This is a genomic window from Pseudofrankia coriaricola (assembly GCF_001854805.1).
Lineage (GTDB): Bacteria > Actinomycetota > Actinomycetes > Frankiales > Frankiaceae > Pseudofrankia.
Window position 1 is genome coordinate 115,344 of sequence record NZ_MBLO01000114.1, and the last position, 57,046, is coordinate 172,389.

At 74.2% G+C, this 57,046-nt stretch carries 50 protein-coding genes (1 of these 50 running past the window's edge); 31 read left to right on the forward strand and 19 right to left on the reverse strand.

All coding sequences use genetic code 11. The annotated features are described in order from the left end of the window. From helR to BCD48_RS17260, 4 genes are all read left to right on the forward strand, one after another. Window positions 1–1,156: the 3' portion of an RNA polymerase recycling motor ATPase HelR gene (gene helR, locus BCD48_RS17245; protein ID WP_071049409.1), read on the forward strand. Its footprint begins 1,013 nt before the window's first position; 1,156 of the gene's 2,169 nt are visible here — the last part of the coding sequence; the start codon falls outside the window, past its left edge; the stop codon is at window positions 1,154–1,156. A gap of 128 nt (window positions 1,157–1,284) precedes the next feature. Further along, complete coding sequence (locus BCD48_RS17250) at window positions 1,285–1,797, forward strand: NADPH-dependent FMN reductase (protein ID WP_071049410.1); 513 nt, start codon at window positions 1,285–1,287, stop codon at window positions 1,795–1,797. A 322-nt stretch (window positions 1,798–2,119) separates the two neighbouring features. Next, window positions 2,120–3,253: an SPFH domain-containing protein gene (locus BCD48_RS17255; RefSeq protein WP_241841801.1), complete on the forward strand. Its 1,134-nt coding sequence runs from the start codon at window positions 2,120–2,122 to the stop codon at window positions 3,251–3,253. Between the two features lie 25 nt (window positions 3,254–3,278). Then, window positions 3,279–4,409, forward strand: a complete 1,131-nt coding sequence (locus BCD48_RS17260; RefSeq protein WP_071049412.1) for a TFIIB-type zinc ribbon-containing protein — start codon at window positions 3,279–3,281, stop codon at window positions 4,407–4,409. An 84-nt stretch (window positions 4,410–4,493) separates the two neighbouring features. Here the strand turns inward: BCD48_RS17260 and BCD48_RS17265 are convergent, their stop codons facing one another. Then, window positions 4,494–4,823: a hypothetical protein gene (locus BCD48_RS17265; protein WP_071049413.1), complete on the reverse strand. Its 330-nt coding sequence runs from the start codon at window positions 4,821–4,823 to the stop codon at window positions 4,494–4,496. Next, a complete protein-coding gene (locus tag BCD48_RS17270; protein ID WP_241841802.1) occupies window positions 4,820–6,067 on the reverse strand; it encodes an aminoglycoside phosphotransferase family protein in 1,248 nt (415 codons plus the stop codon). Before BCD48_RS17270 ends, BCD48_RS17265 begins: the two co-directional genes overlap by 4 nt. A gap of 199 nt (window positions 6,068–6,266) precedes the next feature. On the opposite strand from BCD48_RS17270, the gene BCD48_RS17275 reads away from it, so the two are divergent. Next, complete coding sequence (locus BCD48_RS17275; protein WP_071049415.1) at window positions 6,267–7,064, forward strand: ArsR/SmtB family transcription factor; 798 nt, start codon at window positions 6,267–6,269, stop codon at window positions 7,062–7,064. Window positions 7,065–7,156: 92 nt separating this feature from the next. Here BCD48_RS17275 and BCD48_RS17280 read toward each other — a convergent pair whose 3' ends face one another. The 3 genes from BCD48_RS17280 to BCD48_RS17290 form a co-directional block, all read right to left on the reverse strand. Further along, complete coding sequence (locus BCD48_RS17280) at window positions 7,157–7,609, reverse strand: nuclear transport factor 2 family protein (protein ID WP_071049416.1); 453 nt, start codon at window positions 7,607–7,609, stop codon at window positions 7,157–7,159. Window positions 7,610–7,846: 237 nt separating this feature from the next. Next, window positions 7,847–8,803 (reverse strand): esterase/lipase family protein, encoded by a 957-nt coding sequence (locus BCD48_RS17285; protein WP_071049417.1) that lies wholly within the window; start codon window positions 8,801–8,803, stop codon window positions 7,847–7,849. A 412-nt stretch (window positions 8,804–9,215) separates the two neighbouring features. Further along, window positions 9,216–10,577, reverse strand: a complete 1,362-nt coding sequence (locus BCD48_RS17290; RefSeq protein ID WP_071049418.1) for an MATE family efflux transporter — start codon at window positions 10,575–10,577, stop codon at window positions 9,216–9,218. Window positions 10,578–10,816: 239 nt separating this feature from the next. Here BCD48_RS17290 and BCD48_RS17295 point away from each other — a divergent pair, with 239 nt between their 5' ends. Further along, window positions 10,817–11,056 (forward strand): hypothetical protein, encoded by a 240-nt coding sequence (locus BCD48_RS17295; protein WP_071049419.1) that lies wholly within the window; start codon window positions 10,817–10,819, stop codon window positions 11,054–11,056. Between the two features lie 71 nt (window positions 11,057–11,127). On the opposite strand, the gene BCD48_RS49210 is transcribed toward BCD48_RS17295, so the two are convergent. Continuing rightward, window positions 11,128–12,666 (reverse strand): sensor domain-containing protein, encoded by a 1,539-nt coding sequence (locus BCD48_RS49210; RefSeq protein ID WP_198543281.1) that lies wholly within the window; start codon window positions 12,664–12,666, stop codon window positions 11,128–11,130. Between the two features lie 213 nt (window positions 12,667–12,879). Between BCD48_RS49210 and BCD48_RS17305 the strand changes: the two genes are divergently transcribed. Continuing rightward, window positions 12,880–13,731: an SDR family oxidoreductase gene (locus BCD48_RS17305; RefSeq protein ID WP_397428649.1), complete on the forward strand. Its 852-nt coding sequence runs from the start codon at window positions 12,880–12,882 to the stop codon at window positions 13,729–13,731. A gap of 278 nt (window positions 13,732–14,009) precedes the next feature. Here BCD48_RS17305 and BCD48_RS17310 read toward each other — a convergent pair whose 3' ends face one another. The 4 genes from BCD48_RS17310 to BCD48_RS17325 all read right to left on the reverse strand — a co-directional run bounded on the left by BCD48_RS17310 (window position 14,010) and on the right by BCD48_RS17325 (window position 18,266). After that, window positions 14,010–14,780 (reverse strand): 3-keto-5-aminohexanoate cleavage protein, encoded by a 771-nt coding sequence (locus BCD48_RS17310; RefSeq protein ID WP_071049421.1) that lies wholly within the window; start codon window positions 14,778–14,780, stop codon window positions 14,010–14,012. Between the two features lie 131 nt (window positions 14,781–14,911). Further along, window positions 14,912–15,709, reverse strand: coding sequence for a hypothetical protein (locus BCD48_RS17315; protein WP_071049465.1), 798 nt, complete (start codon window positions 15,707–15,709; stop codon window positions 14,912–14,914). Further along, window positions 15,706–17,328, reverse strand: a complete 1,623-nt coding sequence (locus BCD48_RS17320) for a DUF1349 domain-containing protein (protein ID WP_071049422.1) — start codon at window positions 17,326–17,328, stop codon at window positions 15,706–15,708. The genes BCD48_RS17315 and BCD48_RS17320 overlap by 4 nt, the downstream gene beginning before the upstream one ends. Continuing rightward, a complete protein-coding gene (locus BCD48_RS17325; RefSeq protein WP_071049423.1) occupies window positions 17,325–18,266 on the reverse strand; it encodes an ABC transporter ATP-binding protein in 942 nt (313 codons plus the stop codon). The genes BCD48_RS17320 and BCD48_RS17325 overlap by 4 nt, the downstream gene beginning before the upstream one ends. 142 nt (window positions 18,267–18,408) lie before the next feature. Between BCD48_RS17325 and BCD48_RS17330 the strand changes: the two genes are divergently transcribed. Beyond that, window positions 18,409–19,710, forward strand: coding sequence for a sensor histidine kinase (locus tag BCD48_RS17330; protein ID WP_198543282.1), 1,302 nt, complete (start codon window positions 18,409–18,411; stop codon window positions 19,708–19,710). Next, window positions 19,707–20,402 carry a response regulator gene (locus BCD48_RS17335; RefSeq protein ID WP_071049424.1) on the forward strand — a complete coding sequence of 232 codons (696 nt, stop codon included), beginning with the start codon at window positions 19,707–19,709 and terminating at the stop codon, window positions 20,400–20,402. The genes BCD48_RS17330 and BCD48_RS17335 overlap by 4 nt, the downstream gene beginning before the upstream one ends. A 165-nt stretch (window positions 20,403–20,567) precedes the next feature. On the opposite strand, the gene BCD48_RS17340 is transcribed toward BCD48_RS17335, so the two are convergent. Both BCD48_RS17340 and BCD48_RS17345 read right to left on the reverse strand, forming a co-directional pair. After that, entirely contained in the window at window positions 20,568–22,646 is a 2,079-nt protein-coding gene (locus tag BCD48_RS17340; protein ID WP_083418774.1) for a molybdopterin-containing oxidoreductase family protein, read from the reverse strand. 277 nt (window positions 22,647–22,923) lie between these two features. Further along, window positions 22,924–23,133 (reverse strand): hypothetical protein, encoded by a 210-nt coding sequence (locus BCD48_RS17345; protein ID WP_131804021.1) that lies wholly within the window; start codon window positions 23,131–23,133, stop codon window positions 22,924–22,926. Between the two features lie 154 nt (window positions 23,134–23,287). On the opposite strand from BCD48_RS17345, the gene BCD48_RS17350 reads away from it, so the two are divergent. Beyond that, window positions 23,288–24,775 carry an amidohydrolase family protein gene (locus BCD48_RS17350; protein WP_083418775.1) on the forward strand — a complete coding sequence of 496 codons (1,488 nt, stop codon included), beginning with the start codon at window positions 23,288–23,290 and terminating at the stop codon, window positions 24,773–24,775. Between the two features lie 44 nt (window positions 24,776–24,819). On the opposite strand, the gene BCD48_RS17355 is transcribed toward BCD48_RS17350, so the two are convergent. Next, on the reverse strand, window positions 24,820–25,908 hold the full coding sequence (locus tag BCD48_RS17355; RefSeq protein WP_071049426.1) for a DUF3710 domain-containing protein: 1,089 nt from the start codon (window positions 25,906–25,908) through the stop codon (window positions 24,820–24,822). Window positions 25,909–26,134: 226 nt separating this feature from the next. Between BCD48_RS17355 and BCD48_RS17360 the strand changes: the two genes are divergently transcribed. From BCD48_RS17360 to BCD48_RS17375, 4 genes are all read left to right on the forward strand, one after another. Further along, entirely contained in the window at window positions 26,135–26,416 is a 282-nt protein-coding gene (locus tag BCD48_RS17360; RefSeq protein ID WP_241841804.1) for a type II toxin-antitoxin system TacA family antitoxin, read from the forward strand. After that, window positions 26,413–26,955: a GNAT family N-acetyltransferase gene (locus BCD48_RS17365; RefSeq protein WP_083418777.1), complete on the forward strand. Its 543-nt coding sequence runs from the start codon at window positions 26,413–26,415 to the stop codon at window positions 26,953–26,955. Before BCD48_RS17360 ends, BCD48_RS17365 begins: the two co-directional genes overlap by 4 nt. Next, window positions 26,948–28,378, forward strand: a complete 1,431-nt coding sequence (locus BCD48_RS17370) for an MFS transporter (RefSeq protein WP_241841805.1) — start codon at window positions 26,948–26,950, stop codon at window positions 28,376–28,378. The genes BCD48_RS17365 and BCD48_RS17370 overlap by 8 nt, the downstream gene beginning before the upstream one ends. Before the next feature lie 420 nt (window positions 28,379–28,798). Beyond that, entirely contained in the window at window positions 28,799–29,653 is an 855-nt protein-coding gene (locus BCD48_RS17375) for a DUF5336 domain-containing protein (protein ID WP_131804022.1), read from the forward strand. Window positions 29,654–29,785: 132 nt separating this feature from the next. Here BCD48_RS17375 and BCD48_RS17380 read toward each other — a convergent pair whose 3' ends face one another. Genes BCD48_RS17380 through BCD48_RS53745 form a run of 3 tightly spaced genes read right to left on the reverse strand, consistent with a single transcriptional unit; the run spans window position 29,786 to window position 34,505 of the window. After that, on the reverse strand, window positions 29,786–31,480 hold the full coding sequence (locus BCD48_RS17380; RefSeq protein WP_071049428.1) for a sensor histidine kinase: 1,695 nt from the start codon (window positions 31,478–31,480) through the stop codon (window positions 29,786–29,788). Then, window positions 31,477–32,415, reverse strand: coding sequence for a response regulator transcription factor (locus BCD48_RS17385; protein ID WP_083418778.1), 939 nt, complete (start codon window positions 32,413–32,415; stop codon window positions 31,477–31,479). The genes BCD48_RS17380 and BCD48_RS17385 overlap by 4 nt, the downstream gene beginning before the upstream one ends. After that, the gene (locus tag BCD48_RS53745) at window positions 32,412–34,505 is read right to left on the reverse strand and encodes a bis-aminopropyl spermidine synthase family protein (protein WP_071049429.1); all 2,094 of its coding nucleotides are present in this window, start codon (window positions 34,503–34,505) and stop codon (window positions 32,412–32,414) included. The genes BCD48_RS17385 and BCD48_RS53745 overlap by 4 nt, the downstream gene beginning before the upstream one ends. Window positions 34,506–34,846: 341 nt before the next feature. Between BCD48_RS53745 and hisD the strand changes: the two genes are divergently transcribed. From hisD to hisH, 4 genes are all read left to right on the forward strand, one after another. Further along, complete coding sequence (gene hisD / locus BCD48_RS17395) at window positions 34,847–36,208, forward strand: histidinol dehydrogenase (RefSeq protein ID WP_071049430.1); 1,362 nt, start codon at window positions 34,847–34,849, stop codon at window positions 36,206–36,208. A gap of 97 nt (window positions 36,209–36,305) precedes the next feature. Then, window positions 36,306–37,610, forward strand: a complete 1,305-nt coding sequence (locus tag BCD48_RS17400) for a histidinol-phosphate transaminase (protein WP_083418779.1) — start codon at window positions 36,306–36,308, stop codon at window positions 37,608–37,610. 51 nt (window positions 37,611–37,661) lie between these two features. Next, window positions 37,662–38,255, forward strand: a complete 594-nt coding sequence (gene hisB, locus BCD48_RS17405) for an imidazoleglycerol-phosphate dehydratase HisB (protein ID WP_071049431.1) — start codon at window positions 37,662–37,664, stop codon at window positions 38,253–38,255. Further along, window positions 38,256–38,876: an imidazole glycerol phosphate synthase subunit HisH gene (hisH, locus tag BCD48_RS17410; protein WP_071049432.1), complete on the forward strand. Its 621-nt coding sequence runs from the start codon at window positions 38,256–38,258 to the stop codon at window positions 38,874–38,876. Here hisH and BCD48_RS51335 read toward each other — a convergent pair. Beyond that, complete coding sequence (locus BCD48_RS51335; RefSeq protein WP_157910516.1) at window positions 38,848–39,003, reverse strand: hypothetical protein; 156 nt, start codon at window positions 39,001–39,003, stop codon at window positions 38,848–38,850. The genes hisH and BCD48_RS51335 overlap by 29 nt on opposite strands. Window positions 39,004–39,050: 47 nt before the next feature. On the opposite strand from BCD48_RS51335, the gene priA reads away from it, so the two are divergent. The 4 genes from priA (at window position 39,051) to BCD48_RS17430 (ending at window position 44,688) form a co-directional block, all read left to right on the forward strand. After that, window positions 39,051–39,791: a bifunctional 1-(5-phosphoribosyl)-5-((5-phosphoribosylamino)methylideneamino)imidazole-4-carboxamide isomerase/phosphoribosylanthranilate isomerase PriA gene (gene priA, locus BCD48_RS17415; protein WP_071049433.1), complete on the forward strand. Its 741-nt coding sequence runs from the start codon at window positions 39,051–39,053 to the stop codon at window positions 39,789–39,791. After that, window positions 39,788–40,552 (forward strand): imidazole glycerol phosphate synthase subunit HisF, encoded by a 765-nt coding sequence (hisF, locus tag BCD48_RS17420; protein WP_071049434.1) that lies wholly within the window; start codon window positions 39,788–39,790, stop codon window positions 40,550–40,552. The genes priA and hisF overlap by 4 nt, the downstream gene beginning before the upstream one ends. 141 nt (window positions 40,553–40,693) lie before the next feature. Then, a complete protein-coding gene (locus BCD48_RS17425; RefSeq protein ID WP_083418780.1) occupies window positions 40,694–42,709 on the forward strand; it encodes an ABC transporter ATP-binding protein in 2,016 nt (671 codons plus the stop codon). Further along, the gene (locus BCD48_RS17430; RefSeq protein WP_083418781.1) at window positions 42,706–44,688 is read left to right on the forward strand and encodes an ABC transporter ATP-binding protein; all 1,983 of its coding nucleotides are present in this window, start codon (window positions 42,706–42,708) and stop codon (window positions 44,686–44,688) included. The genes BCD48_RS17425 and BCD48_RS17430 overlap by 4 nt, the downstream gene beginning before the upstream one ends. 19 nt (window positions 44,689–44,707) lie before the next feature. Here BCD48_RS17430 and BCD48_RS17435 read toward each other — a convergent pair whose 3' ends face one another. Together BCD48_RS17435 and BCD48_RS17440 are read right to left on the reverse strand one after the other, a co-directional pair. Beyond that, window positions 44,708–45,349, reverse strand: coding sequence for a helix-turn-helix domain-containing protein (locus BCD48_RS17435; protein WP_071049435.1), 642 nt, complete (start codon window positions 45,347–45,349; stop codon window positions 44,708–44,710). A gap of 126 nt (window positions 45,350–45,475) precedes the next feature. Then, a complete protein-coding gene (locus BCD48_RS17440; RefSeq protein WP_083418782.1) occupies window positions 45,476–47,206 on the reverse strand; it encodes an amidase in 1,731 nt (576 codons plus the stop codon). Window positions 47,207–47,436: 230 nt separating this feature from the next. On the opposite strand from BCD48_RS17440, the gene BCD48_RS17445 reads away from it, so the two are divergent. The 9 genes from BCD48_RS17445 to trpB all read left to right on the forward strand — a co-directional run bounded on the left by BCD48_RS17445 (window position 47,437) and on the right by trpB (window position 56,856). Beyond that, window positions 47,437–48,693 carry an LLM class flavin-dependent oxidoreductase gene (locus BCD48_RS17445; RefSeq protein ID WP_071049436.1) on the forward strand — a complete coding sequence of 419 codons (1,257 nt, stop codon included), beginning with the start codon at window positions 47,437–47,439 and terminating at the stop codon, window positions 48,691–48,693. Between the two features lie 100 nt (window positions 48,694–48,793). Then, window positions 48,794–49,591 carry a cysteine hydrolase family protein gene (locus BCD48_RS17450; protein ID WP_241841806.1) on the forward strand — a complete coding sequence of 266 codons (798 nt, stop codon included), beginning with the start codon at window positions 48,794–48,796 and terminating at the stop codon, window positions 49,589–49,591. Further along, a complete protein-coding gene (locus tag BCD48_RS17455) occupies window positions 49,588–50,064 on the forward strand; it encodes a cupin domain-containing protein (RefSeq protein ID WP_071049437.1) in 477 nt (158 codons plus the stop codon). The genes BCD48_RS17450 and BCD48_RS17455 overlap by 4 nt, the downstream gene beginning before the upstream one ends. Next, window positions 50,064–50,963 carry an MBL fold metallo-hydrolase gene (locus tag BCD48_RS17460; protein ID WP_071049438.1) on the forward strand — a complete coding sequence of 300 codons (900 nt, stop codon included), beginning with the start codon at window positions 50,064–50,066 and terminating at the stop codon, window positions 50,961–50,963. The genes BCD48_RS17455 and BCD48_RS17460 overlap by 1 nt, the downstream gene beginning before the upstream one ends. Before the next feature lie 223 nt (window positions 50,964–51,186). Beyond that, window positions 51,187–51,606: a phosphoribosyl-AMP cyclohydrolase gene (hisI, locus tag BCD48_RS17465; RefSeq protein WP_397428656.1), complete on the forward strand. Its 420-nt coding sequence runs from the start codon at window positions 51,187–51,189 to the stop codon at window positions 51,604–51,606. Next, window positions 51,593–53,170 carry an anthranilate synthase component I gene (locus tag BCD48_RS17470; RefSeq protein ID WP_071049439.1) on the forward strand — a complete coding sequence of 526 codons (1,578 nt, stop codon included), beginning with the start codon at window positions 51,593–51,595 and terminating at the stop codon, window positions 53,168–53,170. The genes hisI and BCD48_RS17470 overlap by 14 nt, the downstream gene beginning before the upstream one ends. A gap of 61 nt (window positions 53,171–53,231) precedes the next feature. Next, the gene (locus tag BCD48_RS17475; RefSeq protein ID WP_083418783.1) at window positions 53,232–53,960 is read left to right on the forward strand and encodes a Trp biosynthesis-associated membrane protein; all 729 of its coding nucleotides are present in this window, start codon (window positions 53,232–53,234) and stop codon (window positions 53,958–53,960) included. Between the two features lie 484 nt (window positions 53,961–54,444). Next, on the forward strand, window positions 54,445–55,251 hold the full coding sequence (gene trpC, locus BCD48_RS17480; protein WP_071049440.1) for an indole-3-glycerol phosphate synthase TrpC: 807 nt from the start codon (window positions 54,445–54,447) through the stop codon (window positions 55,249–55,251). A 306-nt stretch (window positions 55,252–55,557) separates the two neighbouring features. After that, window positions 55,558–56,856: a tryptophan synthase subunit beta gene (gene trpB / locus BCD48_RS17485; protein ID WP_071049441.1), complete on the forward strand. Its 1,299-nt coding sequence runs from the start codon at window positions 55,558–55,560 to the stop codon at window positions 56,854–56,856. The last annotated feature ends 190 nt before the right edge of the window (window positions 56,857–57,046 follow it).

The following is a 57,046-nucleotide window of genomic DNA, read 5'->3' on the forward strand; positions in this document are numbered from 1 at the left end:
CTGGGCCGAGGCGTTCGAGGCACCCGATCCCGGTACGGCGCACAACGACGCGCGCGACCTGATCCTGGCGGAGCTGCTCACGATCCTGACGGACAAGTACGACGGCGACACCCCGGCGCACCTGCTGCGCAGGTCGCTGCTGCGCAACAGGGAGCTGCTCACGACCCTCAACAACGCGTGGCCGCTGCTCGAGGCGGCCGACCTCGTCGGGGACCTGTGGTCGGTACCTGCCTACCTGCGCAAGTGCGCTCCCTGGCTCACCCCCGACGAGGTGCGGGCCCTGCAGCGCCCGGATGCCCAGGCCTGGACGGTGTCCGACCTGCCGCTCCTGGACGCGGCCCGCCAGCGGCTCGGCGACCCGGAGGCGTCCCGACGCAGGCGTCGGCAGCACGCCGCCGCCGCCGCCGAACGCGAGGGCAGGGCCAGGGTCGTCGACAACCTGATCGACGTCACCGGCGACGAATACGGCGTGGGCCTGGTGACGATGCTTCGCGGCGAGGACTTCCAGGACGCCCTGGTCGACGAGACGGCGCTACCCAGCACCGACCCGGACCTGCTCGCCGGCCCGTTCGCGCACATCGTCGTGGACGAGGCCCAGGAACTGACCGACGCGGAGTGGCAGATGCTGCTGCTGCGCTGCCCGTCCCGGAGCTTCACCATCGTGGGGGACCGTGCCCAGGCCCGGCACGGGTTCACGGAGTCGTGGCAGGAGCGGCTCAGGCGGGTCGGGCTCGACCAGGTGAGGCTGGCCTCCCTGAGCATCAACTACCGGACGCCGGAGGAGGTCATGGCGGAAGCCGAGCCGGTCATCCGGGCCGTGCTCCCGGACGCCAACGTGCCGACCTCCATCCGCGCCGGCGGCATCCCTGTCGCCCACGGATCCACGTCTGATCTGGGCTCGATCCTCGACGCCTGGCTCGCCGCGCATGCCGACGGGATCGCCTGCGTCATCGGCACTGGTGACATCGAGGACGCAACCGTCCGGGCGACGTCCCGCGTCCGGTACCTGCCCCCGGAGCTGTCGAAGGGGCTCGAGTTCGACCTGGTCGTCCTCATCGACCCGCAGGAGTTCGGCGAGGGCATCGAAGGAGCGGTCGACCGCTACGTCGCGATGACCAGGGCGACCCAGCAGCTCGTCATCCTCACGAGTTCCTGACATCAGCTGGGAGCTCGCGGGGGCAGCAGAGCGCGCGCCGCCTCGGCGACGGCCGGCGGCACGAGGTACCAGGATGATGCTCGCGGCCGGCGGACGACCAGAGCTGACGACCAGAGAGGACTACCGAGATGACGACGCTGAGTGTCGTGGTGGGCAACCCGAAGGCCGAGTCGCGGACGCTTGCGGTCGCCGAGGCGCTCGCCGACCGGCTCCGCCCGCTGCTCGGTGCCGAGAAGGGGCTGCGGCTGGACCTCGCCGAGCACGCCGGCGACGTCTTCACCTGGCCGCACCCCGGGCTCGACGCCCTGACCGAGCAGGTGGCCGCAAGCCGCTTCCTCGTCGTCGCGAGCCCCACCTACAAGGCCGCCTACACGGGGCTGCTCAAGGCGTTCCTGGACCGGTACCCCACCGCCGGGCTGCGGGGGGTCACCGCGTTCCCCGTGTTCACCATCGGCTCGCCGGCGCACACGCTCGCGGTCGAGTTCACCCTGCGGCCGCTGCTGGTCGAGCTCGGCGCGAGCGTCCCCACCCAGGGGCTGAGCTTCCCGACGGACGAGCTGCCCCGGCTCGACGAGATCCTCGACGGGTGGCTGGAGCGCAACCGGCCCGCGCTGCCCGCGGTCGGCTCACCCAGCCGCTAGAGGGCCAAAGGGTGTGCGAAAATGATCTTCCTTCGCACACCCGGCGGCCGTTGTCCCCAGGATCACTGACGAGCTGACGCGCGCGCCACAATCGCGGCCGGCCGGGCGCTGGCCAGGGACGATGACGCGGGTGGCTGACGCGGGTGGGCTGGGTCGGGCGCGCTGTCCGGAGCAGGACACGTCGCGACCGGCCCGGCTCGGGGCCGCTAGGGTACCGCCACGAACGTGTACGCATCAGGCGTGGCGACTGGTGCGACAGCGCCGTCGGCGGGACAGCGCCGCCGGTCGGCCAGAGCTAAGGGCGGCGGCAGACGTGGGGCTGATGGACCGGGTCCGCGGCGAGTTCATCGACATCATCGAATGGACCGATGACAGCCGGGACACCATCGTGTGGCGCTTCCCGCGCTACGAGAACGAGATCAAGATGGGCGCCAAGCTCACCGTCCGCGAGTCGCAGGCGGCGGTGTTCGTCAACGAGGGGCAGGTCGCCGACGCCTTCGGGCCGGGCATGTACACCCTCGAGACGCAGAACATGCCCATCCTGTCCACCCTCAAGGGCTGGAAGTACGGGTTCCACTCACCGTTCAAGGCCGAGGTGTACTTCGTCAACACCCGGCAGTTCACCGATCTCAAGTGGGGCACGCAGAACCCGGTCATCGTCCGGGACGCGGAGTTCGGCATGGTCCGGCTGCGGGCGTTCGGCGCCTACTCGATCCGGGTGGTCGACCCGCCGGCGCTGCTGCGCGAGCTCGCCGGCACCGACCCGCAGTTCCGCACCGAGGAGGTCTCCGAGTTCCTGCGCCAGCTCATCGTCGGCCGGCTCGGCAACGCGCTGGCGACCTCCGGGGTGCCGGTTCTGGACATCGCCACCCGCCAGGACGTGATCGGCGCGACGCTCGGCGAGGCGCTGACCAAGGAACTCGCCGCGGTCGGCATCGCGATCCCGAAGTTCGTCATCGAGAACATCTCGCTGCCACCCGAGGTCGAGGAGGCCATCGACAAGCGCAGCCAGATGGGCATTCTCGGGAACCTCAACCAGTACACCCAGTTCCAGACCGCGCAGGCGATCGAGGCGGCCGCGAACAACCAGGGCGGAGCGGGCGAGGGCCTGGGTATCGGCCTCGGCATGGCGCTCGGTCAGCGCGCCGCGGGTGGCATGCCGCAGCCCGGCTACCAGCCCCAGCAGGGATACCCGCCGCCCGGCTACCAGCAGCCGCCGGGCGCGCCGACGCCACCGCCCCTGCCGCAGGCCGCGCAGTGGTTCATCGGTGTCGGCGGCCAGCAGCAGGGCCCGTTCGACGCGGCCGGCCTGGCTCAGCGGGTCGCGGCGGGCGAGCTGCGCCACGACACGCTGGTGTGGAAGGCCGGCATGGCCGCCTGGACGGCCGCCGGCCAGGTGCCCGAGGTCGCGCCGCTGTTCGCCAACGTCCCGCCGCCGCTGCCGCCGCAGGCCTGACGGCGCCGGCCCGGGAGCCAACACGATGACTGAACCGACGTACCAGCAGGCTCCGGTCGCCGCGACGACCTACCCGTGCGGTGGCTGCGGGGCGCGCCTGGAGTTCGCGCCCGGTTCGACCGGCATGCAGTGCCCGTACTGCGGGTTCCGCCAGGAGATCGCCGCGGGCGGCCGGGAGATCCATGAGATCGCGTACGGGGAGCTGGCGACGCTTCCCCGCAAACCCGTCGGCAGCATCGGGGCGTATGTCTTCGTCTGCCAGCGCTGCGCCGCGAGAACCGAGACGAACGAGACCGCCAGCGTCTGCCAGTTCTGCGGGGCGCCACTGGTGATCGACGCGGCGGCGTCCGGGCAGATCGTGCCCGAGGGCGTGCTGCCGTTCGCCCTCGACCGGGCCAAGGTCCGGGATGCGATGCGTTCCTGGGTGAAGTCGCGGTGGTTCGCCCCCTCCGGCCTGAAGAAGGTCAGCGAGACCGAGTCGATGAAGAGCACGTACGTCCCGCACTGGACGTTCGACTCCCAGACGGTCTCCGACTACAGCGGCCAGCGTGGCGAGCACTACTGGGTGACCGAGACATACACGGACAGCGAGGGCAAGACCCAGACGCGCCGTGTACAGCGGACCCGTTGGCACCCGGCGGGTGGCACGGTCAACCGGGCGTTCGACGACGTGCTGGTGCCGGCCAGCGCCGTGCTGCCGCCCAAGAAGGTCGACGACCTCGCGCCGTGGCCGGTCCAGCAGGCACAGCCCTACCAGCCGGAGTTCCTCGCCGGGCATTTCGCGCTGCGCTACGACGTCGAGCCGGAGAACGGCTTCACCGAGGCGCGGGGCAGGATGGCGCCCGTCATCGAACAGGACTGCCGCCACGACATCGGCGGTGACGAGCAGCGGGTCACCTCGGTCAACACCCGACACAACGACGTCACCTTCAAGCTGATGCTGCTGCCGGTGTGGATCGCGACTTTCATCTACGCGGGCAAGAACTGGCAGATCCTCGTCAACGGCCTGACCGGCGAGGTCCACGGCGAGCGCCCGTGGAGCAGGCTGAAGATCGCCCTCGCCGTGATCGCCGTGCTGGTCGTCGTCGCGGTCGTCGTCTACTTCGTGGCCGGCCACGGTCACGGTTCCGGCAGCGCCGGGACGACGTCCGGTTAGCGGCACTCGAACGGCTCGACGCCGCCCGCTCGCGCGCGGCGTCGAGCCACGCTCGGTGCGTAGGTGACCGGGGCGCGTGGATGATCAGGCGGCCGCGACGAACGTCCAGACCTGGGAATCCGGTGTGGGAGACAGCCCGGCTCGGTAGTCGGCGTGCACGGTGACGGCGGTGAAGCCGGCCTCCCGAAGCAGGGCGGCGAACCCATCCAGGTCGTACCGCTGGAGGCTGAGGTTCTGTAGCTCGGTCTCGACCAGCCGGCCGTCGCGCGAGCGCTCATAGCGCAGCCAGCTGGTCACGACACCCTCGTCCGGATGCGCCGCGGGAACGGCGCTGAGCGTCAGCAGGTCGTCGCCGAGCCACCAGTGGTTCAGCGGCCCCGGGCGAGTCGCCCGCCCGTTTCGGCCGCCGGTCATGCTTCGGCCGTGGTGGCCACGGCGGTTGCGTGGCGGAGCGCCGCGCGAACGGTCACGGCCGGGTCACCGGCGTGGTACACGCGCTCGCTGGGCTCGATGTTGTCCAGGAACTCCTGGTACCGGACCGCGTAGGAGAGGTGGCCGAGGGGCTCGGCGACGGCCAGCGCGCGGGCCGGGTCGCTGCCGGGCAGCGCCGTCCGCCAGGCCGTCACCCACGTGTCGGTGGCGTGCGCCCGTAGCTGGCGGTCGGCCAGGAAGTCGCGGACGCGCAGGCCGTCCAGGACCGGGTTGCCCAGGTGGCTGTCGGCGAAGTCGAGGATGGTCGTGCGCCGCCCGTCCGATCTCCAGTTTCGCGGGTGCAGGTCGCCGTGCACGACGGTGTCCGGCAGCCCGCAGGCGGCCAGCTGGGCGACCAGGTCTGGCAGGTGCCCGGTGAGTTCCCGGGCGGTGGCCAGCTCGTCGGGAGTGAGCTCGTCGGCCGCCTCGCCGTCGAGCAGTTCGGCGGCCTGGCCGATCAGCGCCGGCATCGTCCGGTCCGGCAGGCCGCGGGGTATCGCCGCCGGGTCGCGGGCCAGCACCGCCTGGGCGTTCACCAGCCGGCTCACCGCCGCGTGGATGGCGACCGGCGACTTCTCCCACGTGTCGGCGCCGGGCGCGTGATCCAGCAACAGGCGGCCGCCGACGGAGTCCGCCGCGATCACATCCGGTACCAGCTCCGCGTCCACCCGCCCAAAGGCGTCGATCACGGCGGCCTCGGGAGCGGCGAACGGGGGAGTGGCCTTCAGCCAGACCGGCCCGCGCGCGGTCGGGAACCGGAACAGCCCCGCCAGGTTCCAGGTTCTGACCTGTTCCGCCGGCCCGCTTGCCGGCCGGCCCGCGGCGCGCAGCGCCGCCCGCGCCCAGTCCAGGATCTCGGCGAGGCCGACCGACGTCGCCCAGTTCGCCCGCAGCGGGACCGGGCGGACCAGCTCGTCTGGGTCGCCCGGCCAGGGCGCGAGCCGCCGGGCCGCGGGCCGGCCGAAGGCCTCGACGTGGTAGCGCACATGCCCGTCCCGGGCGCCGTCACTTCCGTCGACGCCCAGCAGGCGCAGCACCATCACCGGCACGCCGAGCTCCCGGCGCAGCCGGGCGACGACCGGCTCGACGTCGGCCCACCACGGCGTCGCTGCCGGGTAGGGCCCGCAGGTCCCGAGGCAGTCGCCGCCCGCGGTCACCACCGCGCTGAACGTCCGCCCCCGTGTCACCGGCCCAGTGTCACGGCTTCCCGATCATCCGGGCAAAGCATTTTCGGCGCGGTGCCATCCTCCGGCCCATGCCGTGACCGTCCGGCACGGCCGGTGTCGCCGATGCCGCTCGCGCAGCCGTTCGCCCGGCAGGACGTGGCCGGTCGTCGCTTGACGTTATGCAGGCAGATACCTGCATAATTGCGGTGTGGATGCGGACATGGTGTTCAAGGCCCTCGCGGACCCGACGCGGCGTCGCCTGCTCGACGTCCTGCACGAGCGGGCTGGCCTGACTCTCGGCGAGCTCTGCGACGGACTGGAGATGCGCCGCCAGTCGGTCAGTGAGCATCTGGGCCTGCTGGAGGCGGCCGGTCTCGTCACGGTCGTGCGCAGCGGCCGGCGCAGGCTCCACTACCTGAACCCCGTGCCCATCCACGACATCCGGACCCGATGGATCTGGAAGTTCGAGGAGTCCAGCCTGGGCTTTCTCGACCAGGTCAAAGCCCGAGCTCAGGAGATCACGATGATCGAACCGGTTCCCGCCTACGTGTACACGACATACATCCACAGCACGCCCGACGATGTGTGGCGGGCGCTGACGAGCCCGGATCTCACCGGCCGGTTCTGGGGCCACGCCCAGGTCTCCGACTGGGCGGTGGGCAGTCGTGTCGAGCACGTGCGGGTGGACGGCTCGGATGTCGTCGACGCCGTCGGCAGGGTGCTGGAGGTCGCCCCGCCGTTGCGGCTCGTGTTCGGTTTCGACACGCCCACGCGCTTCGACGACCCGACCTTCGAGCCGTCCGTCGTCACCTTCACGATCGAGCCGTACGCGGAGATCGTGCGCCTGACCGTCACCCACACGAACCTGCCCGACGCCGCCGGGCGTGAGTCGATCTCCCTCGGCTGGCCGGCCGTCTTCGCGAACCTCAAGACCCTGCTGGAGACAGGCGACGTCCTCCCACAGGACCCCTGGACGATGCACGCCCCTGACCGCGAGAGGACCATGCAGGGCAACTGAGTCCCTGCCGGCCGGTCATCGTCACCTGGCGAGGCCGGGGAAGCGGTGACCGCCGACCGCGAGGAAGGGGCCGGTGTGGAGGGCCGCCGGCGTCAGGAGCGGAGGGACCTCAGCGGAGCCTCCCAGTCGGGGCTGCCTCCGGTGGTGAGCATGCGGACGAGGTGGAAGGCACGCCTGCTGATGCGCCAGCCGTCGGCGGTGCGGACGAGGACGTCGTCGTAGCTGCCGATGACGTCGATGAAGGCGTTCGGGTCGTCCGGGCGGATCATGAGGACGGCGTGCACATAGGAACGGGCGGTCGCCCGGTCGCCGGCCACGTCGATGACCAGGTTCGACAGCTGGTGACGCGTGTCGCCCATGTCCCGGTGGGCCGCGGTCATGTAGTCCGTGATCGCGTCGGCGCCGGAGAGGCGCAGCCCGTAGTCCGCCTCCACGTCGTCGGTCCAGCAGGTCCGGAACAGCGTCCAGTCCCGCTGGTCGATCCCGGTCGCGTACCGGATCAGCACCTCGCTGATCTGCGCATGATCCTCCCGTAACCCGTCCACCGCCCGCTCTCCTTCGGTTCGTGGCCCGCTCGCCCGGCCAGGTCGTCCACCTCGTCGGCCCACCACACTCCACGTGACACCGCGCCGGTCGCAAGCGATATCGGTGCCCGCGGCGCGAGAACCGCGAGAACCGCGGGAAGCGCCAAAACCGCGAGAACCGCAAGAACCGGCCGTCCCGGCCATGGCCGTCTGGGCACGGCGTGGCCGGGACGGCGGGGGCGCACAGTCAGGGCGTGGTCAGCCGCCGATGGCGGGGAGGACCGGGACGCAGATCAGCGGCCTCGGGTGCTGGGGGTCCAGCGCGTTCTGGACGTGGCGCAGCGCCACCCGGTCATAGGCGACCGAGATGTGGTCGGAGCCGTCGAGGATGCAGCTGTCCTGGAGGGTGATGTTCCGGACGTTCGGGCCGGGCAGGAATGCCGAGGTGTAGGGGGTGACGATCTCGTCGTAGCGAGTCTCGATCACGGTGTAGCGCACGCCGGGCCGGGTGCCGCCGCCGGCGTTGAGGGCGGTGAGGAACGGCGAGCCGGCGATCTGCTGGGCGCACGACTGGCAGATCGACTCGATGGGCCCGGTGAGGCCGAAGACGTCGGCGAGTTTCGTCAGGCCCAGGAGCGTCGTGCCGTGGTTGGACGGCGCGAGCCCGATCAGGGCGTTGACCTTCGCCTCTCCGCCCAGGTTGTTGATGTAGTAGCGGGGCAGCATCCCGCCCTGGGAGTGGCCGACGATGTCGACCTTGGACGCGCCGGTGGCGGCGAGTACCTGGTCGACGAAGGTGGCGAGCTGCGCGGAGCTTTCCTCGATGGGCCTGGTCCCCTGGAGGTAGTCGGTCGGCGAGGCGCCGCCGATGTTCGGGGCGAACACGCAGTAGCCGTCGTTCTTCAGCAGCGGCGACAGTGCCTGCCACTCGTTGGTCTTGTCCGCCAGCGTTCCGTGGACGAGGACGACGGGCCGCGGGTGCGCGGCGCTGGGCCGGCAGGAGAAGTCGTTCGCGCCGGGCGGGTCGGCGTTCGGGTGCGCCAGCGAGATGACGACCGCCGCCGGGAAGTTGTAAATGACCGGGAGGGGTGCCGCGGCCGACGCGGGCGCGGCCGTGGCGACGGCGCCGGTCACCAGGCCGGCCGTCAGCAGGGCTGGCAGCGCGGCGAGCGCGGTGCCGCGGGTTAATCGGTTGCGGAGACGGGTGAGCTGCACGGGACTACCTCCTTGGTGCCGCCGCCGGTCTGCTCCGTGTGCCTGCCGGGCCCGGGCCGGCTGAGATCGGAGAGGGCGGGTGGAGATAGTTACCTACTGGTAGGTACGTAATGCGACAGAAACGTCGCCGTTGCGGCTCGACTCTTGAATGCGGTGGCTGCGAGCGCTAAGCATGGTCGCGAGCTGGGCAGGGAAACCCTCCGGTCGGCCATCCCAGGCCCTCTCGTCGCGCAACAGTCATCAATGGATGGCACTTCAGTGCCGGCACCGAGGTGCCGGCCGGTCATCGCCATTGCCCGTGTCCGGGATGGCGACTGCGCCAGAGTTCGCCGGAATGGCGCGGACGAGGTCTCCTCACCGCCGAAGCCGTCCGTCCGCGGCGGGAAGGCCGGGCGCGGATCGGGCCGGTCCGTCAGCGGGTGGCACCGGCGACGAGCCAGCGACTGCCGCGGACGCGCAGGCTGAGGGTGGCGGCGCGGGCGGCGAGGTAGCCGCCCGCGAACGCGCCCATGAGGCAGCCGACGCCCGTCGCACCGCTCGGCCGCCACAGCAGGACCGCTCCCGCCAGCACGGCGAACACGGCCAGGTTGAGCAGACCGGTCCAGGCGAGGTAGCGGTTGTCGCCCGCGCCGATGAGGACGCCGTCGAGCACGAAGACCAGCCCGCTCAGCGGCGCGGTGGCGGCGAGCACCAGCACCGCGGGAACGACCAGTTCGGCGACGTCGGCCGCGTTGGTGAAGGCCGGGCCGATCACCCAGGCCAGGGCCGCGAACACGGCCCCCAGCGCGAGGCCGCCGCCGATCCCCCAGACGACGCAGCGACGCAGCACGACGCGCGCGGCGCCCACGTCGCCGGCGCCGAGCCGGTCGCCGACGAGCACCTGGGCGGCGACGGCGAGGGCGTCGAGGGCGAAGACCGCGGTGAAGTACAGCGTCATCGCGATCTGGAACGCGGCGAGCTCGTTCGAGCCGAGCGCGGTCGCGACATAGGTGACGAGCAGCAGGGCGGCGCGCAGGCTCGCCGTGCGCAGGAGCAGCCAGAACCCGGTATGCGCGCCGCGCAGCACGCCGACGAGACGGGGAGCGCCGCTCGCCCCGACGCGGCGCGCATGGCGGGCGACCATCACCAGGTAGGCGGCGACCATGCCCCACTGGGCGAGGACCGTGCCCACGGCCGAGCCGGCTATGCCCCAGCCCGCGCCGTAGATGAGGGTGCCGTTGAGCACCGCGTTGGCCGCGAAGCCCGCCCCCGCGACGACGAGCGGGGTGCGGGTGTCCTGCAGGCCGCGCAGCAGCCCGGCCGCGGCGTAGACCAGCAGCATCGCCGGCAGGCCGGCCATCGAGATCCGCAGGTAGACGGACGCCTCATGCGCCACCGAGGCGCCCGCCCCGAAGGCGCGCAGCAGCGCCGGGGTCACCCACCAGCCGACGGCGGCCAGGGCCACTCCCAGCGCCGTGGCCAGCCACAGCCCGTCGATGCCCGCGGACACCGCGCCGCGCAGGTCGCCGGCGCCGCGCAGCCGGGCGACCGTCGGTGTGGTCGCGTAGGCGAGGAAGACCATGAGCCCTACGGCAGTCTGCAGCACCGACGCCGCGAGGCTCAGGCCGCCGAGGGCGGACGCGCCGAGATGGCCGACCATCGCGGTGTCGGCGAGCAGGAACAGGGGTTCGGCTATCAGCGCGCCGAGCGCCGGGGCGGCGAGCGCGATGATCGCGCGGTCGAGGCTCCGGTCCCCCCGCCCCTCAAGGGAGCCAACGGAGCCTTCCGACGTCACCAGCGCACCTCCGAGGGCCGGCGAGCGTCCAGCCGCAGCGGTGACCGCCGCCGCGTCCGTCGGGCACGCCGCCCGCAAACCTAGCTCCGCCCGCCGGGACGCTGCCCGTAATGTCCGTCACCCAAGCGGCAGCCGGCTGCGGAGGACGAGATCGCCACGGGCGACAAAAAGTGATATCACTTTAGTGGATGCGGTACGGGCAGGGATCTGGCCGTACGCCTGATGGAAGGAACCGCGCGATGCCGGTGGGATATCTGGTGGCCGTCGTTCTGATCGGGTGCGCGGTGCTGGTCGCGCTCGCTCCGCCGCGCCGGCCGCCGGGCCTGGCCAAGGTGACCTATCTGTGGGGCATCGCCTGGAACGAGCTGCCGGTGCTCGCGTTCGCCTACCTGCTCGTCGTCACGCTGCTCGCCTTCGGGGCGGGGGATGTCGACTCGGTCGCCGCCTGGGTGCGGTCCCGCGAGAACACACCCGCGTAGGCGGCAGCTCAGGCTGTCATCCCGTCGGCAGCGAGAGACCTCTGCCGGCTCCACGGCTCCACGGCGGCTGACTACCGCCGCGTGGGCGCCACGGTGACGGTGCCGTCGCCGGAGTGGGCGTGGATGGTGCGTGGGGCGGAGGGGGCCGTGGGGACCGTGACGCGGGTGCGGCCGTCGCCGGTGGTCGCGTCGACGCGGTAAGGGCCGTCCTCAGGCAGGGCGATGATGATGCCGCCGTCGCCAGTGGTGGCGGACACGTCTGACGGGGCGGTGTCGAAGGTCAGCGCGATCCTGCCGTCGCCGGTACGCACGGTGGCCGACGGCGAGGTCAGGTCGCCGCCGGTGATGCCGCCATTGCCGGTGCGCAGGTCGAGCGAGCCGCTGGACCGCGAGACGTCGATCCCTCCGTCGCCGGTCCGCGCCGTGACGGGGCCGGTGGTGTCGGTGACGCGGACAGAGCCGCCGCCGGTCCGGAGCGAGACAGGGCCAGCCACGCCGGAGACGTCGACGGACCCGTCCCCGGTGCGCAGCGTCAGCCGGGCGCCACGCGGAACCGTCAGGGCGTAGTTCACCGCGCACTGGTCGAAGATTCCGCCTCGGCAATGGGCGGTGAGCGCCACGCCGCCGTCCGCGGTCGCCTCGCCGGCGACAGCCGGGGTGCGCAGCGCGTAGTGCTCGGTGTAGGCGACACCTACCTGCGTGTCGTCGCCGGTTACGACGTGGATATCGCCGGCGCTCGTGGTCAGCGTGATCGGCCCGCCGTTCCAGGAGTAGCGCGCGGTGTGGTGCGCGCTGGTCTGGGCCATCAGCCCGACGAAGTCAGCCGCGTTGAAGGACGCGACCGCGAGCACGACCGGGAGGCCGACGGCGAGTACCGCCGCCCTACCGGCGGTCAGCCGCATCGGCGCGCCGCCCGGGTGGCCGGCGCCGGCGAGCGCCTCGCCCCGCCCGTCCCGCCTGCCCTGCCCGGACAGGAGGCCCCGGCTCATCGCCGCGGCCGCCGCGCCGAAGCCGTACGCAAGTGCCAGGCCGACGATGCCCACGACGAGCCCGGCGACGCACAGCAGCCAGGCCGTCGGTGTGTCGGTGACGTGCAGCAGGAAGAGGTTCGCCCGCTGGCCAGGAACGCGGTGCAGCCAGGCGGGCATCGACAGCAGTGCGAGCGACACCCCCCACGCGGACATCGTCAGCGCGAACGACAGCGTCGCGACCACCCACCGGACCAGTAGGTAGGCGACAGCCCGCCAGGTGGTGGCGTCCCGCAGCCGCGCCCTGAACCCGCGCGGCGCCGCCGGCGACGGCCCGAGCTCGACCCCGAGGAAGAGCCCCAGTCTGTGCCGCTCGAACCCGGCCAGGCCACGAGCGACGACGCCGAGCAGCAGGAAGAACGGCAGCGCGAGCCAGATCAGCGGCACCAGGCCGACCGACAGCGCCAGCAACGGCACCGTCACGACAAACCCGACGAGGCCCACCACCAGGTCGACCGGCGGCAGCACGACTCGCAGCCCCAGCCGCAGTAGGCCGCTCCCCCATGGCCGATCATCATCCTCCCGCGGCCAGCCGTCCCATTCCGTCGTCTCCGCGGGGCCGGCGAGGCCAGTCGGTGCCACGTGCGCGTCCACAACGATCACGCTAGGCGGGAGGCGACCGCCATCCCATCCAGCCGCCCCCCGAACCCGAACGGGGCCTAGGCCCACCTCCAGTCGAAATCCCGCCGCCCCGACGACCGACCCCACCCGAAAATCGACTCTTACGTAAGGGTAGATTTGCCTGCACCGGGCTCGACGAAAGCCCGAGGAGTGCGGGCGGGAGGTGCGACCAGGATGGCTGGAGATCGGCGCGGTGCTGGCAAGGCAGCCGGGCCGGCGGGTGACCGGGCACGCACCATGACCAGCCGCACGGACGGCGACGTGGAGCGCGGGCAGATGACCGGCGGGCCTCCACCACTCGTGCCCGGCCTCGCGGGGCGCGGGGCGCTGGTGACCGGGGCCTCCAGCGGGATCGGGCGGGCGATCTCGCTGCGGCTGGCCCGGGACGGCGTCCGGGTGCTGGCGACCGGCCGCAACGAGCAGGCGTTGGAGAGCCTGGCCAAGGAGGCGGACGGCGCCGGCCTCACGCTGGACCACTTTCCCGCCGACCTGACGGACGCGGACGAGCAGACCGGCCTGCTCGACGCGGTCCACGGCAGCCTCGGCGCGGTGTCGGTGCTCGTGCACTCGGCGGGTGCCTACCGGCGCGGCCAGGTGGCGCAGGCACGGGTCACCGATCTGGACCTACAGTTCGCGGTGAACGTCCAAGCTCCCTACGCACTCACCCAGCGGCTGATCCCCGACCTGGTGTGCACCAGCGGCGACGTCGTCTTCGTCAACTCGACCCAGGGCCTCGCCGCGAGCGCTGGCGTCGGCCAGTACGCCGCCACCAAGCACGCCCTGCGCGCCATGGCGGACAGCCTGCGGGCAGAGATGTCCAGCAGCGGGGTCCGGGTATGCAGCATCTACCCCGGCCGCACCGCGACCCCGATGCAGGAGAAGATCTTCCAGGCCGAATACAGAGCCTGGCGGCCGGACTGTCTCCTGCGGCCCGACGACCTCGCCGATATCGTCGCCCACACCCTCGCGCTACCCGCCCGCGCCCAGGTCACCGAACTCACCGTCTGGCCGACCCAGCGCTCCTGAACCGCACGCGCCATGAGGCCGCGATTGGTTCGGACGGCGTGGCCAGTAGAGGTGAAACCGGCGCATCGCCACGCCGCGGCCGTGCCCGGCGCCGAGGCCCTCCTCGCGGACATCCACCCGCGGCCACGCACAGCCGAGATCGCGCTCCGCGACCAGCGACCCCATGCTCCGGTGGGATTTTCGGCGCCCTGGCGTCGAAGATCCCACCGGATCATGAGCCGAGCCGTGATCTGGTGGGATCGTCGGCACCGTTCCGAACGACGGTCACGAGGTTCCCTCTATGCGCGTGGGTCTGGCGACGTCCAGAGCGCGAGGGCGGCGCGGACAAGGCCGGCGTTGTCGGTGGCGGGGCGGCCGGCGGGGTCTGTGACGGTGTCCTCCAGCCCGATGCGGGTCGGAAGGCCGAGACGCCCGGCCAGGGCGATCATCGGCCAGGTGGCCTGGCCCTCGCCGTGCAGCAGCCGGGGGCCGGGTACGTCCAGGGCGTCGAGCCGGGCCAGGACAGCCGTCGCCACGTTCTCGGCGTCGGCCATCGGCACGTTGATGATCTCCACCAGTAGCCGGGCGCACCGGCCGGCGAGCCCCGACACGGCCAGCGCGTCGGCGTCGGCGACCGACCAGACGCCCGCCTCGACATCGATGCCGCACGCCAGCAGCGACCCGGCGACCGCTTCGAAACCGGGTTCGCTCACGTTCACGGACGCGAATCCCGGCCGCTCGGAGACTGGCAGCCCCGCCCAGGTCTCGACGGCCGCCAGCCGAGCCCCCGGGTCACCGCCGGCGATCCACAGTCCGGTGCTGACGCCGACCGGTGTCCCCGGGCAGTGCCCGCGCACGGCGCGCACCGCCGCCCCCACGTGCGCCGCGGCAAGCGACTCGGCGCCGGAGCGGTCACGTGGGTGCAGGTGCACCGCGTCGGCTCCGGCCGTGGCCGCTCCCGCCGCCGCGGCCGCCAGCTCGCCCGGAGTCAGCGGCACCGCCGGATGCTCGGAGCGCCGACGGCTCCCGTTGAGACACGCCTTGATCCGCCGGATTCGCACAGGCGCCATTGTCCAGCCCGGCTGCGCGCGGCCGACCGTTCGCGTCTGAACTCGAAGATCGGATCTTGTCCTTCTCGCGCCCTGGCTGGAAGCCGGCCGCGCACTGCCCGGCTCCCAGGCCGCTCGTCGCCGTGCGCGGCTCAGGCATCGCGGTGCCGAAACGTCCACCAGCCGAGCAGGGACGCCGTGCCCGCGTAGCCCGCGAACACACCGAGCCCGGCCCACGGGCCGATCGGGGCCCCGCCCGCGGGCTCCACGGTGGCGCGGACGGCGAGACCGGCGGTCATCGGCGCCGACCTCTGGATCGCCTCCAGAACGCGCGGCGGGAACGGGACGATCGCGGCGACGGCCGCGGGGACGAGCAGCAACGCGAGGACCGCCGCGACCGTCGCGCCGCTGTGCCGCAGCGCGGTGCCGACGCCCAGGCAGAGCAGCGCGAGCAGGCAGAGATACAGCGCGGTGCCTACGACCGCCCGCGACGTCGCCAGGTCCGCCGGCCCCGGCGGGGTGACCTCGAGCGGCGCGGCCATGCCGCCGCCGGCCAGGACGGCCCGGCCGGCGAGACACGCGCCGGCCATGGCCACCAGGCCGACAGCCGACACAGCCGCCGTGACGACCGCCGCCCGCGCCAGGTAGACCGTCGACCGGCGCGGGCAGGCCGCGAGCGTCACGCGCGCGAGCCCGGTCTCGTACTCGGCGGTCACCGCCGTCACGGCGAACACGACGACCGCCGCCTGGGCCAGGTAGACGCCGGACAGGCTGAGCGCGGTCGGGTCGTCGGCGCACCCGGTCGCCTCCGGCGCGCAGCCGCCAGCCTCGACCGCCGCGGCGACCAGGCAGCTCAGCGCGACGGCCGCCACGACCGTCGCGGCCGCCCAGGCACCGGTGGTCCTGACCGTGCGTATCTTGGTCCACTCGGCGCGCAGTGCGTCTCTCACCCGGCACCGTTCGTCACCCGACGACGACCGTCCGTCCCCGGCCCGTCCGCCCGCGGCGCCGCCGCGGCGCGCGCGGCCGCGGCGGCCTCGCGGCGGGGCCCCGAACCGCCGGTGCGACGCAGCGCCCACAGCGCCAGCCCCAGGGCAAGCGCAGCGTACCCGCACAGCACGCCGAAACCGGCCCACGGGGCGATTGCGGTGTCGAAGCGGTGGCGGGTCTGCTGAATCGCGAGCCCGGCGATCGGGGTGACACGCTGAACCCATCGGGTGGCGTCGACGGACAGTGCCGAGGTGACCAACTGCGGGACGGTTACCAGAGCGATCACGAGCGTGATCGCGCCGGCGGCGCGGCGCAGCAGGACGCCGACCGCGACGCTGAACACGGCGAGCACCGCCAGGAACAACGCCGTGCCGACCACCGCCCGCGCCACCGGGCCGTCGGCCAGCGACCGGTCCGGGTAGGACGGGGGGCCGAAGCCGCGGGCGTGCTGGATTGGCTGGGCGAGCAGGAACGCGCCGACGCTGGCGACCAGCCCGACGGCGAGCACCAGGCCGCCGACCACGACCGCCTTCGCCGCGAGCACCCGCCCGCGCCGGGGGCTGACGAGGAACGTCGTGTGCAGGGTGCCGGTCCTGTACTCGGCGGTCGCGGCCAGCACCCCGAGCGCGACGACGGCGATCAGGCCGATCTGCGCGCCGACGAGGGCGTTGCTGACGACGTCGTCGTCCCCGGACTCGATCCCGCCGATGCCGATCCCGCCGAGGTCGCCGTTCCCGGTCACCGTGACGGTGCCACCCGCCCAGCGGGAGCCGCCGGGCGGGCTGGCGGCGCCGGCGTTGGGCTGCTGGTCCTGGTCCTCGGCGGCGGCCTGCTCGGCGCCGACGTCCGTGTCGCTCCAGCCCGCGGGGCCCGTGCGGCTCGCCGCCCCCGCCGGCGTCACGCTGACCTGGTCGAAGGTCGCCTCGCCGGGTGTGGCCGTCAGGACGATGTGGGTACTGCCGGGGGAAGCCTCGGCCTCCTGGCTCGCCGGTGAGGTGACGAAGAGGCCCACCCGGGCGGTCGCGGGCAGGCCGGCGACGGTGACCGTGCCGACCTTGTCCCAGGTGACGCCGTCGGCCGACTCGTACCCGGTGACCGCCGTGCCGGCGCGGGCGAGCCGCAGCCATCGCGGCGCGCCGCCGTGGGAGCCGGCCAGCTCGGTGTCGAACTCGGCCTGAAGACGGACACCGTGCCCAGGGGTGACCATCAGGGCGGCGTAGGGAGCGCCGCTGGCGGTGTCCCGCGTGATGAGGAGGCCGGCCTTGGCCCACTCGTGGCTCGGCTGCTGGCCGCGCACCCGGGCGGTGATCGTCCCGTCGCCGGTCAGCGGCTGGTGCACGAGATGGAGCTGGTCGACGAAGTGCGGCCCGTCATTGGCGTCGGTTCTGCCTCCGGCCGCGGCGAGCAGGGAGAGGCCGACCGTCAGCGCGACGGCGGCGACGGCCGTGACGACGGTGGCCCGCACCGACCGCAGCTTCGTCCATTCGGCGCGCAGCGCCTGGCCGAATCCGTCCCGCGCGGGCAAGGCGGCCTGCCGGAAGGTGACGCGCTCGTCTCCGGCCGGCTGGGTCGTGGTCATGGCCTTGCCGCCGCGCCCGCGTGGTACTCGGTGGTCTGGTAGGGGGCGGCGTCCCGGGTGAGCTCCATGTAGGCCTCCTCCAACGACGCCCGGTGCTGGGTGATCTCGGAGAACCGCAGCTGGTTCTCGGTGAGCAGGCCGATGACGTGCTCGGCGGCGAGGCCGGTGACCGTGACGGCGTCGCGGTCGACCGCCGCCACCGTCGCGCCGGCGTTCGCGAGCACCGTCATCGCCTCGGACCGCTGCCCGGTGCGCAGCAGCACGCGGCCGCCGGACGCGGCGGCCACCAGGTCGGCGACGCTCGTGTCGGCGAGCAGCCGGCCGCGGCCGATGACGACCAGGTGGTCCGCGGTGTCCTGCAGCTCGCCCATCAGGTGGCTGGACACCAGCACGGCGCGCCCCTCGGCCGCCATCGTCCGCAGCAGGCCGCGGATCCAGCGAACGCCCTCGGGGTCCAGGCCGTTGACCGGCTCGTCGAACAGCAGCGACGGCGGGTCGCCGAGCAGCGCGCCGGCGATCCCGAGCCGCTGGCGCATCCCCAGGGAGAACCCGCCCACCCGCCGCCGGGCGACCGCGCCGAGCCCGACGGTCTCGAGCACCTCGTCGACCCGCTGGGCAGGCAGGCCGTTGTAGCGGACCATCCAGAGCAGGTGGTGGCGAGCGGACCTGCCCGGATGGGCGGCGCCGGCGTCGAGCAGGGCGCCCACGTGGCGCAGCGGGGCGCGCAGCGAGCGGTAGGGCCGGCCGCCCACGAGCGCGTGCCCGGCGTCCGGCGCGTCCAGGCCGAGGATGACACGCATGGTGGTCGACTTGCCTGCGCCGTTCGGCCCGACGAAACCGGTGACCAGGCCGGGGCGGACCGTGAACGACAGGTCGTCGACGGCGGTCACCCGCCCGTATCGCTTGCGCAGCCCGCGAACTTCGATCGTCCCGTTCATGGCTGGGACGCTAGGAGATCGGGAACGGCCTGTCGTCACGCCCAACGGCTCCTTCCAACACCCCCGCCGGGGTGAGAGCCACAGCGGGTGTCCCTCCACGGAGGGATACGCGCCGCGGCCGGTCACGGGCACACTGGGTCGGGTGAGCCGGCAACGCCCGCGGGCCGACCGGGAAGCCGTCTACCGGGTGGCCATGGCCACGCGGCGGGTCGTCGGCGCGCCGGACACGCCGCTCGTCGCCGCCGGGTTCCTCGGCCTGGTCGCGCTGCTGGAGGTCGTGGTACGGGCGGGCTCGTACTCAGACCGCACCACCGCGGACCTGTCGACCGCGATGCTGCTGGGCCTGGGCGCGACGGCGCCCCTGGCGATGGCGCGAAGCCGCCCCGCCACGGCGGCCGCCGTCATCACGGCGGCGACCGCGTTGACCCTGGCCAGCGGCGAGGCGCCGACGATCGCCGGGACACTCGGGCTGCTCACGGCGCTTTTCCTGGTCGGGCTGCGCCGGCGGCGCGGGGTGGCACTGCCGATGCTCGTCCCGTTCGCGCTCGACGCGGTCGTCCCGTTCGGCGACGCGCCGGTTGGTGGCCGCTACCTCGGGGTGACGCTGCTCGCGCTCGCCGCGGTGGCGCTGGGCGGCGGCGCCGCGCGTCGCGAGCGCGCCGAGACGCGCAGCCGCGCCGCGGCCGACAGGGCGGCCCGGGACAGCCTGCTCGCGCACGTCGCCCGGAGTGAGCGCGCCCGCATCGCCCGCGAGCTGCACGACGTCGTCGCGCACCACATCTCCCTGATCGCGGTGCAGGCGGAGACCGCCCGGCTCACCACAGCCGGCCTGCCGGCGGACGGAGCGCGGCAGCTGAGCGCGATCGGGGACACGGCGCGTCAGGCGCTCGCCGAGATGCGCCGGCTGCTGGGCGTGCTGCGCGACGACGCCCAGGACGCCGAGCGGGCCGAGCACCAGACGGCGCACCCGGACGGCGCGGCGCGCGGCGGGGGCGAGGGCCCGGGCCACCGGCCCACCAGGGAGCCACAACCGGGGCTGGAGCAGCTCATCGACCTCATCGATGAGGCGCGGGCCGCCACCGGCGTCAGCACCCGGCTGATCGTGGCGGGCCGGGTCGAGCCGCTCGACCCCGGCGTCGAGCTCACCGCGTACCGGATCGTCCAGGAGGCGTTGACCAACTCCCGGCGGCACGCCGCCGGCGCCCCGGTCGATGTCGAACTGCGCTACAACGACGGCGCGCTGCTCGTGCGAGTCCGCGACGCGGGCCCGGGGCGGCCCTCCAGTGCCCCGGTGACAGCCGGGCACGGGCTCGCGGGGATGCGGGAGCGGGTCGCCATGGTCGGCGGACGGCTACGCGCCGGCCAGTCTTCGACCGAGGGCTTCCTCATTGAAGCGGAGCTGCCGACCGCCGCCGACCGCCTACAGCCGGCGCGGTTCGGATGACGGCCATCCGGGGCACGGGGGCGATCCGCATCGTCGTCGCCGATGACCAGGAGGTCGTCCGGGCGGGCTTCGGCGCGCTGCTGGCCACCCAGCCGGACTTCGAGGTCGTCGGCGGCGCCGCCGATGGCGCGCAGGCGGTCTGGCTCTGCCGGGAGCGCCGCCCGGACGTGGTGCTCATGGACATTCGCATGCCGGTCGAGGACGGGCTCGCCGCGACCAGGCGGATCGTCGCCGAGACCCCGGGCGACGGCGGGCCGCGCATCATCATCCTGACGACATTCGACGTCGACGAGTACATCTACGAGGCGCTTGCCGCCGGTGCCAGCGGCTTCCTGCTCAAGGAAGTGACCGCGGAACGTCTTTTCGACGCGGTGCGGGTGGTGGCCGCCGGGGACGCGCTGCTCGCTCCAGCTGTCACCCGCAGGCTCATCGGCGAGTTCGTCCGCCTGCGGCCCCACCCGCCTGTGCCGTCACCCGCGCTCGCCGCTCTCACTCCGCGGGAGACGGAGATCCTGCGGCTCGTCGCCGAAGGTCTGTCCAACGCCGAGATCGCCGCGCGTCTGTCGCTGTCCGGGGAGACCGTCAAGAGCCACGTCAGCCGCGTCCTGGCCAAGCTCGGCCTGCGCGACCGGGCCCAGGCCGTCGTCGCGGCCTATGAGTCCGGCCTGGTCGTCCCGCGCGCGGCCCGCTGACCGGCCCTTCCTCAGGCCGCGGGCGGCCGGCCGGTGCGCAGGCTGATCATCTGGGTTCGGCCGTCGGCGACCACGCCGAATCCGAACAATTCGTCAGATTCCTGACGAACCGTGCGCCGGTCCCGCCGTGCGGGTCTGGGCTGTGCGGGTCTAGGCCGGGCGGGTCTAGGCCGGGCGGAGGGTGACGGGGATGCCGGAGTAGTGGGCCATGCCGGTGATGGGATCGAGGTCGTTCTTGTCGGTGAGGCGGTTGACGTTCGCGGACTGGTGGCCGTGGGGGATGGAGACGGCGCCGCGCCGGACGGCTGGGTCGACGCGGGCGATGCCGGTGATCTCGCCGTGGGTGGCGCGGATGACCACCGGCTCGCCGTCGCGCACGCCGGCGGTGGCGGCGTCGTCGGGGTGGACGAGGATCTCGGCCTGGTCGCCGAGGAAGTCGAACTGGGAGTTCAGGTGCCGCTTCTGCCGCCGCGGCACGAAGACGAGCGGCGCGGGCTCGGTCAGGGTGGCCAGCTGGTCGACGAGCAGCCGGGGCGCGAGGCGCCAGCCGCCGAGCCGGTCGAGGTGGCGCTCGACCCACGGCGCGGGCAGCTGCCGGTCCGTCTCGGCCCACTGCCGGGTCGTCAGGTCCTCGCCGAACGTGCCCCGGGGGACGACCTTCGCCAGCCTGGCTCCGTCCGTGGCCGCCTCGCCTGACGTGGCCGCGAGGTCATGGCCGAGGCGGCGGCCCAGCTCGGCGAGCACCCACCAGGTGGAGCGCCGGTCGCCGACCGGCCCGACGACCGCGGGCGTGTACTGGGTCGCCACCCGCGGCATCAGGTTGTCCCAGAGCGTGATGTCGGCGCGCTCGAGCTGGTCCTTCGTCGGCAGGACGTGCGTCGACAGCGCGGTCGTCTCGTTCGCGATGATCTCGATCGTCGCGAACACGTCGAGCTTGCGCAGCGCCGGCACCAGCGTCTCGGTGTCCGGGAAGGCGGTCACGAGGTGGCCGCCGAGGTTCAGCACGGCCCGGATGTTGCCGGCCTCGATCTCGTCGGCGAGCACCGCGCACGGCCACTCGCCGAGGAAGGAGTGCGTCTCGGGGCGGCTGCGCGGCCCGGGGCCGAACGAGCCGTCCGCCGGCGAGACCGGCAGCTGCACGTTCTCGAGCCGGCTGGCGAACCCCGGGTGGAACCAGGCGCCGCCCGGCTGGTTCATCGACCCTGTGATGATCATCAGGGCCCATCCGAGCCACTGGGTGACGTTCGCGCTCGCCGACATGGTCACGCCGGTGCCCGTCTCGACGGCGACCCGCTCCGCTCGGCGGACCGCGGCGAGCAGGGCGGCCAGTTCGTCCGCCGGGACGTCGCACACCGCGGCCGTGTGCTCCAGCGTGAAGGGCTCGACCGCGGCGGCGAGCGTGTCGGCGTCGACGCAGCGGCTGTCCAGGACGTCCTGGCGTGCCCCGTCGCGCAGCACTTCGCGGACCAGGTAGGCGAGTACGGCGTGGTCCATCCCGGGACGCGGCGCGAGATGGCCGGTGGCCAGTTTCGCGGTCTCGGTGTGCCGGGGGTCGACGACCCAGATCTCGCCGCGGTCGCGCAGCGCCCTCAGCGTCCCGATCGGGTTGGGCATGGCGACGGTGTGTCCGTGGGACACGACCGGGTTGCTGCCGACGAACAGGACGAACGTCGCCGTCTCGTAGTCGGGCCGGCCGGCGAGCGCCGGCGTGCCGCCGACGAGGTCGGAGATGAGCACCTTCGCCGTGCCGTCGATGGTCAGCGGGCTGAACTTCGCCGGCGTCCCGATGGCCCGGTGCAGGGACTGCGCCACCTTGTAGCCGGCGGCGTCCATCCCGACCCCGCTGCCGAAGAAGATCCCGACGGCCGACGGCCCGTGCTCGTCGATGATCGCCCGTACCCGGGAGCCGAGGTCGTCGAGGCATTCCTCCCAGGTGGTCGGGCGGAGGCCGTCGCCGTCGCGCAGGAGCGGGTGTTCGAGCCGGTCGGGGTGGTGGTGCACGCCGGGAAGCGCCCGGCCCTTCGGGCAGGTGTAGCCGGCGGACATCGGGTGGTCCCGGTCGCCGCGCACCCGTAAGACCTGGTCCCCGGAGGTCTCGACGAGGATCCCGCAGACCGAGGTGCACACCCGGCAGAAGCTGCGAACCGTCCTGGTGGCCGCCGCGCCGGTGCCCGCCGCCCGAGCGCCTGCCGCGTCCGTGACCGCCGTGTCCGTGCCCGTCACGTCGGTACCTGCCACGGCCATACGGTCTCCCACCGGCGTCAGGGGCTCACGCCCCGCTCTTGGCCGGGCCGTCGTCGGCGGAGGCGCACAGCGGCCCCGCAATCCGCGCGGCCCGCCGACTCGATGTCGAAACGGCCTTGCCTCGTGCCGGAAACCGTACTCTCGCGAGGCGAGACGCACAATCCACCTTGGGCGCTGACAAGGGCATTCGGCCGCGCCGGCCGGCCCGCCAGCCGCCGTTTGAGTGGCGGTACCGGCGCGGCTCGGGCATGGCGCGAGCGCGCCCAGGTGACCCGGCTCAGGACGCCTTGCGCCGCCTGGCCCGGTGGTGGTCGAGGACCGTGACGGTGGACAGGTCGGGGACGGCGGGCTGATGCGGCCACCGCAGCCAGGTGCCGCAGCCGGCGCACTCCCACAGCGGGCCGTGGCCGGTCGCGAGCAGGACGCTGTGCCGGGCGCACTCCTGGCAGTACCGGACGATCTCCTGCCGGTCCGGGAGCGCCTCCACGCCCACAGCTGACCACACGGCCCGGCGCGGGCGGCCACCCGGACCGATCGGGCGTGTCGGCGTTGATGCCTGCGTGGGCGTGGCATGGGCGTGGGTGTGGTCGCGGGCGTAGCCGGGCCACGTCGGATGCGGTGCCGGATGTGAGAATCGCGCTGTGGCCGACACGGTGCCGCGTCCGGACGGCCTGCCGGAACGCGCGGAGACGCTGGTCAGGGCGGCGTGGGTGCTCACCGTCGGCCCCGAGGGCGACATCGCCGACGGCGCCGTCCACATCCGCGGTGGCGAGATCGTCGCGGTCGGTGGGTACGAAGAGCTGCGGGCCGGGCTCGCCGACGTCCCGGTCGTCGGCGACGGGACGGGGCTGCTGATCCCGGGTCTCGTCAACGCGCACACCCACCTGTCCGAGGCGCTGACGACCGGGATGGGCTCGGAGCTGACGCTGTTCGAATGGGGGGAGCGGATCGTCGGGCCGCTCGGCACGGTCCTGACGGAGGAGGACGCCCGGGAGGGCACCCTGCTGCGCGCCGTGGAGCTGCTGCTGACCGGCGTCACGACCGTCAACGACATGTTCGTGCACAGCAACCGCGACGAGTTCGCGAGCCTCGGCGTCGTCGACGGGCTGGTTCGTGCCGGCCTGCGCGGCGTGGTCTCCTTCGGCGCGGAGGACGCCTACGACCCGGGTGCGCCCTGGGCGGACGTCAAGCGGATCATGGACGAGCAGGACGACCTGGCGGCGGCCGTCGCCCTCGCCGCGGCCCACGGCGCGCCGGTCGGCTTCCGCTACGGCGTCGGCACCCTGCTCGGGCAGAGCGACGAGCTGCTGGAGGCGGGCGTCGACGCCTGCCGCGCCAGGAACTGGGCGGTGCACACCCATCTCGCCGAGGTGCGCGAGGAGCTGGTGGCGGCCAGCGCCCGCTGGGGCCGGCGGACGATCCCGCACGCGCTGCGCCTCGGCATGTTCGAGCGGCCGCTCATCGCCGGCCACGGGGTGTGGGTCACCGAGGCCGACGTCGAGATCCTCGCCGGCAACGGGGCCGCGATCGCCCACAACCCGGTCGCGAACATGATCCTCGGCTCCGGGGTGTGCCCGGTTCCCCGGCTGCGCGCCGCCGGCGTCACCGTCGGGATCGGCACCGACGGCGCCGCCTCCAACGACAGCCAGGACATGCTGCAGGCGGTCAAGATGGCGGCGCTGCTGGCCAAGGTCCACGCCGTCGACCCGGCGGTCCTCGACGCGCCGACCGTGCTGCGGATGGCGACCCTCGACGGCGCCAGGGCGCTGGGCCAGGGCGACCTGGTCGGCAGCCTGGAGCCCGGGAAGCGGGCCGACCTGGTGCTGCTGCAGGACTCGGTCTGCGTCTCGATGCTGCACGACCCGTGCGGCCAGCTCGTCTACGGCGCCTCCCCGCGGGCCGTGCGCGACGTGTGGGTCGACGGGCGCCGCCTCGTCGTCGACCACACCTGCGCCGTGGTCGACGAGCGCGACCAGATCGAGCGCGCCCGCCCGCTCGCGCGCCGCCTCGCCCTCGCCTCCGGCCTCGCCGCCGCTGGTATCTCCCGCCTCGCCGGCCCGCCGGACTGGGCACCGCGCACCCCGGACCGACGCCGTTCGTGGGAGGACCAGGCCGAGCCGGACGAGTGAGCCCGGCTCAGCCCGCCCAAAACCGCGGGCCGCGGGCCGCGTGCTTAGCCCCAGGTCATGAGGTTGCGGCCGAGGCCGCCGCTCGGCGGCGGGACCAGCCCGTAGCTGATCCGGCGCGGGTCGGCGCTGCTCGCACCGGTGGGCTTCGGGCGCAGCGACTCCAGGTCGGTCGGCGACGCGGGGCCCCGCGCGGCGGCTCGCCAGGCCGCGGACTGGTCGGCGTGGCGTCCCAGGAGCGGCGGGCCGTCCGGGTCGGCGGCGGCCATCGGATCGACGAGGTCGTCGGGGCCGACCGGGTCCTCGGTGTCGGTCGGCAGCCGCAGGGGGAGCGGCGCCCGCACCGGCATCGCGCGGCCGCCGCGGATCACGATCGTGCCGCGCAGCACGTCGTCCATGAGCGACTCGTCGCGTGGGGTGGAGGCCGGGCCGGTGACCGCGGCCTGGAGAAACCAGCGCGGCCCGTCGATGCCGACCAGCCGGACAGGGCCGGCCAGGCCGGAGAGGGCCGCCTGGCCGGAGGCGGCGCCGAGGGCGGGGAACGGACCAGGGACGGGGAACGCCACGTCGAGCTCACCAGGAGACTCCGCCGGCGGTGCGTCGGGCAGCACGGCCGGAGCCGTCGGCACGAGCAGCAGCTCGGGGCCGAACCGGCCGTACCCGGCGGCGACCTCGACGGGGCCGCCCACCCACACCGGACCCGTGAGAACAGGCACCGGCGAGGCGGGCATGGCGGGCGCGCGGGGTGGACGCGGGCCGCCTGCCGGGCCGGGCAGCGCGGCCGCCAGCCAGATCTCGGCGCGGATCTCGTCCCAGACCCCGCGGCTCTTCGGCGCCGCCAGCGCCGTGAGCTCCATCATCGACCGGCCGGCGAGCGCGACCACCGCGCTCACCCGCTCGCCGTCGAGGCGCAGCCGGTAGTCGACCCCGTCGAGCAGCGGCACCAGCAGCGCACCCAGATCGAGGCGGCGGACACCGTCGCTCGGTGCCAGGCCGAGGTCGTACGGGCCGCCGGGCGTGAGGTCGTCCACCTCGACCTCGACCAGCCCGCCGTCGTGCGGGCCGAGGCCGGCTCGGAAGGCGCCCGCGCCCGGTCCGGCGCGCCGGGACCACAGGGACCGTACCCATCTCAACACCCGACCGCCCCCTGCCCTGGCAGCCACCCGGTCACCCCGCGGAACAGGCCGGCCGGCCACCCGCCACACGCACGGAACGTGCCCGTCGCCGCGGCGTCTCCACCGACGCTACGTGCCCCCACCCGGCCGGACAACCGGGTTGTGCGTCATCTCCCGTTGGCCTCGGGATGGCGGAGATGTCCGGGTGGGTGTGGGTCTGGGACAAGGAACAGGCAGACTGACGGACGTGGGTGGAACCGACAAGGACGAGCAGATCGCGGTGCGGCTGACGGGCGAGACGGCGGAACTGGTCCGCTCGGCCGCGGAGAGTCTTGGAGCGACGCTGGAGGACTTCGCCGTCGAGGCGATGCGGCGCTATGCCGCCGACGCGATGGCGGACCGCCGGGTGTTCGGCGCCACCGACGCGGCGTGGGAGGAACTGGCCGCGCTGCTCGGCGGGCCGGCACCGGACGAGGCGCCGCGGCTGCGTGACCTGCTCGAGGACGGCCCGGACGAGGAGAGCCGGTGAGTCCTCGCTCCGCGGGGCCGCCGATCAGGCTCACGGCGCAGCACGATGTCCGAGGCTTCCGCAGCGGGCACGACGTCCTCGACAGCTGGCTGCGCCACCATGCCCTGGAGCAGCAAGAGGAGGGCGTGACGACGTTCGTCGTGGCCGACGGCGGCCGGGCCGTCGGCTACTACTGCCTCACCCGCGGCGCGGTCGAGCACGTCCGCGCCGCCGCGCCCCGCCGGTGGGGGCGGCGCGCCGCCGGCCCGGCGGACCCGGTGCCGGCGCTCCTGATCGGCCGGCTCGCGGTCGACGAGACGGTCCAGGGCCGCGGCGTCGGCGCGCGGCTGCTGCGCGACGCGGTCATGCGGGCGGCGACCGTCTACCGGACGGCCGGGACGCCGCTGCTGCTCGCGCACGCCGTCTCGGCTCCGGCCAAGGCCTTCTACCGGCACTTCGGCTTCACCCCCATGCGGCTCGACCACTATGTCGTCGCGCTGGCGCTGCGGCATGCCACCGCGGGGCCGGGGCCGGGGCCGGGGATGCCGTTCCGTGACTGAGCCGGCCGCGGCGCCCGCCGCGGCCGGCAGAACCAGCCCAGCCAGCCCAGCCAGCTCCAAGGGCCCTGAAGGCTCCCGGCTGCGCCGGCTCGGCCGGCTGTTCACCGCCGACCTGCGCCCGCTGCGGGAATCGCCGTCGTTTCGCCGGTTCTGGCTTGGCGAGCTGGTCAGCGCGACCGGCACCCAGGTCGTCGTCACCACGGTGCTGCTGCAGATCTACGCCGACACCGGGTCGAACTTCGCCGTCGGTGCCGTCGGCGCCGTCACCTTCGTCTCGCTGGTGGTCTTCGGGCTCGCCGGCGGCACGATCGCGGACGCCGCCGACCGGCGGGTGCTCGCGCTGCTGACCTCCTCCGGGATGATGCTGGCCTCGTTGGCACTCACCCTGCAGGCGCTGTTCGGCGCACCGGTGTGGGTGCTCTTCATCCTGATCGGCTTGCAGGCGTCGCTGTCCGCGCTGGACTCGCCGATCCGGCGGACCTTCGCCGCCCGGCTGCTCACCCCGGACATGATGCCGGCGGTCGGCGCGCTCGAGGGCTTCTCGATGACGCTCGCGCTCACCGGCGGCCCGCTGCTGGCCGGCCTGCTGGTCTCGACGGTCGGCTTCCGGGCCGCCTACGCCGTCGACGTCGTGTCCTACCTGGGCCTGCTGTGCGCGACCTGGCGGCTGCCGTCGATGCGGCCCGAGGGCGGCGGCACGCGGGCGGGGTTCGCCAGCGTCGTCGACGGGTTCCGGCTGCTATGGCAACGGCCGGTGCTGCTGATGACGTTCCTCGTGGACCTGGACGCCATGATCTTCGGCATGCCGCGGGTGCTGTTCGCCTCGATGGCCGTCGCCCAGTTCCATGGCGGCCCGCGCACCACGGGCGTGCTCTACGCGGCGATGTCCGTCGGCGGCACCCTTGTCGCGGCGACCGGCGGCTGGCTGTCCCGGATACGCCGCCAGGGCCTGGTGGTCGCCGTGGCGATCGCGGTGTGGGGCGTCGCGGTCGCGCTGTTCGGGCTGGCCGGGTCGCTGCCGGTGGCGATCGGCCTGCTGGTCATCGCCGGCGCCGCCGACACGGTGTCCGCGGTGCTGCGGATCACCATTCAGCAGGTCGCCGCACCCGACTCGGTGCGTGGCCGGATGGCCGGGCTGTTCATGGTGTCGGTGGCCGCCGGGCCGAGCCTCGGCGACCTCGGCCACGGCACGTTCGCCGGCTTCACCTCGCCGGGACTGGCGGCGTTCGTCGGCGGCGCCGCGTGCCTCGTGGGCCTGGTCGTGCTGATCGTGGCCGTGCCGTCGTTCATCCGCTATGACGGTCTGGCGGCGGTCCCGGCGGTCCCGGCGGAATCGGCGGAATCGGCGGTCCCGGCGGGACCGGCAGTTCCGTCGGAACTGGTCCCGGCGGAGGGCGCTCGCCCCGACAGGCAGGCTCCTTAGCGTCTTATAAAAGATCCTCTTTACCGATATCGGCCCATCGGGTGCCATTGCCTGGCGGCAGCTGCTCGTAATAGGTAGTGCGGGACATCTTGTACGCGTCGCGAGCGCGAGCTCGGACGTCGGCTCCAGCTCGGTGTAAACCTCGCCTGGCGGGGAGCCGCGCGAACACGGGCGTCACGGGATGTCGTTGTCCAAATAGGCCGCCTTAGTTTCCGGCCCGAGGAACCGGGGGAGGTTCTGACTCACCACCGCTACCGCTTCGTCGTGGCGTCACGACGTCTCTGCGCCTGACGTTCGTACACGTATCGAGGCGGCGGCCGCGGGACTCAGATCCTCTACGCGCGGGTTTGCCGCGGCACGCGGCGAGTGCGCGTGTGAATGTGGCCGGCCCGTGGCTCGGGAGAAACGAGGGTGTCGCCAATGGCGAGTATGGCCGGCCGCGGTCGCGCGGCCCAGGACAGCCCAGGATTCGCGGCCCGCGAGGGCCGCGGCATGAAGGGCGCTGATCTCGGAATCATCGGACTGGGGATTCTCGGCCTTATTTTCAGCTTTCTGCCGTGGTTCGGTGTCCGGTACTCCGGATACAACGCGTATGGCCAGGCACAGATCTGGCGCTCCAACCTGAACGCGTGGCAGTCCGGCGCCCTCGCCTGGGTGCCGATCGTGTTGATGCTCATCGCCGCGGCGCTCGCCGCGGCGTACCTACTGAGCCGTGGCAAGATGACGGGGCTCGGCTCGGTCCCGCTGTCGACGGCGATCGCGACGGCCAGCATCGTGGCGCTGGTGCTGATCGTCGTGCGGTGGATCAGCCTGCCGCGCGTGCACGGCAGCTACCTCGGCTACCCCGGCATCTCGTCGGGCGCGCGCTACGGCCTGATCCTCGGCCTGATCACATCGATCCTGATGACGCTGCTCGCCCTGCGTCGCGTCAAGGCGAGCGGCGAGGCCGGCCACGGCCGGGTGGCGGGTCGCGAGCGCGGACCGGCCATGGGCGGCTACACGGGCCGTGGCGCCGAGCGTGGCCGTGCCGTCGACCGTGAGCGCGAGTACTCGGGCGGCGAGTACCCGGGTGGCCGGCGCGTGGGCGGCCAGGACGCCGGCCAGCCGGTTGACCGCGGGGTCGACCGCGGGCGCCAGGAGGGTGGCTACACCGAGCGAGGCGTGGACCAGCCCTATCCGGAGCGCGGTGTCGATCGCGGTGTCGATCGCGGTGTTGATCGTGGTGTCGACCGCGACCAGGGTGACCGGTTCACCGATGACCGCTGGGAGCGCTGACCCGGCACGTCGAACGAGCCTTCGGGCGCGCGCATGGCCTGGCCACTGCGCGCGCCCGCTGGCCTTGGGCGGGGGCCAGCCGCCTGCCCGGCCGCTCGGCGGTCGGCGGGCAAGGCGGACCCCCGCCCTGCCTCAGCCGGCTCCGTCGACCTCGCCGCGGTTCCCGGCGCTGGTCACTCCTGCGAGTCTGGCCGTCCCGTCGCCCCCCGCGCCGGCGACCTCGGCTCGGTCGGGCCCGCCGGCGAGGCCTGGCCGCGGGCCGGCGGGCGCGGCCGGCAGGTCGAGTACCACCAGCAGGCCGCCCGACTCTGCCTCGTCGAGCCTGACCCGGCCGCCGTCGGCCACGACCAGGGCGTGGACGACGGCGAGGCCGAGACCGTGCCCGCGCCGGTCCGCGCGCATCGCGCGCTCGGCCGGGCGCTCGGCGCGGAACCGCTCGAAGGCGCCGGCGCGGGCGGCGGCGGTCATCCCCGGGCCATCGTCCGCGACCGTCAGCCGGATCGTCGGCGCGGCGCCGCTCGCCCGCGCCTGGCCGCCCGCCTCATGAGCCCGGACGGCCCCGAGAACGCCTCCGCGCCGGCCGCTGCCGCCGTTGCCACCACTGCTACCGCCGTTGCCACTGCCGCTGGTGGTGACGGTGTCCGGGCTGGCCAGCGCCGCGCGGACGACGACCCGCCCGCCCGAGGCGGTCGCCTCCAGCGCGTTGGACAGCAGGTTGTCGAGGACCTGCTCCAGATGACCAGGGGTGAGCAGCGCGCGATCGCTGGCCGTCGTCTCGTCGAGCAGCTCGACGTGCGCCGCCGCGGCGACCGCGCACCAGGTCGCGACACGCTCGCGGACCACCCGGTCGACGCGCACCGAAACCCGGACCGACGTCCCGCCGCGGGCCTGGGTGCGCGCCATGGCGAGCAGGCCGTCGACCATCCGGGACAGCCGGTGCACCTCGGCGATCGTCCCGCCCACCTCGCCGGCGGCGGCCGGGTCGTCGGCCAGGTCCTGGCCGAGCAGCTCCAGGCGAAGCCGCATCGCGGTCAGCGGGGTGCGGATCTGGTGGGAGACGTCGGCGAGGAAGGCGCGCTGCCCGTCGACCAGCTCCTCGATCTGCCCGGCCATGGCGTCGAAGCTCGTCGCGAGCTGGCGTACCTCGGCGGGCCCGCCGACGGCCCGGGCCCGGGCCGACAGCTCGCCGTCGCCGAGCCTCGCCGCCGCCCGTTCCAGCCGGCGCAGCGGCCGGTTCACCCAGCGGGCGAGCAGCACCGACAGCGCCAGCGCCACCAGGTGCGCCACGCCGAAGCCGACGATCAGCCGGACCCAGCGGTGCTGGATCTGGGCCCTGGTAGCGCTGTCGGACCTGGCCACCACGAGGATCGTGAGCAGGCCGCCCGAGTTGTTCACCGGCGTCACGACGACCTGACGGTGCCCGTTCGCGCCAGATGGCGCGAGCTCGACCCGTCTCTCGCGGGCGGCGGCGATCTGGGCGGCCGTCAGCGGAATCGGCTGGCCCGAGGACGCGGTGAGGCGGCCGTCCGGGCTGTAGAGGGCGAGGTCGTCGTCCGGTCGGACGACCTCGGACTGGCTGTCGCCGGGCTCGCCGTACTCGGAGTAGGCGCCGGAGCCGGCGTCCGCGGACTGGTCGGGCAGCCGGGGCGCGTCCGTGCCCAGCCGGCGCCACTTGACCTCGGCCGCGTAGGCATCGGCGCTGGCCGCGGTTCGCAGGGCGAGCAGGGTCCGGTCGTGCTGGGCGGCGTCCATCCCGAGCGGGATGCACACACAGATCATCAGCAACGCCGTCAGCAGCAGCTGTATGGCCAGGATCCGCTTGCTCACCGCGCGCCGCCCGCCCTCCCCGGCTCGACGGCCGGGTCGGCGAGGCGGAAGCCGACACCGTAGACCGTCTCGATCAGCTCCGGCCGGCCGAGCTTGCGCCGCAGCGACCCCACGTGGACGTCGAGCACCTTCGTCGAGCCGAACCACGGCCCCCACACGGCCTGGAAGATCTCCCGCCGGGTGCGCACCCGGCCCGGATCCGCCGCGAGGAAGGCGAGCAGGTCGAACTCGCGCGCGGTGATGGCGAGGCGCCGCCCGTCCAGCTCAATCCGCCGTGTCCGCCGGTCCACCAGCAGCCCGCCGTGCCGGACCACGTCCCCCGCGCCGCGGGACTCGGCTCCGGCGGCCCCCCTGGCACCCTCGCCGGCTACCGCAGCCTCGGTGGCGTGGCCACCGGTCCTGTTCGAGGCGCCGTGCGCCGTACCGGCATGGCCGTTCGCCGCGCCGGCGGCACCCGCGGCGCGGACGGCGTCGGCACGGGCGGCGTCCGCGAGCGCGGCGACGCGGGCGAAGCGGCGCCGCACGGCGCGGATCCGCGCCAGCAGCTCCTCGAAACCGAACGGCTTGACGAGGTAGTCGTCGCCGCCCAGGTCGAGCGCCTCCACGCGGTCCGACTCGTCGGCGCGCGCGGTCACCACGATCACCGGGATATCGCCGAGCTCCCGGATCCGTCGGCAGACCTCGGTGCCGTCCAGGTCTGGCAGCCCGAGGTCGAGCAGTACGACGTCCGGCGGCTCGTCGCCACCGACGGCCATGAGCGCCGCCGTCGCCGTCGCCACCCGTCGCGCCGCGTAACCGGCCCGCCGCAGCCCGCGTACCAGCTGCGTCCCGACAGCGTCGTCGTCCTCGACGACCAGTACCAGGGCCCCGTCCGCCTCCGGCGCTGCTGACCCGTTCCCCGGCCTGTCGAGGCGCGGCACGCTGCCCGCCGTCATGCCCGCGGCCCGGTCGCGAGATCGAGCTTCGCGAGGCCTTCCGGACTCCATGACCACTCCACGGAGTCGAGTACGTCGGCGATCTCGCGCAGCGGCAGGTCGAGCAGACGGGCCTGGAGAAGCTCATGCACCCGCAGGGGCAGGACGGACTCGATGACGGCCCGCGCGTCCCGTTTCGACAGCGTCGTGCCGTGCGCGTCGCGGACGTGGCCGACCAGGGCCTCCCGCCAGACGTTGCCGATCCGGCCGTGTGCCCGATCGAGCAGGAAGCGCAGCCAGGTGTCCGTGGGCCCGTCGAGCTCGGTCGAGGCGACCGCCGCGAAGGAGAGCACCCAGAGCCGGTGGGCGTCCGGGGTGCCGCCGACGCGCGTCGGCGGCAGGAGGCGCCACTTGGGGGCCGCCTGCCCGAGCACGAGAAAGCCCAACGGCCCCAGCGGCGACGCGTCTGGCGCGCGGCCGCCGGGCAGCGGCATGGTGGCCCGGACGGCGGCGGCGACGGCTGGGTGGTCGGAGTGGACGACCATGGCCACCGCGTCCGCGTTGACGGCCAGCAGCAGCCGGGGCAGCCAGCCGCCGGGGTCCTCCGTGAGATCGGCGGCGACCGTGACCGGCCGGCGCGCCCTGGCCGCCGGCGGCAGGCCCTGCGCGAGCACCGTCGCGAGGCGGACGTGCGCCACCGGCCGGTCCCCGCCGGTCTCCGCCGGGAGCGGCGCCTCCCCGACGAACACCAGCTGGCCAGGGGGCTCCGCCGGGAGCGCGCCCTCGGGCTGACGGTGACGAGGCGTGACCGCCTCCAGTGCCTCCGGTGACAGGGGCCTCCGGAGGTGCGAACGAAGAGCATTTTCGCACCTCCTTTGGCCCTCTAGAGCCGCGGTGACCAGGGCGCGCGCCGCCGGCTCGGGGAGCAGGTCCCGCGGGGCACTTTCCAGCGACGCCCGGCCGCGGCTGTAGATGGCGGTGCCGGCGGTCAGGGGGCCGATGGCGCGGTTGACGTGGCGCCAGGTGTGGCTGGTGGGGCGGCACACGTAGAGATCGGCGCGGGCGCCGACCGCCTCGGCACCGTCGTAGGCGTGGAAGGCGGGCAGCATGGCCTCTAGGGCGAACCCGGCGTCGGAGAGTGCCCGCTGGGTCTTCCAGCCGAGCGTCGGCGTCCGGTCGGAGAAGCCGTAGGCGAGCAGCACCCGGCCGTGGTCGCGGTCGCGCAGCCCCTCGGCGCCGCGGGCGCAGAACAGCGCCACCCCCTCGGGGGTGTAGGGCGGGTCGGTGAAGGCCAGGTCGGCGGACCCGGCCACCGACGGTGGCAGGCCGAACCGCAGGTCGGCGAAGTAGGGCCGCACGTTGAGGCCGCGCGAACGCTCCTGGCCGTACAGGAAGGAGAGCAGCTCGTCGTCGACATCGACGACGGTGACCCGCAGCCCGGGGATGACCGCGGCCGCGGCGAGCGAGGTCAGGTCGTGGTCGCCGACGCAGAGCAGATGCCGGCCGGCGAGGTCATAGGTGGCCGCGAGCCACAGCGCCCGGCGGACCACGGTCTCGGCCGTCGCGGCGACATGGTCCAGGTCAGCGCGGGGCCGGGGTGCCGCGGCGATCAGCTCGCCCATCGTGGCCACCAGGTCCGCATGCGCGCCAAGTGGCCCGGCCAGCGGGTCAGCCGGCCTCGCCGCGGCGAGTCCCGTCTCGGCGAGTCCCGCCGCGTCGACCAGCTCGCGGTAGCCCGCCGCCAGCTCGGGGCGTATTCGAGGCCCGGCCACCGGGTCGTCGTCGACGTCGCCGCCGAGCGCCGCGAGCACCTCCTCGACGGTGCGCCGCGGCAGCCCGGCCGCCCGGACCAGCCGCCCGGCCGCATCGGCACCCCTCGAGCCGCCGCCGGCGGGGCCGCCCCCGCGCGGCGCCGCGTACTCGGCCGCCAGCCGGGCGACCAGCGCCCGCAGGGGCCGCCCAAACGCCCCATAGGCCTCAAGCAGTGCCGCGAGCCGCGCCTGGCCGTCCGTCCCGGGCCGGCCCGCCTGCCCGTTCCGCCCGGTCACATCGGCGGCGCGGGGACTGGCCGGCTCGTCGGTCGGCCACGGGCCGTCGCCGGAAGTCACCATCCCAGCCTGCCACCTCGCCGTCACAAGAAGGACCGTGGGCCGCCCCGCGGCTCCTGGGCGCCGGCTTCTCGTCCGCCTCGCGGGCGGGCGCCGCTCCCGGTGAGAGCCGTGAACCCTCAGGACAGATGGGGTGAACCGGCACGATGGCCACCGGGCCGTCCCGGCGTGAGTCGGGTACCGGACAGGGCCGCGCGACTGTCCTCCGATATCCGCCTTGTCCGTCATGCCCGGGCCGGCGGGGTAGCCGAAATGACTGGAGGAGGCCGGCGAACGGGGCAACTGTGTGATATTGCGGCGCGCGGGGAGGACGATTCGCGCGCGACGGCCGATACTCTCATGGCGTGTGGAGAAGGCTGGACCTCCGCGGTGAGGCACTGACAGCGCTGTCCTCGGCCGAGATCCGTCGGCGGCTGCCGCGCGCCGCGACCGACGTCGACGTGGCGCTCGAGGCGGTCCGGCCGATCTGCGACGACGTCCGCGACCGCGGCGACGCCGCCGTGCTGGACGCCACCGAGCGCTTCGACGGCGTCCGCCCGGCCACGCCGCGCGTACCCGCCGACGCGCTCGCGCGGGCGGCGGACGAGCTGGGCCCGGCGGTGCGCGCGGCGCTCACCGAGGCGATCCGGCGCACCCGGCTGGTCCACCGGGCGCAGCTGCGCGAGCCGGTGACGATCGAGGTCGCGCCAGGCACGACGGTCACCGAGCGGTGGGTCCCGGTAGACCGGGTCGGGCTGTACGTGCCGGGCGGGCGGGTCGCCTACCCGAGCAGCGTGGTGATGAACGTCGTCCCGGCCCAGGAGGCCGGCGTCGGCTCGCTCGCGGTTGTCTCCCCGCCGCAACGTCACCGGGGGCGCAACGACGGCGCGGGTGACCTTTCCGGCCCCGGTGGCACCCCAGGGCCGTGGGACGGCCTGCCGCACCCGGTGGTGCTCGCCGCCTGCCAGCTGCTCGGCGTCGACGAGGTGTACGCGGCCGGCGGCGCGCAGGCGGTCGCGATGCTCGCGTACGGCACCGAGAGCTGCCCCGCCGTCGATGTCGTCACCGGCCCGGGCAACGTCTACGTCGCCGCGGCCAAGCGCCTGCTGCGGGGGGTCGTCGGCATCGACGCCGAGGCCGGCCCGACCGAGATCGCCGTCCTCGCCGACCACACCGCCGACCCGGCGTTCGTCGCCGCCGACCTGATTGCCCAGGCCGAGCACGACCCGATGGCGGCCTGCCTGCTGGTCACCCCGTCCGTCGACCTCGCCGACGCCGTCGAGATCGAGCTCGGCAAGCAGGTGCCGGTCACCCGCCACCGCGAGCGGGTCGAGGAGGCGCTGTCGGGCCAGGGCGCGGTCGCGCTCGTCGACGACGTCGACGCGGGGCTGCGGGTGGTGGACGCCTGGGCCGCCGAGCACCTGCAGATCCAGACCGCCGACCCGGCCGCCGTCGCGGCCCGGGTCCGCCACGCCGGCGCCGTGTTCGTCGGCCCGTACGCGCCCGTGCCGCTCGGCGACTACCTGGCCGGCTCGAACCACGTACTGCCCACCGGCGGGACTGCCCGCCATTCGAGCGGTCTGTCGGTCGCCGCGTTCCAGCGCCAGGTGCACGTCGTGGCGTGCACGCAGGAAGCGCTCGCGGACGTCGCGCCTCACATCGCCGCGCTCGGCGCGGCCGAGGACCTGCTTGCCCACGTCGACGCGGTGGAGGTGCGCTCTCGATGATGAGGCGCTCGGTCAGATTCAGAGACGCTGACGATGCCAGAGGGGCCGGCGGTTCCCGGCCCGCCGCCGGTTCCCGGCCCGCCGCGGCGGTGACCAGATGAGCGAACAGGGCACCGGAGTCTTCGGGAACGGCGCGTCCGGCCGGCCCGTGGTCCGGGTGAGCGCGCGGCGCCCCGACGAGGCGATGACGTCGGCCCGGCCCTGGCGGCCGGTGACGCTCGACGACCTGCCGCTGCGCCACGACCTGCGCGGCCGTTCGCCGTACGGCGCGCCGCAGCTCGACGTCGCGGTGCGGCTGAACACCAACGAGAACCCGCACCGGCCGTCCGCCGAGCTGGTGGACGCACTCGGTAAGGCCGCCACCCTTGCCGCCACCGAGGCCAACCGCTACCCGGAGCGCGAGGCCGAGGCGCTGCGCGCGGACCTCGCCTACTACCTCACCCCGGACGCCGGTTTCGGTGTGCACACCAGCCAGGTGTGGGCGGCGAACGGCTCCAACGAGGTGCTCCAGCAGCTCCTGCAGGCGTTCGGCGGCCCGGGCCGGCGCGCGCTGGGCTTCGAGCCGTCGTACTCGATGCACCGGCTGATCTCGCTCGCCACCGCGACCGAGTGGGTCGCCGAGGACCGGGCCGACGACTACACCCTCGACCCCGTCGCCGCGGCCGACGCGGTGCGCCGCCACCAGCCGTCGGTGGTGTTCCTGTGCTCGCCGAACAATCCGAGCGCGACCGCGCTGCCGCTCGACGTCGTCAAGGCGGTGTGCGCGGCGGCCGAGGAGATCGGCGGCTGCATGGTCATCGTCGACGAGGCGTACGCCGAGTTCCGCCGTGCCGGGGTGCCGAGCGCGCTCACCCTGCTGCCCGAGCAGCCGAAGCTGGTCGTCACCCGGACGATGAGCAAGGCGTTCGCGCTCGCCGGCGCCCGGGTCGGCTACCTGGCGGCCCACCCGGCGGTCGTCGACGCGCTGCAACTGGTCCGGCTGCCCTATCACCTGTCGTCGTTCACCCAGGCGGTGGCGCGCACCGCCCTGGCGCACGCCGACGAGCTGCTCGGAACGGTCGAGGCGGTCAAGGCGCAGCGCGACCGGATCGTCGACGAACTGCCGGCGTTCGGCGTGCGAGTGGTGCCGTCGGACGCGAACTTCGTGCTGTTCGGCCTGTTCCGTGACCAGCACGCGGTCTGGCAGTGCCTGCTCGATCACGGGGTGCTGGTCCGCGACCTGAGCCTGCCCGGCTGGCTGCGGGTCACCGCCGGCCTGCCGAGCGAGATCGACGCCTTCATCGGCGCGCTGCGCTCCGTGCTGGCCGACAGCCCGTCGGCGCTCGAGACAGACCGCCGGCCGGCAGGCAGAGCCCGGACGGGCGGTGGCCTGGACGGGCAAGGCCCGACCCAGGACGCCTGAAACGCAACCAAGAACGCAACGTACCTAGACAGACACAGGAAACCAGGGGATATGGCACCGGCGCGGACCGCCCGGATCGAACGCAAGACGCTGGAGTCGGACGTGCTCGTCGAGCTGGACCTCGACGGCGCGGGCGTGTCCACCGTGGAGACCGGGGTGGGGTTCTTCGACCACATGCTCGCCCAGCTGGGCAAGCACGGCGGCTTCGACCTCACCGTGCGCACCCGGGGCGACCTGCACATCGACGCCCACCACACCGTCGAGGACACCTCTATCGCGTTCGGGGAGGCGCTACGGGCGGCGCTCGGCGACAAGGTCGGCATCCGCCGGTTCGGCGACGCGATGGTGCCGCTCGACGAGGCGCTCGTCCAGGCCGCCGTCGACCTGTCCGGCCGCCCGTACTGCGTGCACGTCGAGCCGGACCTCGCCCCGATGATCGGGACCTACGACACGACGCTCACCCGGCACATCTTCGAGTCGATCACCTCGGCGGCCCGGATCGCGCTGCACGTGCGGGTGTTGTCCGGCCGCAACGCCCACCACGTCGTCGAGGCGCAGTTCAAGGCGGTCGCGCGGGCGATGCGGGACGCGGTCGCGTTCGACGCCCGGGTGTCCGGCGTCCCATCGACCAAGGGCGTCCTTTAGATGGCCGGGAGCCGGCCGAAGGTGGTCGTGCTCGACTACGGGTCGGGCAACCTGCGCTCGGCGCAGCGGGCCGTCGAGCGGGTCGGCGCGGACGTCACCGTGACCGCGGACCTCGCCGCCGCGGCGTCGGCGGACGGGCTGGTCGTGCCCGGCGTCGGCGCGTACGCCGCCTGCATGGCCGGGGTCGAGCGGATCGGCGCCGGCCCGGCGATCCGGGACCGGGTCGCCGCCGGCCGGCCCGTGCTGGGGATCTGCGTCGGCATGCAGATCCTCTACGAGCTCGGCGACGAGCACGGCGTGCGCACCCAGGGGCTCGGGCTGCTGCCGGGCGAGGTCCGCCGGCTCGCCGCGCCGATCCTGCCGCACATGGGCTGGAACACCGTCGCGCCGCCGGCCGGCTCGACGCTGTTCGCCGGCCTGCCGGCGGGGACCCGGTTCTACTTCGTCCATTCCTACGCCGCCAAGGCCGACCCGGGCGCCGGCGACACGGTCACCGAGCACGGCGAGCCGTTCGCCGCCGCCGTCGAACGGGGTCCTCTGTGCGCGACCCAGTTCCACCCGGAGAAGTCCGGCGACGCCGGCGCCGAGGTCCTCACCAACTGGCTGCGGTCTCTCGGCTGACGCCCGCGGTGAGCGCCGCCGCGCCGACGCCGGTGGTCACCCGGGCCGCCAACACCGTGGCGGCCGCGGAGCCGGCGGCGACGAGCAGCGCCGCGGCGGCGAGCGGTCCGCGCCTGACCGGCCGCACCCGCCGCACCCGCCGCTGTCGCGCCCGCGGGCCCGTAGGGTGGGCGAGTGACGTTGACGTTGTTGCCCGCGGTGGACGTGGCGGACGGGGTGGCCGTTCGGCTGGTCCAGGGCGCGGCCGGATCGGAGACCTCGTACGGCGACCCGCGCGACGCGGCGCTCGCCTGGCAGCGCGACGGCGCCGAGTGGATCCATCTCGTCGACCTGGACGCCGCCTTCGGCCGCGGCTCCAACCGGGAGCTGATCGCCGAGGTGGTCCGCTCCCTCGACGTCGCGGTCGAGCTGTCCGGCGGGATCCGCGACGACGACTCGCTGGACGCGGCGCTCGCCACCGGCGCGGCCCGGGTGAACGTCGGTACCGCCGCGCTGGAGAACCCGGACTGGGTGCGGCGGGCGATCGACCGGGTCGGCGACCGGATCGCCGTCGGGCTGGACGTGCGCGGCACGACGCTCGCCGCCCGCGGCTGGACGCGCGACGGCGGCGAGCTGTTCGACGTGCTCGCCCGGCTCGACGCCGACGGGTGCGCCCGCTACGTGCTTACCGACGTCCGCCGCGACGGCACGCTCACCGGCCCGAACCTGGAGCTCCTCGCCGCGGTCACCGCCGTCACCGACCGGCCGGTTGTCGCCAGCGGCGGGGTGTCGTCGCTCGCCGACCTGGGGGCGATCGCCACCGTCCCCGGCGTCGAGGGCGCGATCATCGGCAAGGCGCTCTACGCCGGCGCGTTCACCCTCCCGGAGGCGCTCGCCGTCGCCGGCGGCGAGACCGCGGCGGGCGCCCGGCGATGAGCGTCGCGGTCCGCGTCATTCCCTGCCTGGATGTCGACGCCGGCCGGGTGGTCAAGGGCGTCAACTTCACCGGCCTGCGCGATGCCGGCGACCCGGTCGAGATGGCCCGCCTCTACGACGCCGAGGGCGCGGACGAGCTGACCTTCCTCGACATCACCGCCTCCAGCGGCAACCGGGAGACGACCTACGACATCGTCCGGCGCACCGCCGAGCAGGTCTTCATCCCGCTCACCGTGGGCGGCGGGGTGCGCGCGGCCGACGACGTGGACCGGCTGCTGCGCGCCGGGGCGGACAAGGTCGGTATCAACACGGCCGCTGTCGCCCGCCCCGAGCTGCTGCGCGAGTGCGCGCTGCGGTTCGGCAGCCAGTGCGTCGTCCTGTCCGTGGACGCGCGGCGCTCGCCCGGCCAGGACGGGCCGCGCTTCGAGGTGACCACCCACGGCGGCAGGCAGGGCACCGGCATCGACGCCGTCGCCTGGGCGGCGCGCGCGGTCGAGCTCGGTGCCGGCGAGATCCTGCTCAACTCGATGGACGCCGACGGCACCCGCGATGGATATGACCTCGAGATGATCGCCGCCGTCCGCGCGGAGGTGGACGTCCCGGTGATCGCCAGCGGCGGCGCCGGCGGGCTCGCCGACTTCGCCCCCGCCGTCTCGGCCGGAGCCGACGCCGTGCTGGCCGCCAGCGTCTTCCACTTCGGCCACCTCCGGATCGCCGACGTCAAGGAAGCCCTGCGCACCGCCGCCGTCCCCGTTCGTTAAGCCCCGGCCACTTGACGGCCACGGGAGTACTCGGCCTGTTTCAGGTGTTGCAGGGTGGATGTCACGCACCTGTCACCGGGCTGTAGCGAAACAGCGGCCGGGGGCGAGCGCATGCGCACGCGCGCTGTCGAGAGGAGAGAGGTGCCCGCACCTGGTGACGCCCCGGACGGACCGCCGAGCCCCGGCGGCCACGTCGACCACCTCAACCCTCCCGGGTTCGCCCAGTCGGCGCGCGCGATCGACGGGACCCGCTCGGTCATCTGGCGCGGGCTGCGGATCCTGTGGCTCGCGGTGCGCGAGGAGCGGCGGCTGTTCGCGCTGTCGGTGTTCGGCAGCGCGCTGTTCGGCCTCGCGACGGTGGCCAGCTCCTACGTCCTCGGCGAGGTGACCCAGCGGGTCATCGTCCCTTCGCTGCGCGACGGGCACGCCGCCTGGGGGAGCGTCGTGTCCGCCGCGTTGCTGGTGTTCGCGGTCGGCGCGACCCGCGCTGTCGGGATGTTCTTCCGCCGGTTCGCGGCCGGTGTGCTGCAGTACCGGATGCAGGCCCACTACCGGCGCCGCGTCACCCGCCAGTACCTGCGGCTGCCGCTGGCCTGGCACCAGCGGCACTCCACCGGCGCGCTGCTGTCGAACGCGAACGCCGACGTCGAGGCGCTGTGGGCGCCGATCGCGCCGTTCCCGTTCGCGGTCGGCGTGGTCGTGATGCTCGCCGCCGCCGTGGGCCTGCTGGTCGCGACCGACCCGCTGCTCGCCGCCGTCGGTTTCGTCGTCTTCCCGCTCGTCGGCGTCCTCAACCTCACCTACTCGCGGCTGGTCTCGCCGCTGTTCGCCCGGGTGCAGGAGCTGCGTGCCGAGGTGAGCACGGTCGCGCACGAGTCGTTCGACGGCGCGCTCGTCGTCAAGACCCTCGGCAGGGAGGCCGACGAGACCGCCCGCTTCCGCCGGTCCGCCGAACAGCTGCGAGACGCGATGATCCGCGCGGGCCGGGTCCGCGGGGTCTTCGATCCGCTGATGGAGGCGCTGCCCAACTTCGGCGTGCTCGCCGTGCTCGTGGTCGGCGCGCACCGGATCGGCTCCGCCGACCTGTCGGTCGGTGACCTGGTCCGGGTGGCCTACCTGTTCACGCTGCTCGCCTTCCCGATCCGGGCGATCGGCTGGGTGATCAGCGAGATGCCCCGCTCGGTGGTCGGCTGGGGCCGGGTGTCCGCGGTGCTGACCGCCGAGGGCGAGCAGCAGTTCGGCACGGAGCACCTGGCCGGCACCGGCCCGGCCACGCTGCGCCTCGACGGCGTCGGCTACCGGTACCCCGGCCCCGATGGCGCCGCGGGCGGCGCGGAACGGCCCGAGGGCGACAAGGAGGCGGTGCCGGCCGCGGCACTCGCGGATGTCGCCTTCGAGGCGCGCCCAGGCAAGGTGCTCGCGGTCACCGGGCGCACGGGCGCCGGGAAGTCGACGCTGGTGAGCCTGCTCGCCCGCCTCGTCGACCCGGACGAGGGCACCGTCCGGGTCGACGGCGCCGATCTGCGCGACCTCGCCGCGGGCGGGGTGACCTCCGCGGTCGCCCTCGTCGCCCAGCAGGCGTTCCTGTTCGACGACACGGTCCGCGCGAACATCACCCTCGGCCTGGACCTGCCCGACGACACCGTGTGGGACGCGCTGCGCCTCGCGCAGGCGGACCGGTTCGTCGAGGCACTGCCGGGCGGCCTGGACACCGAGGTGGGGGAGCGCGGCACGACCCTGTCCGGCGGCCAGCGCCAGCGGATCGCGCTCGCCCGCGCGCTGGTCCGCCGCCCCCGGCTGCTCGTCCTCGATGACGCGACCTCCAGCGTCGACCCTCGGGTCGAGGCGTCGATCCTCGCCGGCCTGCGTGCGCTCGGCTCGGCGGGGTCGTCGACCGTGGTCGTCGTCGCCCACCGGCGGGCGACGATCGCGCTCGCCGACGAGGTCGTCTACCTGGAGAGCGGCCGGGTCGCGGCGCACGGCCGGCACGACGAGCTGCTGGTCGGCTCGCCCGGCTACGCCGAGCTGCTCACGGCCTACGAGCGCGCCGCCGCCGACCTCGAGGCGCCGGCCGGGCTGGACGCGCCCAGAGACCTCGGCCTGGACACGGACGGCCCCCGCCACGGCGATGCGTTCGACGAGGAGGTTCTGTCATGACAGCCGCCACCCCGCCCGTCAGTGGCGACGAGCGGCCGGCGGCGGACGGACGACCCGTGAGCACGTCGGCCCTTCCCGCGCCGGCCGGCCCGATTCCGCCACAGCGCGGCGCGGCGGCGACCGCTCCGCCCGGCGGCGATGCCGCGGCCGGCGGCGACGCGCCTGACGTGCCCTCGGCGAGGGAGGGGCTGTGGAGCACCGCCCGACGGCTGCGCCGGCTCGCTCCGCAGGCGACGAACGGGATCGGCGTGACGCTGCTGCTCGCCCTGATCGCCACCGTCGGCAAGATTGTCATCCCGCTGACCGTGCAGCAGACGCTCGACCGCGGCGTCACCGGCCCGGACGGCGTCGACCTGGGCCTCGTGCGCACCGCCGTCACGATCGCGGCGGTCGCGATCGTGATGACGGCGGCCGCCACGTACGTGATGAATGTGCGGCTCTACAAGGTCTCCGAAGGAGCGCTCGCGACGCTGCGGGTGCGCGCGTTCCGGCACATCCACGACCTGTCGATGCTCACCCAGGCGACCCAGGCTCGCGGCGGCCTGACCGCCAGGGTCACCACCGACGTCGACCAGATGTCGCAGTTCCTGCAGTTCGGCGGCGTGATGCTGGTCGTCTCCGTCGGCCAGATGATCGTCGCGACCGTGCTGATGCTGGTCTACTCATGGCCGCTGACGCTGCTGGTCTACGTCTGCTTCGTCCCGATGGTGTTCGCGACCCGTGGCTTCCAGCGCCGGCTGTCCACCCGCTACGCCCTGGTGCGCCGGCGGGTCGGGGACATGCTCGGCGCCGTGTCCGAGTCCGTGGTCGGGGCCCACGTGGTGCGCGCCTACGGCGCCCAGCGGCGCACCGCCACCCGGGTCGATGACACCGTCGAGGCCTACCGCTCGGCGCAGAGCCGGGCGCAGGTGCTGGTCGCCGTCGTGTTCTCGGCGGGCGAGCTGGTCAGCGCGGTCGCGCTCGGCGGTGTGGTACTGCTCGGCGTGAGCCTCGGCGTCGGCGGCCACCTGTCCACCGGCCGGCTGGTGGCGTTCCTGTTCCTGATGACGCTGTTCGTCATGCCGGTGCAGATGCTCACCGAGGTGCTCAACGACGGCGCGAACGCGCTGGCCGGCCTGCGCCGCGTCCTGGACATCCTGGACACCCCGAGCGACGTCCGCGACCCGGCCGAGCTCGACGTCGACGGTGACGCTGGCGGCTCCGGGTCCGGGTCTGGCGGCCGGGACCTGCCGCCCGGCTCGCTCGACGTGACCTTCGACCAGGTCATGTTTCGCTACCGGACTGGCCCGCCGGTCCTGCACGGCATCGACCTGCGGGTCCCGCCCCGCGCCCGGGTCGCCGTCGTCGGCGAGACCGGGTCGGGCAAGACGACGATCGCCAAGCTGCTGACCCGGCTGATGGACCCCACTGAGGGCGAGGTCCGCATCGGCGGTGTGCCACTGACCGAGGTGCGCTTCTCGTCCCTGCGCGGCCGGGTGGTCATGGTGCCGCAGGACGGCTTCCTCTTCGACGCGACGATCGCCGACAACGTCCGCTATGGCCGGCCCAGTGCCACGGACGCGGAGATCACCGCCGCCTTCGGGCGGATCGGCCTCGCCGACTGGCTCGCGGGCCTGCCGGCCGGGGTCCGCACGGCGGTGGGCGAGTCCGGCGGGCTGCTGTCGGCCGGCGAGCGCCAGCTCGTCGCCCTGGCCCGCGCCGAGCTCGCCGGCCCCGACCTGCTCGTCCTCGACGAGGCGACTTCCGCCGTCGACCCGGCGACGGAGGTCCGCATCGGCCAGGCGCTGCTTGAGCTCACCCACGGCCGCACCTCTGTGACGATCGCCCACCGCCTGTCCACCGCCGAGACGGCCGACCTGGTCCTCGTCGTCGACGCAGGCCGCGTCGTCCAGCGCGGCACCCACGCCGACCTCGTCGCCCAGCCCGGCGTCTACCAGCGCCTGCACTCCTCCTGGTCCGCCGGCATCGCCGCCCTGTGACGCGACCGCGCGAACCCGCTCAGTGGGTGGGGGCGCGGCTTTCCTGGACGAGCAGGACGTGGCTGGTGGGCCCGGGGAGCTGGCGCCAGCGGTGGGGGAGGACGCCGGGGTAGTAAAGGGTGTCGCCGGGGCCGAGGGCGAACAGGCCCGCGGCGGCGACGTCCACCTCGATCCGGCCGGCCATCACGAAGACGAACTCGTCGCCGGCGTGGGTGAACGTGTCGCCGAACTCGGTCGGCGCGCCCTCGAAGAGCACCGGGTACATCGCGCGTGCGCCGGACACGAGCGAGCGCGCGATGCCGACCGGGTTCTGCGCCAGGACGCCGCCGCCGGCCCGCACCAGGCTCACCTGGCGTCCGACGGACGTCGCCGCCGCGCCGTCGGCATCGTTGGCGTCACCCTCGGTGTCCATCGACATCAGCTCGAGCTGCGTCGTGCCGAGGGCCTCGGCGATCCTGTGCAGCGAGGCCATGCTCGGCCGGGCGAGGCCCCGTTCCAGCTGGCTGAGGAACGGGTGCGACAGCTCCGCGAGCACCGCGAGCCGCACGAGCGTGAGCCCCCTGCGCCGCCGCAGCGCCCGGATCGACCGCCCGATCTGCTCGCGCACCTCCAGCTCGCTCGCTCCGGCCCGCGCCTGCCGGCCGACCTCTTCCGTGCACATGGGCGTCATCGTCCCATTTGTGTCGACGCTTCGGTTCGCGACAAGCCGCCGGGCGGCGGTGCGCCGTCCATCGGGGGGATCCGGATGGCCCATGCTGGCGGATCGTGTCGGCCCATGCCCCGCTGGTCAGACCCAGGCGGCCGCGGCGCGGGCGGCGAGCGCGAGCAGCGCGTGGTCGGTACCGGGCGCGCCGACGAGGGCTAGGCCCACGGCGCGACCGCGTACCCGCGGGAACGGCAGGACGACGACCGGGAGGCCGGCGAGGCCGGCGGCGCAGGTCAGCGTCAGGGTGGCGGCCCGCAGGCGGTCCTTGGCGTCGACGGCGAGGTCGATCGCGGGCGCCGGGCCGCTGGCCGCGGGAATGACCAGCACCGTACCGCCGCCCAGGGCGGCGCCGAACGTCGCGCGGACCTGGGCGCGGACCGCGCGGGCCGTTGCCAGCTCCTCGCCGGTGACGGCCGCCGCCCCGGCGAACCGCGCGGCGATGCCGGGGCCGAGGACGCCGGGGTGGGCGGCGACCCACGCGCCGTGGGCCTGGTTCGCCTCGAAGCCCTGCCCGTGGCGGAAGGCGAGGAACCAGTCGTGGAGCCGGCCGTCCGCGATCGCCGGGACCTGGCGGACCGGTAGGTCGAGGGCCGTGGCGAGCGACGGGACCGCGCCGGCCAGCGCCGCGGCGGTCGCGGGCTCCGCGAGGGCCACGAGGTCGTCGGCGACGAGCAGCGCGGCCGGCGGGGGCAGCGCCGGATCGGCGGGCGGCAGCAGTACCGCGCCGACCTGGGCGAGCGTGGCCGCGTCGCGGGTGAGCCACCCGACGGTGTCGAAGCTCGGCGCGAGCGGAATGACCCCGGTGGCCAGGACCGCGCCGTGTGTCGGCCGGATGCCGAACAGGCCGCAGTAGGACGCGGGCACCCGCACCGAGCCACCGGTGTCGGTGCCGAGGCCGATGTCGGCCAGGCCGAGCGCGACGGCGCTCGCCGGGCCGCTGCTGGAGCCGCCGGGGATGACGCCGGGCGCGGTCGGGTTTGGCGGCGTGCCGTAGTGGACGTTTGTCCCGGACAGGCTGTACGCGAGCTCGTCGGTCTGCGCGATGCCGGCGACGTCGGCGCCGGCCGCGAGCAGCGCGGCCACCGCGGGCGCGTGCTCGGCCGCGGGTGCGGCCTCGGCGAGCCAGGCCGGGTTGCCCGCCCCGGTCCGGTGTCCGGCGACCGCGAACAGGTCCTTCACGGCGACCGTCAGGCGCCGCAGCGGCCCCTCGTCCGCCCCCGCGACGAGCGGTCTCCCGCGTACCCGCCAGACCGCCGCCATGTCGGTCTCGGCCCCGGTCGTGCCCTCCGCGGCGGCCGGGGTGGCTGGGGCGGGTGGCGCGGGTGGCGGCGAGCCGCTGACGTGCGCCGCGGCGACCCGCCAGCGCGGCTGGCCACCCTCACCGGGCTGGGAACCGTCGGGCCGGGACTCGTCGGGAACGGCCACCCAGACCTGGGTCTGCAGGCCGCGGCCGCCGTCGGCGCGGGCGATCTCCGCGACGAGCACCACGCAGGCCGGGCCGTGCGCTTGGACGTGCAGCCGCTCGACCGTGCGCGGCCCGGGCGGCCCGCCCCGGGTGCCTCTGGCCCGGCGGAACTCGCTGATCTCGGCGTGCCCGACGAGCACACCGGCGGCGTCGGCCCGCAGCGTCGCCGGCCCGCCGAGGAACAGCTCGTCCAGCGCGTCCAGGTCGTTGCCGAGCAGCGCCCGCTCGTACCGCCAGAACGCCTCCTCCAGCCCCGCCCGCCAGGCCGGGTCGTCGACGGGCACCCCGGTGCCGTGGGATGCGTCAGGGGACTGGCTGACCGCGTAGAAGCGGACGTCGCGGGACACGGGCAGCTCCTTCGGCCACGGCGACAAGCGGCGGCAGGCCACAACGGCGGCCGGCGACAGCGGTGGCTGCGGCAGACTGTGGCAGGCGACAAACCGCCTCAGTAGACCACCTGGCGTGGCGCGAGGCGGGGCGCGACCGGGCCGCGAGCGGGGCGTAACGGGTGGGTGATGACGTCGAAACACCCGCGCGGCAGTGTTCGTGGCATCAACACCGTGGCGAAGGGAGTGCGATGCGCGTCGGCGTGTTTCTCTTCGGGGCAGTCGAGATGGGTGACACCATCGGCGCCGGCGGCACGGAGCCGACCGCGCGCCGCCACACCCAGGCCGACTTCCTGTCGGCGACGCGCCGCATCCTGGACACCGGGGTGCTCGCCGACGAGCTCGGCTACGACGCGTTCTGGCTGACCGAGCACCACTTCCAGCACGAGGGCTACGAGGTCGTGCCCAACGGCCTGCTGTTCGGCGCGTTCCTCGCCGAGCGGACCCGCCAGATCCGCATCGGCACGATGTTCAACGTCGTCGGCCAGTGGCACCCGCTGCGCCTGGCCGAGGACTTCGCGATGCTGCACAACCTCTCCGGCGGCCGAGGCATCCTCGGTGTCGGCCGGGGCACCGTGCCGCGCGAGATGGAGCCGCTCTCGCTCGGCCGGATGTCGGTCGGCTCCAGCGACAACCCGGACGCGCTGGCCGCCGACACCGTGAACCGCGACGTCACGAACGAGGCGCTCGACCTGCTGCTGACCGCGCTGGACAACGAGACGTTCCGCCACCGCGGCAGCTACTTCCAGGCGCCCCCGCCGGGCATCCCCGACCGCGGCGGCGAGGTGGAGTCGCTCACCCTCATCCCGCGCCCGGCCTACCCGTACGAGGTGTGGCAGGCGATCAGCAGCCCCGGCTCGCTGGCGGCGGTGCCCGCGCGCGGCTTCGGCGGCGTGTTCTGGCTGGCCAGCCGCTCGTTGCTGCGTGCCCGCTGGGACCGCTACGCCGAGGTCTACGCCGACACGCACGGCGGCGCGGCGCTCGCCCCCGGCGAGAAGCGGATGATCGTGCTGAACACCTGCCTGGCCGACACCCGCGAGCGGGCGATGGAGCTCGCGCGCCCCGGCCACGACGAGTTCTGGCGCTTCCTCGGCCCCTATGGCTGGAACCGGGCCTACCTCGGTCCTGACGGCGGCATGCCGCCGGCCGGCTGGGTGCCGACGCTGGAGGACTCCGTCGAGCAGGGCGTGTGGGCGGTCGGTACCGCCGAGGACGTCGCCGAGGCGATCCTGCGGCTGCGCGCCGACCTGGGCGGCCTGGCCGACCTGACGATCTTCCCGACCGGCCCCGGCGAGAGCTACGACGCCACCGACGAGCAGCTGCGCCGCTTCGCGCGGGATGTCCGCCCGCTCCTCGACGCCTCCGAGCCCGTCCCTGCCGGCTCCGTCGCGGCCCAGGCCGCCCCGGCACCGGCCCCGTTTCACCAGGCTCCCCGCACCCGATCATGATCAGTGGATCTGTAGCCAAATCCGAGCCGCGCCCGCGCCGGGGCTCGGATCTCGATACACAACTGGCGATCATGGAGACCGGCCGGAGGTGCCTGACCCCATGACCCCTGACCCGATGACCGTGGACAACCCGGCGGTGCCGCTCGGCCCGACCGCCGTCAACAGCTGGCGGGTCGGCCCGGGCGCGGTGGACCTGCGCCGCCCGGCCCAGCCCGAGCGGGCTCTCACCGTGGCGGCCGTGCCCCAGCGGCTCACCCTCGACCTCGCCCGCACCGCCATCGTCGTGATCGACATGCAGAACGACTTCTGCCACCCCGATGGCTGGCTCGCTGGCATCGGCGTCGACGTCACCCCGGCGCGCGCGCCGATCCCGGTGCTCGCCGAGCTGCTGCCAGCGCTGCGCGCCGCGGGCGTCCCGGTCGTCTGGCTCAACTGGGGCAACCGTCCCGACCGGGCCAACCTGCCGCCGGGCGTCCTGCACGTCTACAACGGCGACGGTGCGGGCACCGGCATCGGCGACCCGCTGCCGAACGGCTCCCCGGTCCTCACCGACGGCGCCTGGGCCGCGGCCGTCGTTGACGAGCTGCCGATCGAACCGGGCGACGTCAAGGTCTCGAAGTACCGGATGAGCGGCTTCTGGGACACCCCGCTGGACACGGTGCTGCGCAACCTGCGGGTCGACACGCTGCTGTTCGCCGGCGTCAACGCCGACCAGTGCGTGCTCGCGACGCTGACCGACGCGGCCTGCGCCGGCTACGACGTCGTCATGGTCGAGGACGCGGTCGCGACGACGTCACCGGAGTTCTGCATGCGGGCGACCGTCTACAACGTCCGCCAGTGCTTCGGTTTCACCGTCACGGCCAGCGACCTGGCCGACGCCCTGAAGGTGCTCGCGTGAGCGCCGCCGCGGCCGTCCCACCGCCCGTGGTCCAGCCGCTGGCCGAGGTGACGGCGCACCGGATCTCGCCCACCGACACCGTCCGGCTCGCCGTGCTCAGCGGCCCGGCGCAGGGCTCGCCGGCCACCGTGGTGTTCGAGATCTGGGAGCCGGGCGGCTCGCAGCCGCCGAACTCGCACCCCGTCTCGACGGAGACCTTCGTCGTGCTCGTCGGCACCGGCCTCGCCCACAGCGACGGGCACACCCGCCCGATCGGCCCCGGCGACGTGCTCGTCCTGCCGCCGGGCTCCGTCCACCGCATCGTCAACACGTCCGGCACCGAGCGCCTCTACACGATCACCGTCATGGCGCCCGACGACGGTTTCGCCGCGCTCATCGAGCGCGGCCCGGTGGCCGGCCTGGACCCCGAGGATCTGGCCGTCCTGCGGGAGAACGCGGCCGGCCGGCAGGCGGGGCCGGAGGCGAGCAGCTGATGGCCGGGGAGCCGACGGCGGGCCAGGACCCCTGGTTCGTCACGCGGAAGCTGCGCGACGGCGTGTGGCTGGTCGCCGAGCCGTGGCACGTCTACTGCTTCCTCATCACCGGCGCCGAACGGGCCGTGCTGGTCGACACGGGCACCGGCATCGCGGACATCTCCGCCCCGGTCCGCCGGGTCACCGGCATGCCGGTGCTCGTCGTCAACTCCCACGCGCACGACGACCACCGCGGCGGAAACGTCTTCTTCGACGAGGTCGCCGCCCACCCGGTCGCCGTCGAACGGCTGGCGCGTCCCGTCCCCGCCGACCGCGTCGGCGCCTATCTGACGGTCGCCGCCGAGCAGCTCGCCGCCTACGAGACGGCGCTTGCACTCGACGACCGCTACTTCCACCTGTTCACCGCCGACAACCGGCCCCGCCCGCTGCCGCCCGGCACGGCCGCCGCCGCGGCCGCCCCGATCGGGGCGGGCCCGGCGGCGCGCCCGCTCGCCGACGGCGAGGTGATCGATCTGGGCGGCCGGACGCTGCGCGTCCTGCACAGCCCCGGGCACTCGCCGGACTCGCTGTGCCTGCTGGACGAGCGCGACGGCCTGCTCTTCGTCGGCGACACGCTGATCACCGGCGACTTCTGGGCGCACACCGACGACACCGACCTGGAGGCGTTCGTCACCAGCCTGCGCCGCCTCGATGGCGAGCTCGCCGGCCAGGTCAGCCGGGTCATGCCCGCGCACACCCGCTCCTGCGAGGCCGGGCCGCACCTGCTGCGCGACGCCGCCGACGCGATCGAGGCCGTGCACACCGGCCGCAGCACCGGCGAGCCGGGCCTCGACCTCTACGGCCGCCCCGTGCTACGCCACCGCTTCGCCGAGTTCAACATCCTCCGCCCTGTCGCATAAAGAAGTTCGGTTCGTAACGGTCAATCGTCACGCAACCGGGCTGGCCCGGAGGCGCGCCTCCGCGGAGGCCCGGCCACGAGCGAAGCGACGTGGTTGGGCCGCAGCGGAGGTCGCCGGAGGGCACGTGAGCGGAGGAGGACGGCGCGCGGAGGTCCCGTGGGAGCGAAGCGAGTACGGGGCCGGAGTGCGCCGCCCGCACGGAGCGAACCAGAAACACGGCAGAATGGGCACGGTGAGCGTGACCTCGTCCGGGCTCGATCCCGCGCTGGCCGGGCGGCTGAAGCGGGACGCCGCCGGACTGTTCCCCGCCGTCGTCCAGCAGTACGACACCGGCACCGTGCTGATGGTCGGCTGGATGGATGACGAGGCGCTGCACCGTACGCTGACCACTGGCCGGGCCACCTACTGGAGCCGCAGCCGCCGGGAATACTGGGTCAAGGGCGACACCTCCGGCCATGTCCAGTGGGTGCGCTCGGTCGCGCTCGACTGCGACGGTGACACGGTGCTCGTCCAGGTCGACCAGGTCGGCCCCGCCTGTCACACCGGCTCGCTCAGCTGCTTCGACGGCCGCGCGCTGCCGGCGGCGCACGGCTCACCGGATGGCCCGACGCAGCCGACGGGAGACCCCGATGACGACCGGTGAGATCTCACCCGACCGTGCCGAGTTCCGCGCGCTGGCCGCCAGTTACGCGGTCGTGCCGGTCACCCGCCGGCTGCTCGCCGACGGTGAGACGCCCGTCGGGGTCTACCGCAAGCTCGGCGGCGGGCCGGGCACCTTCCTGCTGGAGTCCGCCGAGCACGGCGGCATGCGGTCCCGTTACTCGATCATCGGCGTGCGCGCGGCGGCGACCCTGACGGAGGTGGACGGCGAGGCCCGCTGGACCGGCGGCACGCCGCCGCCGGGGGTGCCGACCGGCGGCGACCCGCTGGCTGTGCTGCGCGCCGTGGAGCGGGCGCTGCGCGCGCCGCGGCTGCCCGGCACGCCGCCGCTGATGGGCGGGCTCGTCGGCTATCTCTCCTACGACTTCGTGCGCCGCATCGAGCGCCTGCCCGACCACGCCGTCGACGACCTGCGCACACCCGAGCTGCGCCTGCTGCTGTGTACCGACCTCGCCGTGCTCGACCACGCCGACGGCTCGTGCCTGCTCGTCGCCAACGTCTTCACCCGCGCGCCCGGCGCGGACGGCGCGCCGGGCGACGCGCCCGCCGCGGACGGAACCCACCCCACGGTGCCGCTCGACGAGGCGGCGCTGGACTCCGCGTACGACGACGCGGTCGCGCGCCTGGACGTGATGACCGCCGAGCTGCACAAGTGGACCGAGCCGACCGTCGCCGCGACCGGCGCGCTCGCCGCCCTCGACATCGCGCGGTTCACCTCCGCGATGGCCCCCGGCCAGTTCCAGCAGGCGGTGGAGCGCTCGATCGAGGAGATCCGCGCCGGCGAATGCTTCCAGATCGTGGTCTCGCAGCGGTTCGAGCGGGCGACCTCCGCCGACGCGCTCGACATCTACCGGGTGCTGCGGGCGTCGAACCCGAGCCCGTACATGTACCTGCTGCGCTTCGGCGACTTCGACGTCGTCGGCACGTCCCCCGAGGCGCACGTCAAGGTGACCGGCGACCGGGCGCTGCTGCACCCGATCGCGGGCAGCCGCCCGCGTGGCCACACGCCCGAGGCCGACGCGGAGCTCGCCGCCGAGCTGCTCGCCGACCCGAAGGAACGGGCCGAGCACGTCATGCTCGTCGACCTGGTCCGCAACGACCTGGGCCGGGTCTGCGTGCCGGGGACGGTGCGGGTCGTCGAGTTCGCCACGATCGAGCGCTACTCGCACATCATGCACATCGTCTCGACCGTCATCGGCCAGGTCGCGCCCGAGCACAGCGCCGTCGACGTGCTCGCGGCGACGTTCCCGGCGGGCACCCTGTCCGGGGCGCCGAAGGTACGGGCGATGGAGGTCATCGACGAGCTCGAGCCGACCCGGCGCGGCCTGTACGGCGGCGTCGTCGGCTACCTCGACTTCGGCGGCGACCTGGACACCGCGATCGCGATCCGCACCGCGCTCGTCCGCGACGGCTGGGCGTACGTTCAGGCCGGGGCCGGCATCGTCGCGGACTCGGACCCGGACATGGAGGATCGCGAGAGCCGCACGAAGGCCGCGGTTGTGCTGCGCGCGATCGAGATCGCCGAGTCCCTGCATTCCCCCGGCTGAGGCGGGGCGCTGGGCGCCGGGGCGCTTCGCGCCCTCCGTACGTGATCGGGAGTCCAGCCAGATGAAGCAGAAAACCAGTGTCGACGGGGATGAGGCGACGGTCGGCGCGGCGGCGACCGTGCACGCGGACGCGCAGATGCACGTGCACGACGTCGGCGGCGGCCACCCCACCGGCCGTCCCGCCGGCCGCCGGGCGGGGCTGACTGGCCGTGGGGGTCTGGCCGCCGCCATGATCGCCTGTCTCGTCGGCGCGGCGCTCACGCTGTTCGCCAGCTCCGCGACGTGGGCGCGTACCGAGGTGCGCGACGCGGCGTCGGCCGCCGGCGGCGGTGCGATGAGCACGCCGCTCCCGGTCGCCCTCGGTGGTGGCGACCTCGCGCCCGCGGTGAGCGCGCTCGGCCTGGTGGGCCTGGCCGCGGCGGTCGCGCTGGTGGCGACCAGGGGCGTCGGCCGGCGGGTCGTCGGGGTGCTGGTCGCCCTGGCGGGCGTCGGCGTGATGGTGGTCGCGGCGCGGATCGGCTTCGCCCCCGAGCCGGCCGTGCGCGCGGCGCGCCACGTCGTGGACCTCGCCCCCAGCGGGCATCCAGGGATCGACCGGGTCCGGCTCACGGCCGCGCCGTGGGCGGCGGTGCTCGGGGGCCTCGCGTTCACCGGCGCGGGCGTGCTGGCCGCCGCGCTCGGTCCCCGCTGGCCGGGCATGGGCGGCCGCTACCAGACGAGGACGCGCCGCCCGCTGGACGACTGGGAGGCGATCGAACGCGGCCACGATCCGACAGCCTCGTCGGGCTAGGTCCTGGAACACGCTCTGACGCCCGGATCGTCGCGTTGGACCCTGCGTGCGGGATCGGCCCGGAACAACGAATGATGCGCGGGATGGCGTGTCCGACGATGCGCCGGGCCCGCGGCCGGGCAGGCCGCTCCCCGGTCTCGTCCCACGGCCGGACGCTGTCCGGTCGCTGTGACTTTGCCGTCAACGACCCTGTGGGCTCCCGGCGGATGGGCCCGGGCCCGTCGGCGAGCCCCGAACGTGTGGGATCCCTCGGTGGGGAAGGAAGAGCAACAACGAGACAACGACGCTGCGTGTCTGCCGAGACGACCGCCCATACTGGATATGGCCTGGTCATCCACTGATTGTCAGCGAATGTCCAGTCCTGACAATCGCCGAGCAACTACGGACGGTCAAGGCTTCGACGCGGCGATGGGGGGCCATGTGCGTTCCCGGTGGGTGGGCCTACCATCGGCGCCATGGCAGCGAGAGCCAGAGGAGCCCGGCTGTGACCGTCCTCGACGAGATCATCGCCGGTGTCCGTGCCGACTTGGCCGAGCGCGAGGCGCGCACCCCGCTCGACCTGCTCAAGCAGCGGGTCGAGAAGGTTCCCGACCCGCGCGACGCCTTGGCGGTGCTGCGCGCCCGCCGCGTCGCCGTGATCGCGGAGGTGAAGCGGCGCAGCCCGTCGAAGGGCGAGCTCGCCGGCATTCCCGACCCCGGTGCGCTTGCCGGCGTCTACGAGTCGGCCGGCGCCGCCGCCGTCAGCGTGCTCACCGAGCGGCGCCGCTTCGGCGGGTCGCTGGCCGACCTGGACGCCGTCCGCGTAGCTGTCGACGTGCCCGTCCTGCGCAAGGACTTCATCGTTTCGCCGTACCAGGTCTGGGAAGCGCGGGCGCACGGCGCGGACATCGTGCTGCTGATCGTCGCGGCGCTCGACCAGCCCCGGCTCGTGGGCCTGCTCGAGCGGATCGAGTCGCTCGGCATGACCGCGCTGGTCGAGGTCCACGACGAGGCCGAGACGGTGCGCGCGCTCGACGCCGGCGCCAGGCTCGTCGGCGTCAACGCCCGTGACCTCAAGACGCTGGAGATCAGGCGCGACACGTTCGCCCGGCTGGCCCCGCTGGTGCCGCCCGGCGTCCTGAAGGTCGCCGAGTCCGGCATCCGGGGCCCGCACGACCTGCTCGCCTATGCCGAGGCCGGCGCCGACGCGGTGCTGGTCGGGGAGGCGGCGGTCAGCGGCTCGGACCCGCGCCAGACCGTGGCCGACCTCGTCGCCGCGGGCGCCCACCCGGCAACCAAAGTCGGCCGCTAGGACGTGCCCCAACCGCCCACCACCGTTTCCCGCCCCGAGCCACCCGCGCACCGCTGAACTGCTATGGCCCTCGAAACTGCTATGGCCCTCGAACCCAACCCGGCCACCCACCCTGGGATGGGGTCAGCGTGACGTAACCCTGAGGGGTGACGGCGCCTTTAGCGCAGCGTCAACGCAACCGCCATCCCGACCCGAGACCGGCCTGGCCACCGTCCTGTACACAGGCCCGGTACCAGCGCCGGAGGGCGCCCTGACGCCCGACACGGGGCGGGGACGTCCAGTCACCCGCCCCGATAGAGTCGGGGCGTGAGCGCTAGCAGTGCCGGGGCTACCGGTACCACCGTCCCGCCTGTCCCGCCGTCCCTGGACGCGGAGCCCGGCGCGTGGGAGAGCGTGCCGGACGCGCTGGGGCACTTCGGGCCGTTCGGCGGGCGGTTCGTGCCCGAGGCGCTGATGGCCGCCCTCGACGAGCTGTCCGCCGCCTACGAGCAGGCGCGCGCGGACCCGGCCTTCGTCGCCGAGCTCGACGGCCTGCTCGCCAGCTACGCCGGCCGGCCGACCCCGGTCACCGAGGCGCTCCGGCTCGCCGAGCACATCGGCGGCGCCCGGCTGCTGCTCAAGCGCGAGGACCTCGCGCACACCGGGTCCCATAAGATCAACAATGTTCTCGGCCAGTGCCTGCTGACGAGGCGCATGGGCAAGACCCGAGTGATCGCCGAGACCGGCGCGGGCCAGCACGGCGTCGCGACCGCGACCGCCTGCGCGCTGCTCGGCCTGGAGTGCGTCGTCTACATGGGCGAGGAGGACACTCGCCGCCAGGCGCTCAACGTCGCCCGGATGCGCCTGCTCGGCGCCGAGGTCATCCCGGTCACCTCCGGCAGCCGGACGCTCAAGGACGCCATCAACGAGGCCCTGCGCGACTGGGTCGCCACCGTCGAGCGCACCCACTACTGCATCGGTTCGGTGATGGGCCCGCACCCGTTCCCGATGCTGGTGCGCGACTTCCAGCGGATCATCGGCGTCGAGGCCCGCGAGCAGGTGCTGGCGCTCACCGGGAAGCTCCCGGACGCGGTCGTCGCCTGCGTCGGCGGCGGCTCGAACGCCATGGGGATCTTCCACCGCTTCATCCCGGACGCCTCCGTCCGGCTGATCGGCTGCGAGGCCGGCGGCGACGGCCTCGCCACCGGCCGGCACGCGGCCGCGATCGCCGGCGGCTCTTCCGGCGTGCTGCACGGCATGCGGTCGTACTTCCTGCAGGATGACGACGGCCAGACGAAGGTCTCGCACTCGATCTCCGCCGGCCTCGACTACCCGGGCATCGGGCCGGAACACTCCTGGCTGCACGACACCGGCCGGGCCTCCTACCGCGTCGTCGACGACGCGGCGGCGATGGACGCGCTCGCCCTGGTCGCGAAGACGGAGGGGATCCTGGTCGCGATCGAGAGCGCGCACGCGTTCGCCGGCGCGTTCGACGTCGCCCGCGAGCTCGGCCCGGACGCGACGGTGCTGATCAGCTGCTCGGGGCGGGGCGACAAGGACGTCGACACGGCGGCGCGCTGGTTCGGCGTGCTCCCCGCCGACGGCGGCGAGCCCGCCCACGGCTGACCCGGGGCTGGCGCCAGCGGGGCGGCGGCACGGGCGGGTAACCGTCAGATGACGGCGCCGCTCCGGCGATACGTGCGGGAAATCACGGTGACACGACAGAACGAACCCGGGGCTCGCCAGGCCGGTGCCGGCGAGCGACCGGCGACGGGCGCCCTGACAGACAGCTCCGACAGACACCCCGACAGACACC

Excerpts from the sequence above, each read along its gene's own strand:
- BCD48_RS17435 (WP_071049435.1), bottom strand. The coding sequence starts at position 45,349 with ATGTGCACGGAAGAGGTCGGCCGGCAGGCGCGGGCCGGAGCGAGCGAG.
- BCD48_RS17325 (WP_071049423.1), bottom strand. The coding sequence starts at position 18,266 with ATGAACGGGACGATCGAAGTTCGCGGGCTGCGCAAGCGATACGGGCGG.
- BCD48_RS17320 (WP_071049422.1), bottom strand. The coding sequence starts at position 17,328 with ATGACCACGACCCAGCCGGCCGGAGACGAGCGCGTCACCTTCCGGCAG.
- BCD48_RS17450 (WP_241841806.1), top strand. The coding sequence starts at position 48,794 with ATGACCCCTGACCCGATGACCGTGGACAACCCGGCGGTGCCGCTCGGC.
- BCD48_RS17375 (WP_131804022.1), top strand. The coding sequence starts at position 28,799 with ATGGCGAGTATGGCCGGCCGCGGTCGCGCGGCCCAGGACAGCCCAGGA.
- hisH (WP_071049432.1), top strand. The coding sequence starts at position 38,256 with ATGGCCGGGAGCCGGCCGAAGGTGGTCGTGCTCGACTACGGGTCGGGC.
- BCD48_RS17295 (WP_071049419.1), top strand. The coding sequence starts at position 10,817 with ATGCCGGTGGGATATCTGGTGGCCGTCGTTCTGATCGGGTGCGCGGTG.
- BCD48_RS17385 (WP_083418778.1), bottom strand. The coding sequence starts at position 32,415 with ATGACGGCGGGCAGCGTGCCGCGCCTCGACAGGCCGGGGAACGGGTCA.
- BCD48_RS17310 (WP_071049421.1), bottom strand. The coding sequence starts at position 14,780 with ATGGCGCCTGTGCGAATCCGGCGGATCAAGGCGTGTCTCAACGGGAGC.
- BCD48_RS17340 (WP_083418774.1), bottom strand. The coding sequence starts at position 22,646 with ATGGCCGTGGCAGGTACCGACGTGACGGGCACGGACACGGCGGTCACG.
- BCD48_RS17400 (WP_083418779.1), top strand. The coding sequence starts at position 36,306 with ATGAGCGAACAGGGCACCGGAGTCTTCGGGAACGGCGCGTCCGGCCGG.
- hisB (WP_071049431.1), top strand. The coding sequence starts at position 37,662 with ATGGCACCGGCGCGGACCGCCCGGATCGAACGCAAGACGCTGGAGTCG.
- BCD48_RS17255 (WP_241841801.1), top strand. The coding sequence starts at position 2,120 with ATGGACCGGGTCCGCGGCGAGTTCATCGACATCATCGAATGGACCGAT.
- BCD48_RS17250 (WP_071049410.1), top strand. The coding sequence starts at position 1,285 with ATGACGACGCTGAGTGTCGTGGTGGGCAACCCGAAGGCCGAGTCGCGG.
- BCD48_RS17275 (WP_071049415.1), top strand. The coding sequence starts at position 6,267 with ATGGTGTTCAAGGCCCTCGCGGACCCGACGCGGCGTCGCCTGCTCGAC.
- BCD48_RS17470 (WP_071049439.1), top strand. The coding sequence starts at position 51,593 with ATGACGACCGGTGAGATCTCACCCGACCGTGCCGAGTTCCGCGCGCTG.
- BCD48_RS17445 (WP_071049436.1), top strand. The coding sequence starts at position 47,437 with ATGCGCGTCGGCGTGTTTCTCTTCGGGGCAGTCGAGATGGGTGACACC.
- BCD48_RS17460 (WP_071049438.1), top strand. The coding sequence starts at position 50,064 with ATGGCCGGGGAGCCGACGGCGGGCCAGGACCCCTGGTTCGTCACGCGG.
- BCD48_RS17260 (WP_071049412.1), top strand. The coding sequence starts at position 3,279 with ATGACTGAACCGACGTACCAGCAGGCTCCGGTCGCCGCGACGACCTAC.
- hisI (WP_397428656.1), top strand. The coding sequence starts at position 51,187 with ATGGGCACGGTGAGCGTGACCTCGTCCGGGCTCGATCCCGCGCTGGCC.
- BCD48_RS53745 (WP_071049429.1), bottom strand. The coding sequence starts at position 34,505 with ATGGTGACTTCCGGCGACGGCCCGTGGCCGACCGACGAGCCGGCCAGT.
- BCD48_RS17335 (WP_071049424.1), top strand. The coding sequence starts at position 19,707 with ATGACGGCCATCCGGGGCACGGGGGCGATCCGCATCGTCGTCGCCGAT.
- BCD48_RS17265 (WP_071049413.1), bottom strand. The coding sequence starts at position 4,823 with ATGACCGGCGGCCGAAACGGGCGGGCGACTCGCCCGGGGCCGCTGAAC.
- BCD48_RS17305 (WP_397428649.1), top strand. The coding sequence starts at position 12,880 with ATGGCTGGAGATCGGCGCGGTGCTGGCAAGGCAGCCGGGCCGGCGGGT.
- hisF (WP_071049434.1), top strand. The coding sequence starts at position 39,788 with ATGAGCGTCGCGGTCCGCGTCATTCCCTGCCTGGATGTCGACGCCGGC.
- BCD48_RS17430 (WP_083418781.1), top strand. The coding sequence starts at position 42,706 with ATGACAGCCGCCACCCCGCCCGTCAGTGGCGACGAGCGGCCGGCGGCG.
- BCD48_RS17475 (WP_083418783.1), top strand. The coding sequence starts at position 53,232 with ATGAAGCAGAAAACCAGTGTCGACGGGGATGAGGCGACGGTCGGCGCG.